At 27.1% G+C, this 57,671-nt stretch carries 41 protein-coding genes, 1 pseudogene and 1 riboswitch (1 of these 43 running past the window's edge); of the genes and pseudogenes, 5 read left to right on the top strand and 37 right to left on the bottom strand.

Annotated elements, in window-relative coordinates; genetic code table 4:
• The 15 genes from CK556_RS00205 to CK556_RS00135 all read right to left on the bottom strand — a co-directional run.
• Window positions 1-1,239, bottom strand: partial view of a PTS transporter subunit EIIB gene (locus tag CK556_RS00205; RefSeq protein ID WP_027875826.1) — the 5' portion only. The gene continues 264 nt to the left of window position 1, outside the view; only the first 1,239 of its 1,503 coding nucleotides appear in the window; it begins with the start codon at window positions 1,237-1,239; its stop codon lies off the left edge, out of view.
• A gap of 91 nt (window positions 1,240-1,330) precedes the next feature.
• Window positions 1,331-2,086: a MurR/RpiR family transcriptional regulator gene (locus CK556_RS00200; RefSeq protein WP_027875827.1), complete on the bottom strand. Its 756-nt coding sequence runs from the start codon at window positions 2,084-2,086 to the stop codon at window positions 1,331-1,333.
• Between the two features lie 67 nt (window positions 2,087-2,153).
• Window positions 2,154-3,245, bottom strand: coding sequence for a ComEC/Rec2 family competence protein (locus tag CK556_RS00195; protein WP_027875828.1), 1,092 nt, complete (start codon window positions 3,243-3,245; stop codon window positions 2,154-2,156).
• A gap of 4 nt (window positions 3,246-3,249) precedes the next feature.
• On the bottom strand, window positions 3,250-4,467 hold the full coding sequence (locus tag CK556_RS00190; protein ID WP_027875829.1) for a carbohydrate ABC transporter permease: 1,218 nt from the start codon (window positions 4,465-4,467) through the stop codon (window positions 3,250-3,252).
• Between the two features lie 13 nt (window positions 4,468-4,480).
• Window positions 4,481-5,491, bottom strand: coding sequence for a carbohydrate ABC transporter permease (locus tag CK556_RS00185; protein ID WP_027875830.1), 1,011 nt, complete (start codon window positions 5,489-5,491; stop codon window positions 4,481-4,483).
• On the bottom strand, window positions 5,481-7,700 hold the full coding sequence (locus CK556_RS04050) for an ATP-binding cassette domain-containing protein (RefSeq protein WP_027875831.1): 2,220 nt from the start codon (window positions 7,698-7,700) through the stop codon (window positions 5,481-5,483). The genes CK556_RS00185 and CK556_RS04050 overlap by 11 nt, the downstream gene beginning before the upstream one ends.
• A 37-nt stretch (window positions 7,701-7,737) precedes the next feature.
• Window positions 7,738-10,044 carry a lipoprotein gene (locus tag CK556_RS00175; RefSeq protein ID WP_027875832.1) on the bottom strand — a complete coding sequence of 769 codons (2,307 nt, stop codon included), beginning with the start codon at window positions 10,042-10,044 and terminating at the stop codon, window positions 7,738-7,740.
• Window positions 10,045-10,126: 82 nt separating this feature from the next.
• A riboswitch (nucleoside riboswitch) is annotated at window positions 10,127-10,189 on the bottom strand.
• Window positions 10,190-10,592: 403 nt separating this feature from the next.
• On the bottom strand, window positions 10,593-12,092 hold the full coding sequence (lysS, locus tag CK556_RS00170; RefSeq protein ID WP_027875833.1) for a lysine--tRNA ligase: 1,500 nt from the start codon (window positions 12,090-12,092) through the stop codon (window positions 10,593-10,595).
• Window position 12,093: 1 nt separating this feature from the next.
• The gene (dusB, locus tag CK556_RS00165; protein WP_027875834.1) at window positions 12,094-13,071 is read right to left on the bottom strand and encodes a tRNA dihydrouridine synthase DusB; all 978 of its coding nucleotides are present in this window, start codon (window positions 13,069-13,071) and stop codon (window positions 12,094-12,096) included.
• A 2-nt stretch (window positions 13,072-13,073) separates the two neighbouring features.
• Complete coding sequence (locus tag CK556_RS00160) at window positions 13,074-13,391, bottom strand: DUF1904 family protein (protein WP_027875835.1); 318 nt, start codon at window positions 13,389-13,391, stop codon at window positions 13,074-13,076.
• A 74-nt stretch (window positions 13,392-13,465) separates the two neighbouring features.
• Window positions 13,466-14,644, bottom strand: a complete 1,179-nt coding sequence (locus tag CK556_RS00155; protein ID WP_027875836.1) for a carbohydrate ABC transporter permease — start codon at window positions 14,642-14,644, stop codon at window positions 13,466-13,468.
• A 14-nt stretch (window positions 14,645-14,658) separates the two neighbouring features.
• A complete protein-coding gene (locus tag CK556_RS00150; protein ID WP_051412778.1) occupies window positions 14,659-15,627 on the bottom strand; it encodes a carbohydrate ABC transporter permease in 969 nt (322 codons plus the stop codon).
• A 28-nt stretch (window positions 15,628-15,655) separates the two neighbouring features.
• Entirely contained in the window at window positions 15,656-17,782 is a 2,127-nt protein-coding gene (locus CK556_RS00145) for a hypothetical protein (protein ID WP_027875837.1), read from the bottom strand.
• Between the two features lie 89 nt (window positions 17,783-17,871).
• Window positions 17,872-18,738: an ABC transporter ATP-binding protein gene (locus CK556_RS04080; RefSeq protein WP_420845530.1), complete on the bottom strand. Its 867-nt coding sequence runs from the start codon at window positions 18,736-18,738 to the stop codon at window positions 17,872-17,874.
• Between the two features lie 840 nt (window positions 18,739-19,578).
• The gene (locus CK556_RS00135) at window positions 19,579-20,445 is read right to left on the bottom strand and encodes an Hsp33 family molecular chaperone HslO (RefSeq protein ID WP_027875839.1); all 867 of its coding nucleotides are present in this window, start codon (window positions 20,443-20,445) and stop codon (window positions 19,579-19,581) included.
• Between the two features lie 151 nt (window positions 20,446-20,596).
• Here CK556_RS00135 and serS point away from each other — a divergent pair, with 151 nt between their 5' ends.
• The 3 genes from serS (at window position 20,597) to CK556_RS00120 (ending at window position 25,168) form a co-directional block, all read left to right on the top strand.
• Window positions 20,597-21,865, top strand: a complete 1,269-nt coding sequence (gene serS / locus CK556_RS00130; RefSeq protein ID WP_027875840.1) for a serine--tRNA ligase — start codon at window positions 20,597-20,599, stop codon at window positions 21,863-21,865.
• Window positions 21,866-21,953: 88 nt separating this feature from the next.
• Window positions 21,954-23,549, top strand: a complete 1,596-nt coding sequence (locus CK556_RS00125) for an APC family permease (RefSeq protein WP_051412779.1) — start codon at window positions 21,954-21,956, stop codon at window positions 23,547-23,549.
• A 65-nt stretch (window positions 23,550-23,614) separates the two neighbouring features.
• On the top strand, window positions 23,615-25,168 hold the full coding sequence (locus CK556_RS00120; protein WP_027875841.1) for a YfcC family protein: 1,554 nt from the start codon (window positions 23,615-23,617) through the stop codon (window positions 25,166-25,168).
• A gap of 74 nt (window positions 25,169-25,242) precedes the next feature.
• Here CK556_RS00120 and CK556_RS00115 read toward each other — a convergent pair whose 3' ends face one another.
• On the bottom strand, window positions 25,243-27,750 hold the full coding sequence (locus CK556_RS00115) for a PTS sugar transporter subunit IIABC (RefSeq protein ID WP_027875842.1): 2,508 nt from the start codon (window positions 27,748-27,750) through the stop codon (window positions 25,243-25,245).
• 135 nt (window positions 27,751-27,885) lie between these two features.
• Here CK556_RS00115 and mnmE point away from each other — a divergent pair, with 135 nt between their 5' ends.
• Complete coding sequence (mnmE, locus tag CK556_RS00110) at window positions 27,886-29,244, top strand: tRNA uridine-5-carboxymethylaminomethyl(34) synthesis GTPase MnmE (protein WP_027875843.1); 1,359 nt, start codon at window positions 27,886-27,888, stop codon at window positions 29,242-29,244.
• A gap of 23 nt (window positions 29,245-29,267) precedes the next feature.
• Here the strand turns inward: mnmE and CK556_RS00105 are convergent, their stop codons facing one another.
• The 18 genes and pseudogenes from CK556_RS00105 to rnmV all read right to left on the bottom strand — a co-directional run bounded on the left by CK556_RS00105 (window position 29,268) and on the right by rnmV (window position 52,942).
• On the bottom strand, window positions 29,268-31,865 hold the full coding sequence (locus CK556_RS00105; RefSeq protein WP_027875844.1) for a PTS sugar transporter subunit IIABC: 2,598 nt from the start codon (window positions 31,863-31,865) through the stop codon (window positions 29,268-29,270).
• 115 nt (window positions 31,866-31,980) lie between these two features.
• Complete coding sequence (locus tag CK556_RS00100; RefSeq protein ID WP_027875845.1) at window positions 31,981-32,739, bottom strand: MurR/RpiR family transcriptional regulator; 759 nt, start codon at window positions 32,737-32,739, stop codon at window positions 31,981-31,983.
• Between the two features lie 108 nt (window positions 32,740-32,847).
• The gene (locus CK556_RS00095; protein ID WP_027875846.1) at window positions 32,848-34,293 is read right to left on the bottom strand and encodes a glycoside hydrolase family 1 protein; all 1,446 of its coding nucleotides are present in this window, start codon (window positions 34,291-34,293) and stop codon (window positions 32,848-32,850) included.
• Between the two features lie 11 nt (window positions 34,294-34,304).
• Entirely contained in the window at window positions 34,305-35,222 is a 918-nt protein-coding gene (locus CK556_RS00090; RefSeq protein ID WP_027875847.1) for an ROK family protein, read from the bottom strand.
• Between the two features lie 33 nt (window positions 35,223-35,255).
• Entirely contained in the window at window positions 35,256-36,656 is a 1,401-nt protein-coding gene (locus CK556_RS00085; RefSeq protein WP_027875848.1) for a glycoside hydrolase family 1 protein, read from the bottom strand.
• 142 nt (window positions 36,657-36,798) lie between these two features.
• The gene (locus CK556_RS00080) at window positions 36,799-39,312 is read right to left on the bottom strand and encodes a PTS glucose transporter subunit IIABC (RefSeq protein ID WP_036246800.1); all 2,514 of its coding nucleotides are present in this window, start codon (window positions 39,310-39,312) and stop codon (window positions 36,799-36,801) included.
• 473 nt (window positions 39,313-39,785) lie between these two features.
• The gene (locus tag CK556_RS00075) at window positions 39,786-41,255 is read right to left on the bottom strand and encodes a glycoside hydrolase family 1 protein (RefSeq protein WP_036246802.1); all 1,470 of its coding nucleotides are present in this window, start codon (window positions 41,253-41,255) and stop codon (window positions 39,786-39,788) included.
• On the bottom strand, window positions 41,240-43,870 hold the full coding sequence (locus CK556_RS00070; RefSeq protein ID WP_027875850.1) for a glucose PTS transporter subunit IIA: 2,631 nt from the start codon (window positions 43,868-43,870) through the stop codon (window positions 41,240-41,242). The genes CK556_RS00075 and CK556_RS00070 overlap by 16 nt, the downstream gene beginning before the upstream one ends.
• Window positions 43,871-44,070: 200 nt before the next feature.
• Window positions 44,071-44,196 (bottom strand): family 1 glycosylhydrolase, encoded by a 126-nt coding sequence (locus CK556_RS03915; protein WP_169728219.1) that lies wholly within the window; start codon window positions 44,194-44,196, stop codon window positions 44,071-44,073.
• A 350-nt stretch (window positions 44,197-44,546) separates the two neighbouring features.
• Window positions 44,547-44,837 carry a family 1 glycosylhydrolase gene (locus tag CK556_RS03910; RefSeq protein WP_084545431.1) on the bottom strand — a complete coding sequence of 97 codons (291 nt, stop codon included), beginning with the start codon at window positions 44,835-44,837 and terminating at the stop codon, window positions 44,547-44,549.
• A gap of 111 nt (window positions 44,838-44,948) precedes the next feature.
• A complete protein-coding gene (locus CK556_RS00060) occupies window positions 44,949-45,725 on the bottom strand; it encodes a MurR/RpiR family transcriptional regulator (RefSeq protein WP_027875851.1) in 777 nt (258 codons plus the stop codon).
• Between the two features lie 42 nt (window positions 45,726-45,767).
• A pseudogene (locus tag CK556_RS00055) lies at window positions 45,768-45,944 on the bottom strand (phospho-sugar glycosidase domain-containing protein); the annotation flags it as partial.
• A 256-nt stretch (window positions 45,945-46,200) separates the two neighbouring features.
• Window positions 46,201-46,425: a MupG family TIM beta-alpha barrel fold protein gene (locus CK556_RS00045; RefSeq protein WP_027875852.1), complete on the bottom strand. Its 225-nt coding sequence runs from the start codon at window positions 46,423-46,425 to the stop codon at window positions 46,201-46,203.
• A 201-nt stretch (window positions 46,426-46,626) separates the two neighbouring features.
• Window positions 46,627-46,833: a MupG family TIM beta-alpha barrel fold protein gene (locus tag CK556_RS04075; RefSeq protein ID WP_420845529.1), complete on the bottom strand. Its 207-nt coding sequence runs from the start codon at window positions 46,831-46,833 to the stop codon at window positions 46,627-46,629.
• Between the two features lie 161 nt (window positions 46,834-46,994).
• Entirely contained in the window at window positions 46,995-49,472 is a 2,478-nt protein-coding gene (gene gyrA, locus CK556_RS00040) for a DNA gyrase subunit A (protein WP_027875853.1), read from the bottom strand.
• Window positions 49,473-49,498: 26 nt separating this feature from the next.
• Entirely contained in the window at window positions 49,499-51,406 is a 1,908-nt protein-coding gene (gene gyrB, locus CK556_RS00035) for a DNA topoisomerase (ATP-hydrolyzing) subunit B (protein ID WP_027875854.1), read from the bottom strand.
• Between the two features lie 207 nt (window positions 51,407-51,613).
• Window positions 51,614-52,414: a 16S rRNA (adenine(1518)-N(6)/adenine(1519)-N(6))-dimethyltransferase RsmA gene (gene rsmA, locus CK556_RS00030; protein WP_027875855.1), complete on the bottom strand. Its 801-nt coding sequence runs from the start codon at window positions 52,412-52,414 to the stop codon at window positions 51,614-51,616.
• Window positions 52,415-52,942, bottom strand: coding sequence for a ribonuclease M5 (gene rnmV, locus CK556_RS00025; protein WP_027875856.1), 528 nt, complete (start codon window positions 52,940-52,942; stop codon window positions 52,415-52,417).
• Between the two features lie 68 nt (window positions 52,943-53,010).
• On the opposite strand from rnmV, the gene CK556_RS00020 reads away from it, so the two are divergent.
• The gene (locus CK556_RS00020) at window positions 53,011-53,985 is read left to right on the top strand and encodes a rod shape-determining protein (protein WP_027875857.1); all 975 of its coding nucleotides are present in this window, start codon (window positions 53,011-53,013) and stop codon (window positions 53,983-53,985) included.
• A 27-nt stretch (window positions 53,986-54,012) separates the two neighbouring features.
• On the opposite strand, the gene CK556_RS00015 is transcribed toward CK556_RS00020, so the two are convergent.
• The 3 genes from CK556_RS00015 to dnaA form a co-directional block, all read right to left on the bottom strand.
• Window positions 54,013-54,933 carry an alpha/beta fold hydrolase gene (locus CK556_RS00015; RefSeq protein ID WP_027875858.1) on the bottom strand — a complete coding sequence of 307 codons (921 nt, stop codon included), beginning with the start codon at window positions 54,931-54,933 and terminating at the stop codon, window positions 54,013-54,015.
• Between the two features lie 56 nt (window positions 54,934-54,989).
• On the bottom strand, window positions 54,990-56,111 hold the full coding sequence (locus CK556_RS00010; RefSeq protein ID WP_027875859.1) for a DNA polymerase III subunit beta: 1,122 nt from the start codon (window positions 56,109-56,111) through the stop codon (window positions 54,990-54,992).
• 228 nt (window positions 56,112-56,339) lie between these two features.
• Entirely contained in the window at window positions 56,340-57,671 is a 1,332-nt protein-coding gene (dnaA, locus tag CK556_RS00005) for a chromosomal replication initiator protein DnaA (protein WP_027875860.1), read from the bottom strand.

Here is a 57,671-nt window from a genome sequence, read left to right as displayed (position 1 = left end):
CAACAAACAACCAAAGTATGCACCAATTGATGAAGCAATTAATGGGTATTTATACTTTAATGAGATTGAATAAACAGCTGGCTCAGTTACGCCTACAATAAATGCTGACGCTCCATTTGCATAAGCTACTTTTTTAATATCTTTACAATTTTTGTTCAAAAAACCAAAAGTTAAGCAACCAATAGCAACACATATATTAGAAATTATCATTAAACCTAAAATGAAACTTCCATTATATCTAGTTATGTCTTGAATTAAAAATGGTGTTATTAGCCTATGAAGACCAAGTGTTATAAGTGGGCTATACATCATTCCTAATATTGGAGAAAATATATATTTAGTTACATAGTTTGTCATTAAGAAATTAAAAGCCATATACATATAATGAACTAATATTAAACCAGCCGGTGCTATTGTAAACATTGTTATAAGAATTGTTGATGAAACAACTATCATTGGTTGAAAAAGCATTCTCATTGAACCAAAATTTATTTTATTCATTGCTCTTTCAATATAAACTCCAATAATACCTACAAATATCATCGGAACAATTAATCCTTCAAAAGAAATTTTTCAAGGAAATGTTGCACTACCAAATATTTTTCAGCCATATTGATTTAAAGAATCAAATATTGTTTGCCCTTGTTTAATGTCTAAGTCTGATAATGGAATAAGAATTGGGTTAATTAAAATTGCTCCAATTGCAATACCTAGAATTGGTGTGCCATTCATTACATTAAAAACACTTCAACAAACAGCTATAACTATAAACCAACTTAATCCTTTTGATATAAATCCTAAGATACTATCAATTTCTTTTAAATTTGAAATATTACTTTGAATAGCAGAATAATGAATTGGTGTGCGAATCATCTCTCACATAACATAGACAACTAAAAGAATCATTAGCGGGCTAAAAATTGATGAAACAAAACTTATAAAAGATTTATTATGAACTTCAGCTTTAAGTTCATCATCATTTGCAGTTTTAAATTGAATTGTTTTTACAAAAAGTTTATAAAATTTTTCAACTTCTGTTCCGATTACAATTTGCAATTCTGTTCCAACAACTAAAACACCTTTACATCAAGTTTGTTTTCTTATTTCTTCAAAATTAATTTTTTCAAAATCACTTAACTTCAACCTTAATCTTGAAATACAATGACTAACACTAACAAGATTTTCTTTTCCGCCTATTTTATCTACAAGAAATAACATATTTTCTTTAGTGAACTTCATTTTACCTCCTAATTATATTTAACCTATTTATTGACCTGTAATATAACAAAATGAATATAAAAATAAACTAGTTTATTTTTCAAAAACTAGTTTAGTTACATCTTGTTATTAGTATTTCTTCCAAAAATTTATAAAAATTGATTAATCAAAAGTTTCTATCAACGTAATTTCTAGAACTTATTTGATTATCTAAATACATAATATTTGCATTTCCATCTTTTCTAAAATCTCAATTCTGAGAGCATATGACAAAAACTTTTGAGTTCGCTTTTTTCATATAATCATATATTAGTTTAAGACTCTCATTATCTCTTCCAGTTAAAATTAACAAAATTACTTTTTTAGTTCAATCTATATTGTTTAATTTCCTAAAATCTTTTTCTAAATTAAAAATACTTACATTTAAATCATGTTTTTCTAATACATCGCTTAAAAAAATTGCTGAATAGTGCGTTTGAAAACTGGGGAATAAAAATACCTCTTTTTTTTCAGTCATCGCTTTTATTAAATCTTCTATAAAATCTCAATTATCTGATAATCAATTTTCAAAAGAGCTATAATATTCTTTAACTGAAACTTTCTTTATTGATGTTTTTTGATTATCTGAAAAATTGTTATCATATTCAATTTTTAGTCTTAATCTTAACTCTCTATAACCTGTGCAAAGAGCAGCTTTAGAAAACTGCGTTATTGTTGCATTAGAAACATAGCATTTTTTTGCTAATTCTTCTTGGGAGCGAAACTTGTTATTTGAAAAATCAATTAGTATTTGTTTTGCAACTATTTTAAAAGCTGTTTCACGGTTGTCTCTGCTTAAATTTTCTATATTTTTATATACTGAGTTCATGTTATTATTACCTTATGTTATCAATTATACTATCTATATAAAATAAAAAATCACATTAAGTGATTTTTTATCTAGCATTCGAATTTAATATTGTGTCTGATATTTTTAAAACTTCATTTTTTTCAGATGATCATTTGTAAGAACTTGCCAAGTTGCCTTTAAAATTTTGTCCATCGCTGTCTTTTTCTCAAATTCCTGTTAAATAATAATTTGCTGAATTTGTGTTTTTTCAAACTCTCTGCATTGATTGAGTTATAGAATGTGGATTCATTAGATGCCCACCTGAATATTTATCTCAATCAGAAGAGCCGTTACTGTAACTTGTTCCTGAAAAGAAAGTATGTTTAATAACGCCTGAATTTTCAGCTATAGCTAATGTAGCTGAATTAATAGAACCATGGTGGCCTGCCAACAAAACGTCATATTCTTTTTCTTTAACTTTATTCAAAAATTTTTCATCTTTCGTAGGTCCTTGGTTTTGTAAATCCCCTAAAGATAAAACTGAGTGTCCATTTGCTGTAAACCTAATTGCCATTGAAGTATCATTTGGGTCTTTTGTCATATTATTTTTAATACTTTTTAAAGTTTTCTTTGATGAATAAGCAGTTAAATTTTCAAAAGTTCCGCCAAGGAATGTATATTGTTTTCTAAATTTTTTATCTACTGTTCCATTTCAATTTGGTGAAACGCTTTTTATTGTTTCCTCTAGACCAGCTGAATCAATTGGAGCAACAACAACAGTTTCATCTTGTGAGTATGCATCTAATATATCAAAAAGCAAATCATAATGGTCTGAGTGCTTATGAGATATAAAAGCTGCATCTAAATATTCAATTTTAGCTGTCTCTTTCATGAACTTTACTGCTCATTCTGTAATGGCTGAGTTACTATTTCTAGTTCAATAAGACGAAGCTCTTTCATTTCCTAAGTCATATAAATTTTTAGAATCAGATAAACCAGCACCAGCATCTAAAATTACGCCATGTCCGTCTTTTTCAACAACTGAAAAGTTTCCATTTCCTACCGCTGCAACATAATAATTAACATTTCCTGTCAATTCAATTATTTTATTTGAGCATGAAACAACTGAAAAAGGAATCATGATAAATAATAAAACAATTATTATAATAAATGCTATTTGATTTCAAATTTTTTTCATTTTTCTAACCCTTTGACCCTGATGACCCTCTTTTTGAAAGCCCGTTAATAATCCACTTGTTAAATACAATAAACATTATTATCATTGGTAAGATTGCAAGAAAGGATGCTGCCATTTTCATGTTAATTGGGTTATAACCAATAGCAATTTCTGGCTCAATTCCTGAAACTTGCATCATTCTATAAAGCATCATCGGGATTGTTTTTCAAGGTGTGTCATCTCTCATTATTGTTACTGGTCATAAAACAGAGTTTCATGACTCAATAAATGAAATAATAAATGAAGTAATTATAGTAGCACTAATTGCTGGTAATGCAATTTTTAAAAAGTACTGCATACTATTCAATCCATCCATTTTTGCTGCTCTTTTTAAATCTTTATTTAATGAATAAAATGCATTACTCATTAAATACATTGTAAACACATTACCTATAAAAGGGACTATAAGAGCAGCTAATGTATTTCCTCACCCCATTTGAATCATAATAGTATATCTACCTAAAAGCATTGCTTCTCCAGGCACCATCATGATTGAGAACATAATTATCATAAATACTGAATTAAATTTTGTTCTTCAGTTATATATTGCAAATCCACCAACTATAGAAACACCTAGTTGTACTAATGTAGAAATTGTTGCAATAAAGAAAGAGTTAACAAAAAGTCTTGTAAATGTTACATCTTGATTGCTTGATGTTAAGCTAATAAAATCAAGCATTTCTCTGTACACAGATAAATTTCAACTTTCAGGTCAAAGCATTTTAAAAAATGATTGTTGTGCTGAAGGATCTATTTCTGCATTTGATTTAAAGGAAGTAACAAGCATTCAGTAAAATGGGAAAATCATTACTATAAACATTAAAATAAGGACAAATCAGTTTACTGATCCACTAACAATGTTTTTATATCAAACATCACCTGCCATTTTTAATGTTTTTCTTTTAATTTTTCCTGTTCTTCTAATATATCTTCAATTAAAAATGTAAATCATTTTGGGTTGATATTTTTTGAAAAAGAATAAATTTACTTTTAAAATAAATGTTATTCAAAAAGTTTCTGACAAAACTATTTTTTCTTCTTTTTCTAAAATTTTTGTTTCAAATTTATTTAAATGTTGCTCATACTTTTCTTTTTGATTACTTATTTTTGATGCCTTACTATCTATATAAAATTTATTAGAAGAAGAATCATTGGTTAAACTATTTTTTATTTTATTTTCCATTTTTTCCTTTCTTCTATTTAAATTTTTTATTTAAATACTTTGTTAATTGTCTATTAAATAAGGTCATTACTAAAATTAAAATCATTAAAACTATAGAAGCAGCTCCTGCTTTACCATATTGAGGTATCCCACCACCTGAAGGATTAACTTTATCAAAAATAAAGTAAACTGCTGTCTGAGCTTGTGAAGCTGTCGCTTCATTATAGTTATTAAATAAACCAAAAGGCATAAATTTGAACGCGCCTATTATTCCTGTTGTAATCATATAAATAATTACAGGTAAGATTTGTGGTAGTGATATTTTTCAAAATTGTTGTCATTTTGGAGTTCCATCCAATGATGCAGCTTGATAAAGTCTTCTATCAATTCTTAAAAATGCTGCTGTAAACATAATTATTTTAAAAGGCAACATTCTTCAAGTACCATATATTATTAATAGTATCATTGTATTTTTTGGTTCTCTTCAATCTGGATTTGCGTTTTTATTAAATAGTCTAATAATTGAATTAATTATTGGATCATTACCATTCAAGAATAATGTTGCAAACACCATTGCTACCGCTAATGAAGAAGTAACATATGGAAGAAAGAATGCTGATTGAAAAAATCCAAATGCTTTTTTGTGTACTATATTTGCCAAAGCTTTCGCTGTAAATAGAGCAATAAATAATGATAATGGAACAGCTGCTATAACGTAAATGAATGTATTTCTAAGTGCAATTGTAAATTCGTTTGTAACATCTTCAAATAATATAAGTTTTATGTTTGAAAGACTTAGTTGAAAAGCACCTATTGAACCACCCTCACTCATTCCATAACGTAAAACAATAAATATTGAATAGTAAGAGAATAAACAAACAAAAGCTATACCAGGAGTTATTCAAATTAATTGATTAATTAAATCGTAGCGTCCTTTTTCCATATTTTTTGATTTTGGAGACTTTTTAAACTTTAAAGTAAATCCCTTATTTTTTGGTGTACTTTCAATGTTATTATTTGAATTTGCATTTTTCTTATTTAACATATTCTGCCTCAATAATATTTTTGTCTTCACCAAACAGGTAAATTTCTTTTGGATTTACGTATAAGTTTATTTCATCGGTATTTTTAATATTAGCTCATTCTGATGGATCAATAACTAGTGTTAATTCTAAGGTTTTTGAAACTTTAATTTTCACATGATTTTGTTTACCTAATTGCTCAACTAGAATAATTGAACCTTTAGCTAGCAAAATAGAACCAGCCGTTTTTTTAAGTGTTATTTTTTCAGGTCTAATACCTAATTTAAATTCACTTTGATCCATTGGTAATTCTTTAAACTTTAAGACTTCATTTGAAGGTAGTAAGAACTGATTTTTACTTCTTTTAACCGGTACAAAGTTTATGTTAGGTGTTCCGATAAAATTTGCAACAAATTCGTTTGCAGGCTTGTTATAAATTTCAAGAGGACTACCGCTTTGTTGTAAAACACCTTTATTCATAACAAATATTGAATCAGATATACTCATTGCTTCTTCTTGATCATGAGTAACAAAAATTGTTGTAATTCCTACAGATTGTTGGAATCTCTTAATTCACTCTCTTGTTGTTAAACGAAGTTTTGCATCAAGATTAGATAACGGTTCATCCATTAATAAAATACTTGGTTTTTTAACAATTGCTCTTGCAATAGCGACACGTTGTTGTTGACCACCAGATAATTCACTAGGTTTTTTATTTAATTGATTTTCTATTTCAACTTGTTTAGCTGTTTCATAAACTAATTCTTTAATTTTTCTATTTTTTGAATAAATAGATTTTTTAATTTTTAAGTAAAGTTCAGTTGTATCAATTTTTTTTGCCTTAACCTGTATTTCTTTAGTTATTACGTTAACAGAATCATTAAGTAAGTTGTCTATTTCTTTTAGGACGGCTGTTTTAAATTGGCTTTCAATTTTGTCAGAATTTTCAATTGCCTGATCAGAAGATTTTAATTCAGAAAAACCAGCAATTATGTTTTCTAAATTTGTACCAAAATAATTTGCTTTAATTATAAAATCATTATATTCAACTAATGCAGTAGTTAATTCTTGTTTTTTGTTATTAACTTTTTCAATTATTTCTGATTTTATAGATAAAAGTAATTTTTCAGGATTTATATCCAAATTTTTATCCTTTGCTGCTTTATCAACTATTTTTAATTCTTTTTTAATAATATTAGAAATTTGTAAAATTATTTTTGAGTATTTTGAGTTAGCAAAAATTTCTGATTCAAATAGTTTATTAACTTCAATTATAAAATTATCAACAAGATCGTAAGCATCTCTAAATATAGTACTAAAGAAATCAAGTGAGTTTGAGTTTGACTCTTCTTTGAATGAATCATATGAAGAAGATCCATTTTTAGAAAAAATTTGGACACCTAATGTTCCATCTTCCAATTTAGAAATACTTTTCTTTGTTTTCTTCATTGTTTTAGCTATTTCTTTTGAATGAGCCTCAAATTCCTTAATTGAATTTTTAATTTTATAATCAAAAAATTCTAATAAGAAACTATATCTTATATCATGTTCACTTTTTAAGATTTTTTTATTATTTTCAACAATATAAATATTAAGTTTATTTGTTTCTTTATTAAATTTGATTTTAGCTTTATCATATAAATAACTTTTCAATTGGTTTTTTGCATTTATAATTCTTGCATCGTTTAAATTAGATTCAGCGAAAAGAACATTTAAATAATTGTTTAAAATTGCTTTATTTGATCTTAAATAGTCAACGAATTTATTTTCAATTAAAGAGTTAAGTTCTTCTTGAAATTTTAAAATATAGGCATCAAATTTATTTTGTTGATTTATAACAAATTCAAAGTTTTCAGATTCAGCTAAAGTTTTTAATCGTAATTTATTTAAATAATTATCTTGTTTTAATTCTTTTTTAAATCTTTTTGAGTGATATAAAGGATATGCTATATTTTTAAATACACTCATATGTGTATATAATGCATAACTTTGAAATACTAAACCTATATTTCTTTTTTGACTTGGTTTTTGTGTAACATCAACACCATCAAATAACATTTGACCAGAAGTTGTATTTATTAGACCTGCTATGGCATTTAAAGCTGTTGTTTTACCACAACCAGAAGGACCTAAAAGGGAAACTAATTCCCCTTTTTTGATCTCCATGCTTAAATTATCAACTGCTAAAAAATTTCCATAGTCTATATTTATATTTTTTAATTTTATACTCATATAATTCTCACTATCTCTATTTTATATTTTACTTATTTTATTTTCTATACGAAACTGTTACTCTTTTAAGAACATCATCTCCACTTTTTGCATTTAAATATTTGCTTAAATTGTAAACATTATTTTCTTCATCCAATAATTGATTAAACTTAATGTCTCAATTATACATAACTGTATTATTTTTTGCCTCAACTATTGCACTTTTAATACCATCACGTACATCTGTTCCTATTGGTGAAGGAGTAGAAGTTACTAACAATGTTTGAGTATTTTTATTACCTTCATTATCAAATAAGAAATCATTTATATATCCTGAATTAATTGCACTAACTGAAGCTCTACTATTCGCTCTTAATGAACTTGAGTAATCTGCTATAGGTGTAAATAACTTTTCAAATCTTCATTGATCTAATTCTTCGCTTTTTTCATTATGAATAACATGATCATAAACATCATTTAAAGCTTGTATTTTTTCTGTTATTGGTTCTCCACCTTTTTTAAATGAAATATTTGAAGCATTTCCTTCACTATCTAGTGTTACTCTTAAATGACCACCGTCAAGATAATGTGCTTCTTCTATTTCCTCTTTACTTGGAATACCTGCTCTGTTTGGATTTTTTTCAATATATTCTACTGCCTTTTGTTTCATTTGAGTACTATATTGGAATGCTTCTTGATTATTGTAAGTCCCATCAACATATTTTTGATATATTTTCATTGCATCTGTTGTTGGTGGCATGTAATTTGTTTTTAAGGCAAAATCTGCTGCTTGTTTTGGTTGCATAATGTAACTCAAGAATTTTGAAACAGTTTCTTCTTTTTGTGCTGCATTGTCACCAGTAGATTTAAATCCAGCGATTCCTGGACCTTGTGACATAAATGCATCTTTTTCATTACCAATAGTTGATGTTGTTAAGATATCAGAATTTTTAACCATATTTAAATAACCTGTGTTTTTATCACCATTATATTTATAACTTATTCCTGATGTATAGTTATATGCTCCTGCTGATGAACCTGAACCAACAAGAGTTGTTCCATTTTGAAATGCTGTGCTTGTATAAATAGAACCTGATGTTCCATTGTACTTAGTCATGAATGTACCTTTTCAACTTTTTTCAATATCTGTGTTATTTCCTGATAGTTCATTTTTTGTTTTTGCAATTTCTTTAAATCCGTCGTATAAAGAAGTTGTTTTTTGGAATGAAGTACTATTTTTATTCAGTTCAACACTTGTTGATTGTACTTTACCATTAGAATTTTTATTTAATTGGGCATTGTACATAAATTCATTTGCATTTGACTCGATGTTAATATTTGATTTACCTTCTTGATTAGCCGCGGCTCAATCCATAAAATATTTATTTTCCATTGAGTCAATTGAGAATCCAAAATGCTGGCTTGAATTTTGTTTTGCTTCAATAGCTTTATCAGCCGCTGCTTTTTGACCATTACTTTCACTTATAGTTTCTGTAATGTCAGAATATTTAATTCCATCTTTTTCTCTATAAAGCTCTGTTGTTAAAGTAGCTATTGCGAATATATTTTCTTGTTCTCTAAAAATATCTCTGATATCTTTTGAAATATCTGTTGATTTTGTCAATGTTTGAACTATTTCTTCAAAAGTTTTTAAAGCATCTTGAACTTTTTTATCATTACTTTTTTTTACAATATCAAAAGCATGTGCTCCAAATGAAGAATAAGTACTCATTTTTGATGCATCTTTAGTTGTTCCCCATAAATTTTTTCTACTATTTGAAGTTTCATTATAAGTCTCAAACGATGTTTTTATAGTTCCTTCTTCATCAAAACCAAATCCTTTTGCAAGTTCAGCTAAAACCCTTACATTAATAACTGAAAGATCAACAGATTTTCCAAAAGGTAATACAATTTGTTTTCCATTATAAACACCTTCATCAATGAATGATTCATTTAACAATGAATTTTTAAATTCTGCAAAATTATCTCCCATTGATTCTTCCATATCTCTAACTTTTTCACTTGCTCCAGAGTGTGAAAAAGTTGAAACAGCGTCTGGATAAAAGATATATAAATCAGGTAAGTTACCATTTGCTGCAATATTTTTTGCAATGTTTCCACTTTTTTCTCATCTTGCTTCGATTTCCACTAGTTCACCGTTTGCAATTTCTTGAGCGTGTTCCTGATTAAATTCATCAACTAAATCTTGATAAGCTGTTTGTTTATCTTTTGAGTTTTGACCAATTGTTTCTTGTGGTAAAACAAAAACAACCTTTTTTTCAGGTTTTGTACCACATGAAACAACACTTGATGCAGCTGTTGTTGCTAAAACAGAAGCAGTCAATACTGATAGTAATTTTTTCATAAATTAATTTTCCCCTTTTTAAATATATTTATAAAACCACTTAATAACAACATATAAACTACTACAAAAAAAATTATTTTGATCTTACAGTCTCCAAATAGGTTTGGAGGCGGGACAATAACCCATTATGTTACCATGTATAAGTTCAATATAATATTATTAAGTTAAAATAATTATAATTTAATATTTTTAAAACAATTATCAACTTTACAAACATTTTCATTTTTTTTAAATTATAATTATATATACAAAAAATAAGATAAACAACTCTAAAAGAGAGGCATACAAACGTGATTTTATTCTCACCTTTGCTATGCCTCTTGTTTATTTCTTATTTGTTATTTTTACATAATCATAAAGTTTTTTATTGCCTACAATTATATCCAAAAATATAAACTAAAAATATTCCTAAAATAATGAATACTATTTCTTTTTCTACAAACTGCATTTTTTCAGCTTTTTTAACATAATATTAATAACTAAACTTATGTTAAGCAAAACTAAAAATCATACTTCTTATTATTTTCTTCTTTATTTTTTGACATAAATTAATCTCTTGGTTTCATTTGCGGGAATAATAATACGTCTTTAATAGATTCACTATTAGTTAATAACATAACTAAACGATCAATTCCAAATCCAATACCAGCAGTTGGTGGCATTGCATGTTCTAATGCTTCAATAAAATCAATATCCATTTCTGTTGCTTCATCATTTCCAGCAGCAGCTTCTTTGATTTGCTCATTAAATCTTTCATATTGATCGATTGGGTCATTTAATTCACTAAATGCATTGGCATATTCTCTTCCAACAATAAATAATTCAAAACGATCTGTAAATCTTGGATCTTTTACATTTGATTTTGATAATGGTGAGATTTCTTTTGGATGACCATAAACAAAAGTTGGTTCAATAATTGTTGCTTCAACAAATTCTTCATAAAATAAGTTAATAATATGTCCTACTGTATAATTATGTTTTTCAACATGCACATTATGTTTTTTTGCTAATTCTAAAGCTTCTTCAACACTCATTTCTTTTCAGAAATCAACACCTGTAACTTGTTTAATTCCATCTACCATATGTAATCGTTTAAATGGTTTTGCTAAATCTAACTCGTGTCCACCATAAGTAATAACAGCTGAATCATTAACTGCTGCATTACATTTTCTGAATATTTCTTCAGTTAAGTCCATTAAGAAAAACATATCTTCATAAGCCACATATAATTCTAAAGAAGTAAATTCAGGATTATGTCTTGTACTCATTCCTTCATTTCTAAATATTCTTCCAATTTCATAAACTCCATCAAATCCACCAACAATTAATCTTTTTAAATGTAGTTCAGTAGCAATTCTTAAGTATACATCAACATCTAAAGCATTATAGTGAGTAATAAATGGCTTTGCTGCTGCTCCACCTTTAACACTATGCAAGATTGGAGTTTCAACTTCCATATATCCACGTTCATCTAAAATTTGTTGCATAGTTCTAATAATTTTAGTTCTTGCTTTAAAAACTTTTTTTGATTCAGGGTTAGTGATTAAATCTATATATCTTCTACGGTATTTTTCTTCAATATCCTGAATACCTGCATGTTTATCTGGTAAAGGTCTTAGTGCTTTTGACAATAAAGTATATTCTTTAGCTCTTAAAGATAATTCACCATGATTTGTTTTCATCATGATTCCTTTAAATCCAACAATATCACCTAAGTCCAATTCTCTGAAGTTAGCAAAAGCTTCTTCTCCAATTTCATCTTGTCTTACATAAACTTGAATATCAGAGTCTTGATCTTCAATATTTAAGAAAGCTGCTTTGTTACCTGCTTCACGATAAAGTTTAATTCTTCCTGCAATATTAATTTCTGGTTGATCTAAATTTGATAATTCATCTTTTTCATAACAATTGTATAAATCAGTTAATTCTTTTAAAGAATGAGTTCTTACATACTTACTTACTTGGTAAGGATTATTTTCATTTTCAATTAATTTCTCTAACTTTGCTCTACGAACTAATTCTTGTTCACTAAATTTTCTTTCTGACATTTTATACCTCTTTATACTTTTCTATAATTAATTCTAAATCTTTAAATGTATTTATTTTATTTGCTTCTTCTTTTAATTGATTTAAAATTTCTGTTTTTGGTAAAACTGCTAAATATCAAGTTAGATGTTTTCTAAACTCTCTAATAGCACCAGTTTCATCTTCTTTATAATCTATTAACATTTTAGCATGCTTTAATACTGTTTCTTTTCATTCCATAAAAGTTGGCTTAGCTAATTCTTCACCAGTTTCTAAGTAATATGCAATTTGTTTAAAAATTCATGGATTTCCTTGACAACCCCTTGAAATCATAACACCATCACAACCAGTTAAATCTAACATTGCTTTGGCGCTTGGTCCGTCAATAACATCACCATTACCAATAACCGGAATATTAACTGCTTCTTTAACTTCTTTAATTTTTTCTCAATCAGCGTGACCTGAATAAAATTCACTTCTTGTTCTTCCATGAACTGTTATACCACTAGCTCCTGCTTTTTCAATTAGTTTTGAAACTTCAACAGCATTAACACTTTCCTTGTCTCAACCTAATCTAATTTTTGCTGTTACAGGTTTTGTTGTATTTTCAACAACAGCCTTAACAATATCATAAATTAATTCTGGTGTTTTTAATAAACTTGATCCACTTGCAGATCTAACTGCGACTTTTGGAGCAGGGCAACCAATATTTAAATCAATAATGTCACAATCAACATTTTCTTCAATTCACTTTGTTGCAACAATAAATGATTCAACATCATTACCAAAAATTTGCATACTCATTGGGTGTTCTGCTTTTTCAACAGTTAACATACTAAAAGTTTTCTTATTATTATGAGTCATACCTTCAACAGATACCATCTCAGCACATACTAAATTAGCGCCTTGCTCTTTTGATATTAATCTAAATGGAGGGTTAGAAACACCAGCCATCGGACCTTGTACTAATTTACCTTTTATTTCTATATTTCCTATTTTCATTCTTAACCTCTTTTAACATTATTGACATATAAGTTATTATTTATTTCATTAAAATTAACAGAAACGTTAACGCCTTCTCCACCAAAAAAGTCAGTTAAATGTTTAACTAAAGCTATTCTAGCTTCTTCTGGTCTTTTCAATCACTCAACCTCTATGTATATTCTTTTATTTGTATTTGGTGCTACATAAATTTCATTATTATTGTTCATCAATAGTATTGCTTCAGGTTTTGCAACAACTAAATCAACTAACTCATTTATCTTTTTTGAATACTCTTTTACTTGTTGTTCAGTTGCTCCATTAAATTTTAAGATTGGCATAAAATCACTCTTTTCTTTTTTTATTTTAACAAATACTTAACAAAAAAGAACCCTTAGAGTTCTCAAAAGTATATTTATCCTTTGTTTGTATTTGTTCCAGGTCTTGATAAGCCTTTTATAATTCATTTTTGAAATAGCAAGAATATAACTATCATTGGAATAATTGAAATGATGCATGCAGCCATTTTAATATTATTTGGATTTAATTGTTCACCTGGAATAATTCCATCAGAATACATTATTGAATAAAGTAGCATTGGTATTGTTCTTCATTGTCCAGTATCTTTGTCCATAACAGTTATTGGTCACAATACTGCATTTCAAGAATCAATAAAAGCGATTATTCCAGCTGTCAAAATGGCACCACTAACTGCTGGTACTGCAATTTTTAAAAAATATTGAAATGAGTTTAAACCATCTATTTTAGAAGCTCTTTTTAAATCTTTACTTAAATCATAAAATGCATTACTCATTAAATAAACCGTAAATACATTACCTATAAAAGGGACAATTAAGGCCGTTATAGAATCTCTTCATTGCATTTGCACAGTTATTCAATATCTACCTAATAAAAGAGACTCAGCTGGAACCATCATAATTGAGAAAATAATAATTAAAAGTAAAGGATTAAGTTTTGTTCTTCAATTATAAATTGCAAAACCAGCAAGAACTGAAACAACAAGTTGCAAAATAGTTGTTAATGAAGCTACTAAAAATGAGTTAAAGAAAAATCTTGGTATTGAAATTGAATCAGGATTGCCCTCAGCATTTATATATTTAAACATATCTTTATATGCTTGAAGTGTTCATTCTTTTGGCCATAAAGATTCCAAAACACCAGGTCTTACTTCTGAATAAGGTTTAAAAGAAGTCATAAGCATTCAATAAAATGGAAAAATTAAAAAGATTAGCATTAAAATTATTGCTGAATAAGTTGATATATTTAAAAATATTCTTTTATATCAGAAATCTCCTGCCAATTTTAAAGTTTTTGAATTTCTTTTGCTTATTTGATTTAAATAATTTCTGTGTCTTACATTAATATATTTTTTAATAAATGCTAAAACAAAAAACAAAATAGTTTGCAAATATATTTTTTTAAATATATTTTTACTATATATTATTTGCTTTTGCTTATTTTCAATAAATAAGTCTCTTTTCAATATTGCAAGATTATATTTATTTTTTCGTTTTTCAAATTTAACTTCAGATTTAGTGAAAGCTATTTGCGAAGTTATATAACTTTTCTTCATATCTATCACCTAACCTATCTAAATTTCTTTCTAAGATATTTACTTAATATTGCATTAAAAATTGTTATTACAAGAATTATAAGCATCAATATAATAGCTGCTGCTCCTGCTTTACTATAAGAAGCCAAAGAGCCAACTCCAGTATTAATTTGTGCAAATATATAATAAACTGCAGTTTGTGCACTTGCCTTTACTGCTTCATCATAATCAGCAAATAAGCCAAAAGGTATAAATTTTAATGATCCAATTATACTTGTTGTTATCATATAAACAATTACTGGCATAATTTGTGGTATAGAAATTTTTCAATATTGTTGTCATCTAGGTATACCATCTACTGCTGCTGCTTGATAAAGTCTTTTGTCAACTTTTAAAAATGCTGCGGTAAATAAAATAATTTGAAATGGTAACATTCTTCAAATTCCAAATATTGTTGTCATAGTTATAGCATTTTTAGGTTTTGTTCAATCAATATTTTCTAATCCAAATTTGCTTAGCAACTGTGCTAGTAGTGAATTACCACTATTTGAAAAAATCATTGAGAAAGCCATAGCAACAGCTAATGAAGAAGTTACATATGGCAAGAATAATGCTGACTGAAAAAAAGCAAAAGCTTTTTTATTTAAAACATTACTCAAAGACTTACCTACTCATAGTGAAAGAAGTAATGATATTGGAACCGATAGAGTAACATATAATAATGTATTTCTTAAAGCTATTGGGAATTCTTTCAGCGGATCTGTAAATAGGTTTTTTATAGATGTAAAACTAAGCTTAAAAACTCCTTGACCTCCATTTTCACTTAAACCAAATTTAAAAACTATATAAATTGAAAAATATGAAAAAACACAAATAAAGAAGAATGCTGGTAATATTCAAATCAATTGATTGAAAATATCAAATCTGCCTTTTTCTAAATTATTTGCGTTTTTTTTAGATAAATTTGTTCTGTTTATTATGAATCCTTTATCTCATTTTTTCATTAATTATTCTCCATCACTAAAAGCTTTTTTACTTTTTAGTTGTATTAGGGTTTTCTGTGATTTTTACATTAATTTGTCTATAAAACTCTTGATTTTGATAAGTTCTTATATATCTTGAAAGATTGTAATATTGATTACCATCTTCTAATAATTTATCCAATCCAATTTCTCTTGCACCACCTGATGCTCTTAAATCAAGTAGACCCCCTGTTCCTGTAAGAGCAGGTTTTAAACTTGAACGAATAATATCAGTTGTTGGTATTGCTTTTGAAGAAACTAGTTCAATGTCATCTCTTTCTCCTTTAATTAAAGGATCTAAATAATCTTTAATAAATGCTGTATTAACAGAACTTACACCAGCCTTAACTTCTGGGTTTCCTGTTGAATCTTTAATTTGTTGGAAATATTCTGGAATCAATGCTTTTGCTTCTTGCTTATCAATAGGATTATTAAAATAATCTTTTTCTATTTCCATGATAACATTACTCAATTTATCGACTTTTTTTATTTCATCAGAAGTATTATTATAACTTCCATCTAAATAACTTTCATAAATTGACATTCCTGATTTTGTTGCTGGCATATAACTTGTTTTTAAACCATATTGAGCAGTTTGAATTGGTTGCATCATGTAGTTTAAAAAATTTGTTACTGATTTTTCTTTTGCAGCCGCATTATTTCCATTAGATTTAAATCCTGCAATTCCTCTTCCTTGAGAAAGAAAAACTGATTTACCATTTGAATTTTCACCATTTGTTGTTGATGTTGTAATAACATCAGCTTTGCTTACTGGTCTGTATGTTGCTTTTCCGTTTATTTCAGTTCCATTATTAATTATTTGTACATCTTTGTCTTTAAATTGATCAGTAAAGTAAATATCGTTTGCTGATGATGCACTTGCCATGAACATTGTTGATTTAACAAAATCTTCTGTTACCCAGTTTTGCGTTGTACTTGTTCTTCTTGCTGCTGAAAACACTCCATTTCACTGGTCTCTTCACTCAGTACTTGATGCTTTATCATTTTTTAAAGCTATGTCTTTCATACCTTGTAAATATTTAGTTGTATTTAAGAAACCTTGTGAATAAGGATTAAGTTCTATGTTTGCTATTTTATTATTATAAGTAGTGCTATATCAAAAATCTTTGTCTGGACTTGGTGAAATTGAATCTTCTACATTAATTACACCTTCTTTAGCACCTTTAGTTGCTGCATAATCCATGTAATATTTATTATCAATTGAATCCATTCCAAAAGCAAAATTATATGTTTCATTTGGTTTAACTGATTTTGATTTATCTGCTTCATTTAATGTTACCGTTACATCCAAACCATCATTATCTACAATTTCTCTAAATGCACTTGCAACGTTCAAAACATTTTCAGTTGAGTTAAAAAATTCTTTAATTAAATTTACATCCTTAACTTTTTTCATTTCTTCCACCAAAGAATCATAAACATTTTGATCAATGCTAATTGAATCATTGTCTGATTGTGTTTTAGATAAACTCAAACCCTCTCTGAATATTTTAGTTTTTACTCATTCTTCAGATCCATCTAAAAGGTCACTTCTTTGCTTGTTATATTCATTAAAATTATCTGATAAATTGACTGATAAAGTGACTAATTCTGGAAACAAAGCCATAAATTGAATAAATAAATTAACATTAATTACAGAAATATCAAAAGATTTTCCAAAAGGTAAAACTATTTGAGTGTTTTTATATTGACCTTCTTCCATAAAAGCAGGAGTTATTAAATCTTCTTCAAATTTTTTAAAACCTTCGCCCATTGATTCTTTCATATCTCTAACTTGATTACCAATTGATGAATCAACATAAGTAGAAGCAGCATCAACGTATGAAACATATAAATCTGGTAAATTGTCTCCTGATTGAATAGCTAAATCTAAGTAATTAGAGCTTCTCATTACAACTTTTACTGGAACAAAATCTGGTTCATTTTTATAAGCTTGATTATAGCTTTCAGCAATATCTTGAAAATTCTTTCTTTTTTCTTGGTCACCATTACTACTTGTTGTACCAAATAACATAAAAACAACTTCATTTTCTGGTTTTATACCACATGAAATTAGGGTACTTGTGCTTACACCAACTACAAGTACAGATGATAGTGTTAATAATAGTTTTTTCATTTTATTTCAACATCTTTCTTTTTATATATTTTTAATTATAAACTTCTTTTAGTAAAAAAATAAAAAAATAAACCTTAATAGGTTTATTACTATGATCATTCAATTGTTTTTGGATCTGCTGGTTTTTTATTTTTTTCTAGATTATCAATAAGTCCATTTTTAATATGAATAACTGTATTTGCAATTTTAGCAATATTAGGGTTATGTGTAACAACAACAATTGTTGTTTTTTGTTCACGGTTAACTTTAACTAAAATTTCTAATACTTTACGTCCCATTTCTTCATCTAATGCTCCTGTTGGTTCATCAGCAAATAGAATTTCAGGATTTTTAGCTAACGCTCTAGCAATAGAAACCCTTTGTTGTTGTCCCCCAGACATTTGGTGAGGGTACTTGTTCATTTGTTCTTTCATACCAATTGTTTCAAAAATATCTTCAATTGACATTCCTTGTTTGTCTTTGTTTGCAAGGTTTTGACCAACTTCAGCATTTTCTTTTGAAGTCAAGTTTGTTAAAAGGTTATATTGTTGGAAAATAAATCCTACATTTTTTCTTCTAAATTTAGTTAAGTGAGAATCTTTTAATAATGTTAAGTTTGAACCTAAAATAAATACATCTCCTTCAGTTGCTTTATCTAATCCTGAAATAACATTTAGGAATGTTGTTTTTCCTGAACCTGATGGGCCTAATATTACAATAAAGTCTCCTTTATCTAATTTAATATCAATTCCTTTAAGGATTGGTGTTTCTAAATCTCCTGTAATGTAAGACTTTCTAACATCCTTAAGTTCAATAATGTGTTCGTCAACACTTGGTTTGCAATTAGTTGTAGTAACAATAGCACCTTCACTCAAAATTTGTTTTGAGTACTTATTTGTTAATTGTTTTTGATATTTATTTTTTTGTTTTAAACCTTTTACTCCTTTATCGAAGTTTAATTTAGGTTCAACTTCTATAAATTGACGTTCTGCTTGAGAATCAACTTTAAATACTTTAACTTCTGCAACTTCTTGTTGTTTTACAGATGGAGTTTTTTTAGTTGTCTTATTATTTTCCATATTTTCTAACTCCTGTTTTTTTGCTTCTGCTATTTTTTGATTTTCTATTATTTCTGCAGCTTTCTTTGCTTCTGCTAAAGCTAATTTATCAGCTAAAGCTTTTTCTTTTGTTTCAGTCTCTAATCTTTTTTTCTCAGCTAACTCAGCTTTCTTTGCTTCTTCAGCCTGTGCTTTTTCTTTAGCGTTTTTTTCGTCTTTTGCTAATCTTTTTTCTTCTTCAATTTTAGCAATTTTATTTTGGCGCTCTTGCTCTAATTGTTCTTTATAAATTTTCTTAGCTGCTTCCTTATTTTGTTTTTTAGCTAATTTTTCTTCTTTTAGTTTTTGTTTTATTAACTGCTTTTCATTTATTTTTGCAATTAATTTTTCTTCACTTTTAGTTATTTGTTTTGGTTCTACCTGCTTATTTACAATTTCCTTTTCAATAACTCTATTTGCTTTTGGTTCAGCCTGTTTTTCAACTTTAGCAGGTTTAATTTCTTTTTTAGCTTGCTCAACTTCTACTGGTTGAGATTTAGTTTTTTTAATAACATCATGTTCTTTTGAATTTACTACATTAGTCTTGGTAGCTTTAGACCAAGTGTTATTATTGATAGTTTTTTTAGTGTCAGCCATTTTAACCCCATTCTTTCCTTTTTTTATTTTTTAAAATAGTTAAAACAATATCTTAATAATTTTACATTATTTAACTATAAAAATAAAAAATATTTGTCTATTTTTAAAAGACAAATACATATTTTATTTAATTAATTCTTTTATCTTTGAATTCTCAACTGTGTAATTTTTATTGCAAAAGTCACAAACAACATGAACATCTTCATTATTTTTAATTATTTTTTCAATTTCACTATTACCCAATAGTTTTATTGAATTAATTATTTTTTCATCTGTACAAGTGCATTCAAAAATAAGTTCTTTACTTTCTAATATTTCTGCATCGTCCAGTATTTCTTTAATAACTTGATAATAATTAGTTGATTTCATTAATATTTCACATAAGTAGCTAGTGTTGCCTAACTTATTTTCCAATAATTCAACATCTTCTTGTGTATGTTCTGGAAGTAGTTGAATTAGAATCCCCACCACTTTTTTGATTTTTAAATCATCATCAAGCATTACATCACTTGTTAGCAATGAACCAATTTGATTACTATCTCTTAAAAAATCCATTCAAATATGATCCATGTTTGGAGAATCTGTGTTAATTGTTGAAATATAAGGTTCTTTTAGACCCATATCTCTACTATTTAATAGTTGCCCTTGTGTTCCAACTGTTGCATAAATTGGGTTATTGCTTATTTTTGGAATATAGTTTTCAATTTCAAAGTCTTTTACTTGAGCATAAGCTCTAATTTTATTATTTTGAAATTCTGCAATCATTTTCTTAGCAGCTCCATTGCTTGTAATATAATTTGTATTAATTTTTGCCATTTCTTTATTATCTAAAGAAATTAATGTATTACCAATAACAAATTTAGAAAGTGCCACGCTAATAAAAGGATTTGTTCCTTGCAAATCACAAATTTCTCTCATGCTTTCGCTTATGTCAACAATTGCTATTTTTGCATTATGTTTATGACTTATTGCTCTAATTTGTAAATCCATGTCAATTTCTCCTATTCAATTTTAAATTTTACATTATTTTAAGATAAATAAATATATTAATACTTTAGTATGCAATAATAAATAGATTTTTTACAAACTAATTTGTATTATAATTTTATATAGTAATCACTAAATGTGACTTGGAGGGAATATGTTAGATATAAATTTTATAGAAAGTAATTTAATTAAAGTTAAAGAGCAATTAAATAAACGCAGTGGAGATTATACTGTAATTCTTGACGAGGCTGTTGAACTAAACATTCAAAGAAAAACTATTTTAAAAAATGTAGAATCTTTAAAAGCAAACAAGAATAATTTATCAAAACAAGTTGGTGAATTAATGCGTGATAAAAAAATTGAAGAAGCTAACAAAATTAAAGAAGAAGTTTCATTAATTAATACAAACATTGATAAATTCGATGAAAAATTAAAATATGTGCAAGAACAATTAACTTATAAATTACAAAATATTCCTAATATTCCTAATGACAATATGCCACTTGGAGAAGATGAAAATGATAATGTTGAAATAAGAGTATGAGGAAGCGAATTTATAAAATCTCATGAATCTGCTCATTGAGATATTGCTGATAAATTAAAATTAGTTGACTTTGAAGCTGGACCAAAGTTAAGCGGTTCAAGATTTGTTGTTTATACCGGGTTAGGAGCAAAACTAGTTAGAAGTCTTGCTACTGTATTATTGGATTTACACACAAGTAAAGGATATAAAGAAATTACTGTTCCTTTATTAGTTAATCCACAAGCAATGTATGGAACAGGTCAATTACCTAAATTTAAAGAAGATGCTTACATAACAACAAATGAGCAATATTTAATTCCTACAGGTGAAGTTCCTTTGACTAATTTACATGCAGGAGAAATTTTGGAATTGACTCAATTACCTATTCATTACACAACTTACTCACAATGCTTTAGACAAGAAGCAGGAAGTGCTGGAAGGGATACAAAAGGTTTAATTAGATTACATCAATTTAACAAAGTTGAATTAGTTAAAATAACTGACCAAGAAACAAGTGAATTAGAATTACAGGGAATGGTTAAAGACGCAGAAGCAGTACTTCAATTATTTGAATTACCTTATAGAGTAGTAGAACTATGTACAGGTGATGTTGGATTCAGCTCAACAAAAACATATGACTTAGAAGTTTGATTCCCAGAACAAAACAAATATCGCGAGATTTCAAGCTGCTCAAACTGTGCTGATTTTCAAGCTAGAAATATGCAAACAAGATATCGTGATTCTAATGGCGAAGTTAAATTAGTTCATACACTAAATGGTAGTGGAGTTGCTATAGATCGTTTATTAGCAGCTATCTTAGAAAACTATTGAGATGGTGAAAAATTAGTTTTACCAAAAATTTTAAAACCTTACTTCAATAATCAAGAATACATAAAATAACAAGCACTCATAGGAGTGTTTTTTATATACTTTGAAATATTAATAAAAAATAGTTTAAAATTAAAAATAACTTACATTTTTAGAAGGAATGAAAAAAGAAATGAAAACTAAAAAAACGAAAACTAAAACGTTTGAATTTTTAACACTATTTGTCATGGTGATTGGAACTGTTATTGGTTCAGGTATTTACATGAAAAATAGTGAATTATTAAGTCAAACAAATAATCCAATTATTGCTTTAATTCTTTGATCTTTTGTTGGGGTTATTTGTATAATGTCAATGGTTGTATTCATTGAAATATCTTCGTCTACAAAACACTTTGGAAACGGGACACTGGGGAATTGAGCAAAGATTTTCATAAATAGAAAAACTGCTTCTTTTTTCTCAATTATGTATGGTTGAGTTTATATTCCAAGTACACAAAGCGTATTTGTTGCTGGAGCAGTAAACTACTTACTACTTGCTATTGGAGTTCCAATAGCACCTTATCAACAATTAATTATTTATTTAATTGTTGGTATAAGTATTTTTATTACTTGTACAATTCTTTCTATATACAAGAGATTTGTAAATAGAAGAATTCAAGTTATCGGAATACTAATTAAATTTTTACCTTTAGTTATTGCTTTTGTTGCTGGTTTTATTTTAATTGATAAAACCGGCGGAACAAGCGCAATGTGAGGAACTGGAAATAAGCAATGATCTCCAATTTTATTCTTTGGTGGATTTGGAGGAATCCTATTTGCTTTTGATGGTTATGTTTACATAGCTAATTCACAAAAAACAGCTACTCACAAGGATGTTGTTCCAAAAGCTTTATTTGCAGGAATGATATTTGTCGCTGTATTCTACGTATTAATGGCACTCTCACTATTCTTAGGTTCACCAGATGGTTCAATTGTTAAGTTATTTGAAAAAATGATTGGTGGTAATGATAGTGCTGCTGCCAGAATTATTTCAAATCTTATATTGATGGCAATTTGTTTGCTTGGTTCAAATATATTTGTTGATATTGCTATTGTTGATTTGGCTTCTGATGCTAACAATAAAACTATTTATACAAAAAATAGAGAACTGAGTTATAAGAAAGCAGGAGTTATTCAATTTTTAATTTTTATAGTTGCTTATTCTTTTTTAATTGTTATTGGAATTTGTACAACTAGAGAAGGTTGAGATGGTTTATCTTCTAAAATTAACACTGAAAATGTCATAACTATTGAGGATTTACTAAATAAACCCGCAGATTACATAAATTGATTTTCATCTGGTACTAGTTGTTTAGTGTTTATAATGGTTTTAGTTGTTATGATTGGTGGAATTGTTAATAGATTTACAAAAAGAGTAAAAGTTGAGCAATCAAAATTATTTTTAGTTTGTGGAATAATTTCTTCTTTCTTTATGACTATATTTATTTTCTTTGGAATATTCTCATTTATTTGAGAACCTAAAAACATAGCAGACGGAAATTGAGAATTACAACTTTCTGGTATGTGGTTCTTGATAATACTTGCAGTTTCCTTAGCTATTAATGTTATAGTTTTTTTAATTCAAGAGAACCTGTTTAAAAAAGATCCTTATACTGACGGATGAGAAGGAGAAATAAATCCTGATATTATTGTTGAAGAAAATTTAAGTATTAAAAAAGACATAATAAAATTAAAAAATAAAATTTTTAAAAATTAAGAGCACCTTTTAGTGTTCTTTTTTTTATATAATCTTTTTATCTCAAATTAGAAAGAGGTTATTTAATGGATTTTAAAGTAAAAAACCCTTTTAAAAGGGCTAAAAATGGAAAGCCTTCAGAAAACAAAAAACAATTTAAAATGTTTTCTGCTTTTACAATACTGTTATTAATTATTGCAGGTATCATTTTTCTTAGTTGAATTTTAAAATGAAGTGGCGCTACTGTTGAAATTAATAATGAAGAAAAACCAATTGTTGCATTAGGAGTTTTTGATCTTTTTTTAGCTCCTATTTATGGTTTTGCAAGTGGTGCTGAAATTATTATTTTTTTAGTAGTTCTTGGCGGATTTTTAAATATTGTAATATGTTCAAAGGCTTTAGAGGGTTTTTCACAAAAAATTACTAGTTGACTTAAAGGAAAAGAAATTTGAGCAATAATTCCTTTAATGTTTTTCTTTTCACTTGTTGGTAGTGTTGAAGGCCTTGCTGAAGAATCACTTGGATTTTACTTAATATGTATTCCTTTAATGATGGTTGCTGGCTATGACAAATTAACAGGGTTTATGATTGTTCTATTAGGAGCAGGGGTTGGGGTAATGAATTCAACTGTCAATCCCTTTGCAATAGGTGTTGCTGTTGAATCTGCAAATAGTGGATTATCTCCAGAAAATTTAACTTCTGTTGGCGATGGATTGATTTGAAGAATTGTTTGTTGATTTTTAATGACATCAACAGCTGTAGTATTTGTTATGTGATATTCATGAAAAGTAAAATTAAATCCTCAAAAATCAATTGTTTTTAAAACAATGGAAGACGACAAAAAATTCTTTTTAAGTGAGCAAACCGAAAAAATTGAAATGAATTGAAAAAAGAAACTAACACTTGCTATATTTGGATTAACTTTTATTCTTATGATATTTTACATGGTTGGGTGAGATAGCATATTTGGTTTTGAAGAAGGAGAAGGACCATTTTATAAATTTGGTGAATGAGTGAATACTCACATTCCTTACTTAACTAGTCAAACTCCTGGATTTGGCAATGGCGGATTTATTGAAATTTCAGCAATATTCCTTATTTCTGCTATCGTTTTAGGTTTTGTCAATTGTCTAGGTGAAGATGGATTTATTGATCAATTTATGGTTGGAGCAAAAGATTTATTTGGTGTTTGTTTAGTTATTGCTGTTGCTGGAGGTATTGGTTGAGCTCTTCAAGTATCTTTAATTCAGCAACTTGTTGTTTTAGGCCTTTCTAATTCTATTGGAGGAATTGATTCTTCAATAGGAATTCTAATAATACTATTTATTCTATTTATTCCATTGTCTATATTTATTCCATCAACTTCAGGTTTTGCTAGAGCTGTATTCCCATTACTTGGTGGAGTTCTTGCAAAAGACAGTGAAGTTTTAACAAGTGGTTCAATAACTGCTTTTTCAATGGCAAATGGATTTGTTAATTTATTTACCCCTACTTCTGGAATAATAATGTCGGCAATTGCTATTGCTAGAATTGATTATAGTAAGTTTATGAAGTTAATGTGACCTATATTAGCAATATTATTTGTGATGTCTATTATATTAATTACTTTTGGTGGACTAATTGGTGGAAATATAGCTTAAATTAGTTTAAATCTCTTAGGTTAATATAAAAAATCTACATTTTTAAATGTAGATTTTATTTTTGAAATTAATATTTATAAATTATAAGCACTTAAAAGAGCATTTGTATTATTTTTAAACTCATCTTTAAATTCTTCTAAATTTAAATTTCTTTCTTCTTCTAAAATTTTTATTTTAGGGATAAGCTTATTCATTATTTCATTTTGAATTTTTGAGATAGCATTAAAATCTATTTTATTATATAAAGCATCTTTTTCATTCTCTAAATTATCAAAATTTATTTTTTGTAATTCTTCGATTTTGCTTTGAATTTTTTCAGCGAGAACATCATTATTTTTTTTAATTAATTTTTGTCCTCTTAAATAAAGTTTTGAAATTTTTTCTTCTTTTGTTTTTGTTTTAGTTTCAATTTCAGAAAGTTTTGCTAAATATTTTTGAATTACTTTTTCTTGTGTTTTTAGTATTTCCAAATCTTGTTTAGAATAGACTTTTTTAAAACTTAAAATTTCCTTATTTAATTCATTTTTTAATTCTTTATCAATTTCATTGTCTTTGAATATTAATTTTTTAATTTTTAAAGCTGTTTTAAACACTAAAGTTTTTTCATGTTCTCTTTCTTTGTAAAATAGCATTGTTAATGTAATACCACCACCAAATGAAATTAAACAACCAACAGTATAAAGCAGTCCATTAGTTAGTCCTGATATTTTAGCTGTTCCACCCATTACAGGATCTGTAAAGAAACCAATTAATTCGAAAATACCAAGTCCTGTTTGTGATCTTTGAGAGACGCTTACCCAATTCAAGAAAGCTCCTGCAAAAAAGGCAGCTACACAACCACAAATAAGTGGTCTTTTTTTAGGTAAATTTATTCCATAAAGAATTGGTTCAGTTAAACCTAATAGACCCATTGGTATCATTCCATATGCTTGTTTCTTTAATATTTGATTTCTTGTTATTAAAGCAACCCCAATTAAGGCACCTACTTGTGATCATACAGATATTGATCCAGCTATACCTAAGTATGATCAACCATTATTAGTTAAGAATTCGATCCTAATTGCCACACCAAGGGCACCATGCAATCCAAAAATAACACAAAGTTGTCATATACCAACATATATTCCAACACCCAAACCAAAAGGTGCGTTTCCAACGTAATACATTAATGCCCCAAATAAAGCCTCAAAAGCATTTCATAATGGTGTAAAGATTACAAATCCAACTATTGCTGATACTAAAAATACTATAAAAGGTCTAAACATTAGTTCCAAACTTATAGGTATTCATTTAACTACCCATGAATCTATTCTATAGGCAAAGTAAATACACGGTAAAACAACAAACACCTTTGTACCTAATGGATTCAACCTAAAAATATCTGATAATCGATTAAAGGAAACATTTGAAGTCTCCAATTTACTTAGCGGTAATCAAATAAATTCTTGACCTATTCCATTTTGCCCGCCATCAAAGAAAATTATTGGAGCACCTAATATAATACCTACCGTCACACCATAAACAGGGTTTAATCCAAAATAATCTGATGCAGTATATGCTAGAACAATTGCTGTAAAATAAGTTGCTGATCTAGCTATTACAAACAGCATAACTCATATTGGTGATAGCTGTGGATCAAATAGCGAAATTTGACCCTCTGCAGGGTTCTGCGATGTTACTATTGAAGGCATAACCCCAGTTATTACAAGAATTGCCATTAAAGCTTGAATTATACCAGTTCCAGTCATAACCGGTATCATTTTTACCATGATTGCCATAATCATTGACATAAATGATTTCATTGCTGATTTTTTTTCTTTTGTTAGCATTATTGAATTTGAAAATTCATTTTGTAAGATAACTTCATTTTTCACTTTATAAACATCTGGACCAATTACAACTTGAAGTTCATCTCCATTTCAAACAATCTGTTTAACTATACTCAATTTTTTTAAATTATTTTCATCAATTTTATTTTTATCAATTATCGAAAATCTTAAGCGAGTCATACAATTATAGACATCGCTATAATTTTCCTTTGAACCTACATATTTATTAATTTCTGAGGCTATTTTTTGATATTTATTAGATGATCCACTAAAAAAATCTCTAACATTTTGTTTACTTTTTGTTTCTTCATATTGTATTAAACATACGAGGTCGCCTTTTTTATACGCACCTTCTTTAAAATTTTTAATTTCTATTTTCTTATCAAATACTATTGGGGTTTCTGAAGAGATTTTTCTTTCCTTTAAATATTTTAAATCAACTTCAAAAAGTTCATCAAAAAGGTAAAGTCTTGAATTCACTTGTAAATCTATTTTAAAGGGTTTTCCAAAGAGATTTACAGTTTCAAGACCGCAATGAATTAATACATCAATATCATTAATCTTTAAACCATACGCATGTTTTGTATCAAAAATCATTGTTAATTCAGCTTCGTCGAATGGTAATGAGAAATTACCTTTTTTCGGTTTTATTAAAAGACCATCACCTAGTAATTTTTGCGAAAATGCTGGATCTGAACATTTATCAATAGCAACAATATCACAATCAACGGGTGCATAAAATTTAAATTCCATATTTTTAATTCCTTCCTAGAATATTTTCCAACATTTTTTGATCTAATTGTTATGCTAAATTTAAATTAAAAGTAATTTATAATAAATAAAGTAATTTATAATAAATAAAGAAACTATTACTAATAGGGAGGCAGTATGAATAATATAAATCAAACTATAGTTGCTCCAACTACTAATATTTCAACTCAAGCTATTTCTTTAATTAGAATTAGTGGTGATGACAGTTTTAATATAATTAATAAACTTTTAAAAAAGAGAATTACTGAAACTAAAAATGTTTGAGTTAGAAAACTTTATGATAAAAATGAGTTAATTGATGAAGTTGTATTAACTAGTTTTGTCGCGCCTGCAAGTTTTACTGGTGAACATGTTGTTGAAATCGCTTGTCATGGGGGAATTTTGAACACACAAAAAATAATTAATTTAATTATTAAGAATGGTGCAAGAATGGCAAATAAAGGAGAATTTAGTCAAAGGGCATTTTTAAATAATAAGATTGATTTAATTCAAGCTGAAGGAATAAATGATTTGATTTTCGCCAAAAATGAGTTAGCTTTAAAAATCGGAGTTAACAATATGACCGGTGTTCACAATCAAAGCATTATAAATTTAAAAACAAACTTATTAGATATCATCTCAAGAATACAAGTATCAATTGATTACCCTGATTATGATGATGTCGAAGGAAGCAGTGTTGAAGACTTAACAACTGCACTAAGATTAATTAACAACGAAGTAACTGCATTATTAAAAAGGTCTAAAATGGCTATCAAGAATGCTAATGGAATAAAAACAGCGATAGTTGGTAAAACTAATGTTGGAAAATCTTCTCTTTTAAATGCTTTGCTAAATGAGGATAAGGCAATAGTTACTGACATACATGGTACAACAAGAGACATTGTTACTGGAGAAATAAATTTGGAAAATATAAGTCTAAATTTAATTGATACAGCAGGAATTAGAAAAACGAATGATGTTGTTGAAAATTTAGGAATAGAAAAATCTTTTAAAATGATTGAAGATGCTGAACTAATATTGTTCGTTGTAAACAAGGAAAATTTAAATGATAGTGAAAACAAAGAAATATTTTTAAAAATAAAAAATAAAAAATTTATTTTGATATTTAATAAAAGTGAATTAATTAGCAATGAAGAGAAAATTCAATTAATCAATGAATATGAAAATATTGTTTTCACGAGTGCTATAAATAATGACATTGAAATGTTGTTAAATATGATTGAGAGGCTTTACTTTAACGAAGAAATAATGAATAATGATTCTTTGATATTGATAAATTTAGAGCAAATTTCGTTAGTTGAGCAAATCAAAAATAAGCTTGAGCAAGCTTTAAATGCAATAATTTTTGGAGTACCTATTGATATTATTAATGTTGATTTGCATCAAGCTTGAGAATTTTTAAATCAACTTATAGGAGAGCAATATGAAGAGGAAATAATTGATAATATATTTAAGAAATATTGTTTAGGAAAATAAAAAAGCGTTAGTCGCTTTTTTATTTATTTCTTAAAATTGAATTTTTCGCTTACAGTAAACGGTTTTTTGAAGTTATAAGCTATAAGTACTGAACTAAGGGCTTCTTCATAATTATTTTTAAGTAACTCTAATTCATTTTTATTAAAAATGTTTAATTTCTTTATTTTATTAATTATTTCTTTGTTTGACGAAGTAATAAATTGATTTAATCAATCAAGATTTAAGGTTTTTTCAATTTGATTTAGTTTTTCAGTTGCTTGCTCTAATTCAAAAATGTATTTTGAATTTTCAATTTGACTTTTAATTTTTTCTGCTTGATCAATATTATTATTTTTAAAAGCTTTTCTTCCTCTTTTGCTTAATTTATTTTTTTCTTTTATCTGCTTTTCTTCAATATTTGATATTTTAACTTTCGCTTTTAAAATAGAAATCAAAATTTTTTCAATCTTTTTTATTTCAATTTCATCTTGACTAGACAAATTAATAAAATTACCTTTTAAATCATTTAGTATGTTTTCTTTTTCTTGATAATTTAAATTATTTCTTTTTTTAATATAATTAAAAAGTTTTTTGTTAATTATATTAATAGATTTTTTTTCACTAATTCTTTCCTTGTACATTAAAATACTAATCAATATGGCCGTTACCAAAGCAATAGCACAAGAGGCTACATATCATAATCCATTTGCTATTCATGATAACTGGCCTGTTGCCTTAGCAATTGTTCCATCCACATCAAATGCTGTATATTGAAAATAACCAATTCCTTCAAAAATACCAACACCTGTTCCTATCCTTGCAGTTACACCAACTAAACCAGCAAACGTTCCTGCTATAAATGCAGAAATTATAGCAGCTATAAATAATCTTTTCCTTGGTAGTGTTATACCATATATAATGGGCTCTGTAATACCTAGAAAACCTACAGGGACCATACCCATTGCTTGTTTTTTTAATTCTTTATTTTTTGTAACAATTATTAAACCAATAATTGCGCCAATTTGAGAATAAACTGAAATTGATTGCCCTGGTACAAATACAGCATAACCTCCCTGACCAGAAGTTAAACTAACTAACGCTTGCAGCACAGCTATAGTTCCAACTGTTCCATGAATGCCAAAAATTACAAATATTTGTCATAGACCAGTGTAAACACCCAAACCTATTCCAAATGGTATTTTTGAAATAAAGTACATAATTATGCCTATTATACCTTCTGAAAAATTTCAAACAGGCATTAGTATACATAGACTGAACATACCAACTATTAAATAAACTAAAAATGATCTACAAGTTAGCTCAAAAAGTGGGCTTATTCAAGTTTTTATTCATTCATCTAGTACTTTACCAAAGTATACAGCTGGAATTATTACAAATATTTTTAAATTCCCTGCTGTTATCATTATTGTTAATCATCTATCTAAAATATATTGAAGTTGAGGATCAGAAACATTAATTTTCCCTAGCGTAAAAAGTACTCATTCACCACCAGCACCAAATGCTCCACCTCCTAAAAATAATATTGGTGAACTTAAAATAAGACCTATTCCAACTCCTACATAAAGTCTTAATCCAAAATATTTTGACGCTGAAACAGCAACAGCTATTCCATTAAATAGAGGGGCTGATTTCCCCGTTACAAATAACATAAGTCAAAAAATATCTCAGCCGGTTGCATTTTTAATTGCCTCCATGCCTTCAGATGTTATTGTAAATGTTGGCATTATATTTGTTAATGTTAAAATACCAATTAAAGCTTGAATTAAACCTGTTCCTATAAATATCGGGATAAGTGGAACCATTATTCCGGAAAACATTGCTAAAGATCTTTTAAGAAATGGCTGCTTTTTATCGTTTTTATTAATTTCAACATCAAGTTTTGAAATTTCATCTTTTAATTTATAAACATCTTGTCCTATTACAATTTGTAGCTCTTCACCATTTCATATTATTCCTTTAACTACTTGATTTTCTGATATTTTATTTTCATCAACTTTTGATTTATCATTTATTTTAAATCTTAGTCGAGTCATGCAATTGTATACTTCACTATAGTTTGATTTTCCGCCAACAAAAGAATTAAGTTGAACTGCGGCTATACTGTATTTATTTTCAGCTCCAAAGTAAGCTTCTAAATTACTTTTTTCTACTTTGCTATTTTCTGAAAAAACACCTATGAGCTCTCCTTTTTTAACTTTACCTGTTTTTTTAAATACAAACTTTCAGTTGCTTGAATCCATTGAATCAAGAACAATAGGTGTTGATTTAACTAAGTTTAAATCATTTAATAATTTTAAATCAACTTCTACTATTTCAGAGTTTAAATTTATTTTTTCATTTTTATTAACTTTTACCTTAAAAGGTTTACCATTTAATTTAACAGTTTCTAATCCTATATGCATTAAAATTGTTGGAGCTTCTTCACTTTTAAAAAAGAATGCGTGCTTAGTGTGAAAAATTTCAGCAACTTCTCCTTTTTCTAATGGAGAGTACAAAGTTTTAGAGCTTGGCTCAAACACAAAACCGTCTCCTAGCATTCCTTCTGAAAAAACGCCATCGTTTAGCTCAGCTAAATATTTAACAAAACCATCTGATGGAGCAAATATTTTTATTTCTTTCATTCTAGCCTTTCTAATATTTTATTCATTTATATACATTATTAGTTTATTTTTTAACCATATTATTATGCTGCTTTTAAAAAAACAAAAAAGTGCTTTTTAAAATTAAAAGCACTTTTTAAATATAAGACAAAATTGATGAATAGATGCTACCTATCAAAATATTAGCAGCTATATTTCTATGCACAAAAGATGGTCAATCTTTTATAATATCTAACAAAATTACTCCTTCCGGATTAAAATTTATTTTTTTTAATTGATTTTCAGTAGTAAACAAGAAAATATTAATACTTTTACTAAAAGGCGACTCTTTTATTGAGTTTGCTATTAATTCGATATTTTCATTATCTCTACCAGATAAAAAAATTATAATCACATATTTTTTATCTTCCGAAAAAAATGGTTTTTGAAAGTGAGTCTGATTCAAAAGCTGAGTTCTTTTTTGCAAAGAATTGAAACTATCTTGCATAAAATTTGCAGAATTAATCATTTGATTGGAAGAATAAATAAAAACCTCATCACTTTTACAAATAGATTTAGTTATTTTATTAATAAACTCTTTGTTATTTTCCAACCAAGAAAAAATAGGTTTATAAAAATCATTTTGATCTTTAATTGTTTGTTTATTTAAGTTTTCAAAATTCTCACACTCTTTTTTTAACAAGAATCAAAATTCTCTAAATCCTGAAAATCCTAAGTATTTTGAAAACTGTGTTATTGTTGATTCGCTAACAAAACATAAGTTTGCTAATTCTTTTTGAGATATTTCAATCTTTTTGCTAACTACTAAGTTTTTAATCGTTGTCGCAATCAATTTATAAGTTGAGTTTTTGTACTCTTTTGAAGCATATTCAATTCTTTCTAAAATTCAAGCCATTAAAACCTCTGCAGTCTATAAGAAAATTATAACAATATAAATACTTTTACTTATTTATTAGTTAATTTATTAAAAAACTCTTTATCATATTGATAAAAAGTTTTTTAATTAAATTTCTTTTGTTTCTAAAAAGTTTTTAAACCAATTATATGATTTTTTCTTAAATCTATTTCCTGTTCCATTATGATAATCATCATAATCTACAAAAATTAAACCATATCTTTTTGACATTTCATTTGTTGATGCTGAAACCACGTCAATTGGTGTTCACATTGTGTAACCAAATACATCAACACCATCCTTTATTGCTTCGCTCATTTGCTCAAAATGTCTACCTAAATAATCAATTCTGTAATCATCTTCTACAGTGTTATTTTCATTAAGTTTTTCTAAAACACCAATACCATTTTCAGAAATAAATAATGGTAAATGATATCTATCTCATAATTGATTTAGCGTATATCTAAGTCCAATCGGATCAATTTGTCATCCTCATTCTGTTGCTTCTAAAAATGGATTTTTTCCTGCCTTTAGACCATTTGCTTCTGTTAGCTCTCCACCAGTTTTTGTAGTTGTTCCTGACATATAATAGCTAAATGTTATAAATTGAATTGGATTTTCCTTTAAAATTTTGTCGTCTTCTGGAGTTTTATCAATTTTTACACCATATTCTTTAAACATTCTTAAAGCATAACCGGGGTATTCTCCTTTTGCCATTACATCATAGTAAAAGAATTTTTTCATTTGATCCATTTTTAAATTTTCCATAACATTTTCAGGATTACAATCTATTGAATAAGAAGTTGCATCAGCAACCATGCACCCAACTTTTATGTCCTTGTATTTTTTGGCATATTTAATAACTTTAGCTTGTAAAACAAATTGAACATGTAAATCATTATATGACGCTAGAACATTATCTAGCATTGAATTTTTATTTTCGCTCATTAATGAAGTTGCTATAAGCGCTCCTAAATTAATTTCATTAAATGGTAACCAATATTTAACATATTCATGAAATTCATCAATAACAAGATAAGCAAATCTTAAATAATTATCTTTAAGTTCTTCACTTTGTCAACTTATTTGTTTTTGTAATATTCAAAAAGGTAAATCAAAGTGATTGATTGTTACCATAACTTCTAAACCTTGTTTTTTACATTCTTTGAAAACATTTCTATAAAATTCTAAGCCTGCCTTGTTAGGTTCCTTATCATTACCATTAGGAAAAATTCTTGTTCATGCAATAGACATTCTGAAAATTTTCATGCCTGCTTCTTTAAACAAAGCAATATCTTCTTTATATCTATGATAAAAATCTATTCCGTGTCTTTTTGGAAAATGTAAACCAGCTTTATTCTCAATAGAATCCAGTAGTGTTTGTTTAGTTACTTTTGAGCCTGATGTATTTTTTCTATCCTCAATTTCTTTAAATGGTATCATCTCCATTAATGATAATGTTTTTCCATCAACATCATACGCACCCTCAACTTGATTAGCTGCGGTTGCTCCACCTCAAAGGAAATTCTGAGGAAATTCTAATTTTTTTGTCATACTTACTCCTTTTAATTTATTTTTAATAGACCTAAACCACCATAACAAGCAGCCTTATTTTTTAATAAAGATATTTCAAATTTATTTTCAATTTCTTCGTTTGTATCAAATTTTCTTCCTTCTCATTCAAATGATTTATTTTTGCTTATTGCTTCATTCAACATTGAAACAAATTGATTATTTGAACTAATTGCTCCACCTAAAGTTATTAAATCAAGATCTAAGCAAAAATCTAAATTTATTATAAACTTAGAAAGTTGGCTAATTCATTCATCAACAAGTTGAACACATAAGGGATCTTTATTATTGTATTTTTCAAATAATTCAAATCCTGTTAATTTTGTTTCACATTTTGTAAAATATTGATGTTTAAATAACAATGTTCCTAAGCCTGTATCTAAAGTTACAGTAAATCCATCATTTCCATAAATATTTGATCTCATTTTTCCAACTTCGCCCGCTCTAAAGTTTTTACCATCAAAAATTCTTTCATTAATTATAAGCCCACAACCTATAGCTGTTCCTATTGTTAAATGAGCCATATTTTCAATTTTTAAAGTTTTTTTTCTTTCTAAAAATTCTCCATATGCTGCTGCTTTTGCATCATTATGTAAAATAAATTTTTTCATATTTTTAAATCTTGAAAAATATTCTTCTAAATTAATATTAACTTCACACATTGATGATTCTGCCAAAATTTTTCTTTTATATGGATCTACAGGTCCTGGTACAGCTATAGCTAAATTAAATTCTTGTTTTTCGTTATTTAAAATTTCTGAGATTTTTTCTAAAACTTCTATTAGTTTTGTTTTCCCCATTTGATCAGGGTTACTTTTTGTGTCAACATGGTATTCTTTAATTTCTTTATCATTTTCAAAGACAATACACTTAATTCCTGTTCCACCTATATCAAAAGTATAATTTAACATTTTAATTTACCTTTCTTAAAAATATTTAGACAATTAAATATTTTCTCCATTTGTTTTTATCAATTCTTTGTATCAATAATAGCTATCTTTTTCAATTCTCTTCATGTCCTTTAAATCAAATTCATCTCTGTTAACATATATAAAACCATATCTTTTTGATATACCTTCATGTGTTGAAACTAAATCAATTGCACTTCATGGCATATATCCAATCATTTCAACTCCATCTTGAATAGCAAGTCCCATTTGTTCAATGTGTTTTTGGTAGTACTCAATTCTATAATCATCATGAATTTTTCCGTCTTCAGTCAAAATGTCTTTCGCACCAATACCATTTTCTGTGATCATCATTGGTAAAGAGTATCTGTCATAAACTTCTCTTAAAGTATTTCTAAAACCAACTGGGTCAATTTCTCATCCAAATTGAGTTTTTTGTAAATTAGGGTTTTTTGTTGCCATACCAAAACCAGGTAAAACTAATCCTTTTTGTTGATCAAATTTTTCAGTATTTTCTTTAAGTGCTTCATCTGTTGGCATTTGAGCTGTCATTGTTGAATAGTAATTAAAAGCTATGAAATCAGGTTTTCCTTTTGATAATGTTTCTAGTTCTTCTTTTGAAACTTCAAATTTAATTCCCATACTTTTTACAAAATTTAAAAATACTTTACTGTAAGTTCCCTTGCAAACTGCATCAAGGTAAACTCAATTTCTAATCATATCAATATTTAATTTAGCTGTATAATCTTCAGGCTTGCATGTGTTTGCATAAACTGTAGAAATATTTGGAGCTGGTCCTATTTTTGCTTTTGGGCATATTTCTTTACATTTTATTATTGCTTTTGCTTGCGCTAGGTTTAAATTATGTAAAACTTTTAATTGATTTGTAAAATCTTGTTTTTCTAAAACTTCAAATCCTGCTGCCATCATTACTAAAACATTTAGTTCATTTATTGTTAATCAATAGTTTATTTTTGAACCAAAATTTTTAAGTAAAACTTCAGCATACAGTTCAAAATGTTTTACAAAGTTTTCACCATGAACTCCACCATCTTCCATTACAAACAGTGGAATATCAAAGTGAAACATAGTTACAACTGGTTCAATTTTATTTTTTAACAACTCATCTATCAAGTTGTTATAAAATTTAATTCCTTCTGGATTTATTTCACCTTTTGAATTTTTAATTATTCTTGGTCAAGAAATTGAAAATCTATAAGATTTTAAACCCATTTTTGCCATCATTTCAACGTCTATTTTTCAATTTTTATAGTGCTCACTAGCTTCTTTAAAACCAGTTATGCCTTTTGGATAATTAGGTTTATCACCATATAAATCCATTGTTGAAGGAACTTTTCCACCTTCAGTTATGCAACCTTCTACTTGATATGCACTTGTTGATGCTCCTCATAAAAAATTCTTTGGAAATTTGTTCATATTTACTCCTTTTTATCAAGTTTAATCTTGATAAATTAATTATCTTAATTTATTAAGAAATTTTCTATTTCATTTAACAAGTTGTAAAATACTTTTACGGAAAAAAAGTATTTTACCAAAAAAAGAGCAGTGCTCTTTTGTTTTAAATTCCATAGTTTTTTAATAAACTATTCGTTCCATCAAAATATTCTTCTTTAAACTGATTTAAATCTAAGATTTGTTTTTCCTCAACAAATGCCAACAATTCTTCAATGTAATTTATTTTTTCTTTTTTCAATTTATTAATTCCATCAAAATCAATTTTTTGTCTTTGCAAATCTTTTATTTTTTCATCTTCACTTAAATCTAACATAGATAGTGTGTCTATTTGTGATTTAATTTCTAAAGCTTTTGTTTGATTATTATTTTTTATCGCTTTTTTGCCTTTTGCAAAAAGTTTTTCAATTTTTTCATCATTTTTTACAATTTTATTATTAATTGCTGTTTGCATTCTCAAGTATTCTTGAATTATTTTTTCTTGTTGTTTTAAAAACTTAATTTCATCAGCTGAATAAATTTTTTCAATACTTTTTAGATGATTTTCAACTTCTTTAACTAAAGCTTTATCTAAATCTTTATTTTTAATAATTTTATTAATCAATTTTTTTGTCACTTTATTAATTAAAGTATTTTCGTCTACTCTTTCCTTATAAATTATTATCGTAAACGCTACACCAAGTGCTGTTGCAACAATACACCCCATTATATAAAGTAAACCGTTTGTTAATGGATCTAGAGGTGCTATTCCACCAAAGGGTGGTTCTGAAAAATAACCTAATGCGGAAAATATTCCCATTCCTGTACTTAATCTTCCTGAAACTTTTAGTCAATTTAGTAAAGCCCCTGAAATAAACGCAGACATAATACCTGCATATAAAGGTCTTCTCTTTGGAAGCATTATTCCATAAAGAATTGGTTCAGTTATTCCTAAAACACCCATAGGAACCATTCCTCATGCTTGTTTTTTTAATAAACTATTTTTAGCAACAATTGCAACACCAATTAGTGCTCCAACTTGTGATCATGTTGAAAGAGTTGAAGCTATGTATAAATATCCTCAACCTCTATTTGCGATATATTCGATTTGACCTAAAATCGATAGAGGTGCATGTAAACCAAAAATAACACAAACTTGTCATAAGGCAACAGCTAAACCTACACCAATGCCTAAAGGTGCTTGCGCAAGATAGAAGAATATTCCACCTAACAGAGCTTCAATTAAATTTCAGCTCGGTGTTACTATAAAGAAACCAAATAAAGCTGATATTAAAAATACTATAAGTGGTCTAAATAATAAATCTAATGTTATAGGCATTCACTTTCTAACTCATTCATCAACTTTTTTAGCAATGTATATTATTGGTATTAAAGTTAATGTTTTTGTTCCTAACGGTACTATTCTAAAAACTTTAGAAATGCTATTAAACGGTGTATTTGGTGTACTTAAATTTCCTAAATCCCATCAAACTTTTTCAAATCCAATACCATTTTGTCCACCATCTAAGAAAATAATAGGTGAACACATAATAATACCTAATCCAACTCCTAAAACTGGGTTAAGTTTAAAGTAATCAGCAGCAGTATATGATATTGCAATACCCATAAAAAATCCTGCTGATCTTCCTGCAATAAATAAAACAACTCATCCAACATTTAAATTTGGATCGAATAACGATATTGACCCTTGTGCTGGATTTTGTGAAGTTACAATATTTGGCATAACTTTGCAAAGAACAAGAATTGCAATTAAAGCCTGAATCATTCCTGAACCAGTCATAATTGGAATAGTTCTAATCATTGTACCTCCTATCATTTGAAAAAATGAACCAAATACTGATTTTTTTTCATTTGAATTTGATATTGATTGAATAAATTGGTTTTGATTTGCTATTTCATCTTTTACTTTAAAAACTTCCTGTCCTATGACAACTTGAAGTTCATTACCATTTCAAACTAATTGTTTAACTAAACTTATTTTTAAAAGTTCATTTTCATCAACTTTTGATTTATCAATAATTGTAAATCTTAATCTAGTCATACAATTATATACTTCTTTGTAATTTTCCTTTGAACCAACAAGTTTATTTATTTCAAAAGCAACTTTTTCGTATTTATTTTTTGCATTAAAAAAGTCTTCAATTGTCTCAATTACAACTTCTTTTTTTTCTTCAGTGAATTCTATTGAGCATACTAACTCACCCTTTTTATAATTTCCTTCTTTAAAATTTTTGATTTCAACCTTTTTATCAAAAACTATTGGTGTTTCTGAAGAAATATTTTTTTCTTTTAAATATTTAAGATTAACATCAAAAAGCTTTTCTCCTAAAATAACTTTTTGATTTTCTTGTAATGTTGTTATAAAGGGTTTTCCTTTTAATGAAACAGTTTCAAGACCACAATGGATAAGAATACCTAATCCATCAATATCAAAACCATAAGCATGTTTTGTGTCAAAAATCATAACAACTTTAGCTTCATCAAATGGTAGCGAAAAATCACCTTTTTTGGGTTTTATTAAAAAACCATCACCCAATAACTTTTGCGAAAATGTAGGATCTGAACATTTATCAATATTAACAATTTCACAATCAATAGGTGCATAAAATTTTAATTCCATACTGTTGTTTCCTTTCTGGAATATTTTCCCAAATAAAAATGTATTTTGCTTTAATTTTATGCTCTTTAGTAAACTATTTTAGTATTTATAAAGTAGTTAAGCCAAATGCTATTTTTTATATCCAAATAATTAAATGGAAATAGATGAGTTATTTACAAGGAAATTAAAAGGAAATAGTTACAAAAAATGAAAGGACAAAAAATAATCTTTTACATCAATTTACACATAATTAAACGTGCCGCTTTATACATAGGCTTCTTGTAAAAAGACACTACTTTAATAAATTTTTATAATGTTTTTATCTGAGAAAACAAATTTTATAAACTTAACAGATGATAAAATAATTGAAATAAAAAATGCGTCATAAAATTCTGAACTACAATTCAGCTCAGGGATTTTACGAGGCATTAGGTTAGAAGTTTTAATAATTTATAGAGCTGAACTCTTTTTTATAACAAATGATGAATATAATTTTACAAAGCATTGTTTTTAATAAAATCTTTATACCAAAAAAAAGACTTTTTCTTGTATCGCTTACCTGTTCCATTATGATAATCATCATAGTCTACAAAGATCATTCCATATCTTTTTGCCATTTCACATGTACCTGCAGATACTATATCAATTGGTGTTCAAACAGTGTACCCAAATACATCAACACCATCTTCAATTGCTTCTCAAATTTGTTCAAAATGTTTTTGCATATAGTCTATTCTATAATCATCATTTACAGTTTGATTTTCATCTAAAGATTCAATAACACCTATTCCATTTTCTGAAATAAATAAAGGTTTTTTGTATCTCTCTCATAAATTAGTAAGAATATATCTAATACCAATTGGATCAATTTGTCACCCTCATTCAGTTGCTTTTAAGAATGGGTTTTTTCCTCAACCAGCTATATTTCCACCAACTTTTTCATTTTGATCTGTAACAGAAAGTGTACTTGATTGATAGTAACTAAAAGATATAAAATCAACGGAATTATATTTTAAAAGTTTTTTGTCATCCTCTGATATATTTAAATCTATGCTTGCATCCTTTAGTGCTCTTAAATAGTATCCTGGGTATTCTCCACCAGCTATTACATCATAGAAAAAATACTTTGTCATTCTTTCCATTTTCATTGTTTCAATTATATTTATAGGATTGCAATCATAAGGGTATATTAGCATATCAGCAACCATGCAACCAACTTTGATATTTTCGTACTTTTTAGAAAGTTGAACTACCCTAGCATGAGTTAAGAATAATCCATGCAAAGCTTCAACTTTTTGCTTATCGATAAATGATTTTGGATTTGCGGCCTTTTCAGGAAAGTACCCAAGACCAATTATTGGAAAAAAAGATGCAATATTAATTTCGTTAACTGGCAATCAATATTTTACATATTTTGCAAAGTTATCAAATAAAACTTTAACATATTTTATAAACATTTCTTGCACTTTTGTATCTGCAAAACCTGCTGGGTATTTTTCCATAATTGGCAAAGGGTAATCAAAGTGAATTATTGTCACCATTACTTCGAGACCATTTTTCTTACACTCTTCAAGAACATTTTTATAAAAATTAAGCCCTTCAATGTTTGGTTTTTCTTCATCACCATTAGGGAATATTCTAGCTCAAGAAATAGACATCCTATATATCTTAAGTCCCATCTCCTTAAATAAGGCTATATCTTCCTTGTAGTGATTAAAAAAATCTATACCATGTCTTTTGGGGAAATGAAGACCTTCCTTATTTTCAAGAGATTTATAGTAATTATCTTTTGTTTTATGTCATACAAATGAAGTGTCTGTCTTATTTTTTCTTTCTAAAAAAGGTTCTAAGTCAGTTAAAGTTATTGATTTTCCGCCTTGATCCCATGCGCCTTCTATTTGAGATGCTGATGTTGCTCCACCTCATAGAAAATTTTTAGGGAATTTTTTTATTTTTTTAGTCATTTCAAATTTCTCTTTTCTTGATTTTTTATTTTTTTTAAATTAGCTGCAATTAAATAAGCATTTTTTTCTTCCTTAATTTCAATTGGTTTTTCATATCCTCAATGAATTAAAATATTACGTGAAATATTTTTAATATAATTGTCTATTTCAATATCATTTTTAAGTTCAAAAATTTGAAAAACTTTATTAAATGAGTTTAGATTTTTTAAGTATATTTCATTACAAATTTCATTAATCAAACTAAAATTAATTTTTTCCTCTGCAAGAGATACTTTTGAAGTATATTCTTCAAGCTTAATTAAGCTATCTAAATTTTTAATTAAAAGTGCTGTTTTATTGGCTTTTTCAATATTTTCATTCTTCATAGCTTTTTTACCTTGAAGCATTAATTTATCTCTTTTTATTTCATTTTTTTTAAGGTAGAATTCTAAATTAGCTTCTTGTTTCTGATGATTTACAATGTTTTTTTCTTGTAATTTTAATTGCTTAATTTGTTCCTTAGAAATATTTGATAAAATTTCTTTTTTTAAGTTTTTAACAAGTATAACTTCTTCGTCATTTAAAACATTTTCTTGTTTTTTAATGAATATAATTTTGTTGAAAAATTTTATAAATAGTGCTTTTTCATTAGTTTTTTCTTTATAAAGAGCCATTGAAACAAATATTGATATAGCTATTGTTACACCACAGCATAGTAAATATAGTGTTCCATTTACATTATTAGCATGTAATCCCTCAACAGGTATTAAAGGATCTGAGAAAAACCCGATAACATCAAACACTCCAAGTCCACCACCAGGTCTTTGTGTAACATCAAATATGTTTGCTAAACATCCACCAAAGAATGCCCCTATACATCCTGCATAAAGTGGTTTTCTTTTCGGGAAGTTAACTCCATATAAAATAGGTTCAGTAATTCCTAAAAGTCCTGCTGCAATTAATGAGCTACCCTGTTTTTTAAGTTTTTTATCTTTTGTGACAATTAATAAACCAACTAATGCTGCAATTTGGGCAAATGTACTTATGCTTCCAATTACTACAACTCTTCCGACCATATTATTTGCTAATGCATCTAACAAAAAGAATGTTGACATTATTGTATGCAGTCCAAAAATAACAGAAGCTTGGAAAACACTAGCAAAAATACCTAAGCCTATACCTAAAGGCATTTTAAGTAAAATTCCAATCATATAACCAAAAATACCTTCAAAAATATTTCAAATAGGTCCAAAAATAAAGAATCCAGCAAATGGGATTACTAAAAATATTAGTAGTGGTCTAAATAATAAGTCTAAACTTACTGGCATTCATTTTTTTATTCATTTATCAAACTCTGATGCAATTCAAACAGAGAATATAATAACACCAACCTTTAAGTTCATCATATTAACTGATATTCTACCAATTCTTTGTAGCATTACATCGTTTGATTGCCAAATTTCTCAAAGCACCCACTCTCTTTGCCCTTGCATCGCTGGGCCACCATTACCGTAAAGCAGTGGAGAGCATAGTATTAAACCTAATACCGCTCCTTGTAAAGGATTTCACTTAAAGTGAACAGATGCGCTTACAGATAATGTTATTCCTAAAAATAATGCAGAAGTTCTACCAGTTATAAATAATATAACTCACCCCACATTAAGCATAGGATCAAAAATTCACATTTGACTGCTTCCCTCTTCAGGTTTAACTAATACTATTTCTGGCATAATATTAAGCATTCTTAAAATTGAAATTAGTGCCATAATTAAACCTATACCCGCAGTTATAGGCACGACTTTTATAAAAACAGATGAAAAGTTTTTTAGCAATCTGTTAAATGGGTTTATTTTAACTAAGTCCTCTTGGTTTACACTATTTTGAAAATTCAAAATCTTAGTTAATTCATCTTTAACCTTGTAGACATCTTGCCCTATAATTATTTGAAGTTCTTGACCATTTCAATTGATTCCTCGAACATTTTCATTTTTTATAATTTTATCTTCATTTACCTTATTTTTATCTTTGATTTTAAATCTTAAGCGAGTCATGCAATTGTAAAAATCAGAAAAGTTTTCTTTTGAACCAACTAAGTTTATTATATTAGAAGCCAGTTTAGAGTATTTACCTTCTTGACCAAATAATTCTTCTAAATTTATTTTTTTTTCATTTTCAGTGATTTCTATTTCACATATATAATCGCCTTTGTTATATATACCTTCTTGAAAATTTAAAATATTTATTTCATATTTCATTTCAGAATTATCAAAAACTATTGGTGTTTCTAATGATAATTTTTCTTTTTTAATACTTTTAGTATCTACACTAAAAATTTCTTGAGCTAATTTATATTCTTTCCCAACAATAACTTTTGACTCAAAATATTTGCCACCCAGATTAACTGTTTCAAGTCCACAATGTATAAGAACATTGATTCCATTGATTTCAAATCCATAAGCATGTTTTGTGTCAAAAACTAAAACCGATTTTGCACTTTCAAAAGGCAATACAAACTTATCACTTTTTGGTATAAGTAATATACCCTCACCTAACATTTTTTGTGAAAAAGTTGGGTCTGAGCACTTTTCAATATTAAGTGCTTCACAGTCCACGGGTGCATAAATTTTTATTTTCATATGGTTTTTCCTTTCAAAAATATTTTCCAATAAACATTAGTTAAAAAGGAAAAAATCAAAATAAAAAAAGTATTTTCTTTTTTGGAAAGTGCTTTTTTACATTTACTGTTTTTATTAAATGTTATCTCCTTTGGTTTTTATTAAGTCTTTATATCAGAAAAAACGTCTTTTCTAATTCTTCTTCAATCTTTCAATTCAAATTATTTTCTATTTACATAAACAAATCCATATCTTTTTGTTATACCCTCATGTGTTGAAACTAAGTCAATCAAACTTCGTGCCATATAACCAATTATTTTAACTTCATCTTCAATTTCTAAGGGCATTTATTTAATATGTTTTGATAATATTCAATTCTGTAAGAGTATGCACTTTTTGATCATTTTCAAATACATCTTTTGCACCAATCCGATTTTCGTAAACATAATTGGTAATTGATATCTGTCGTAAACTTCCCTTAATGTATTTATGAAAGCAAGATGGATCAATTTCTTAGGCATATCTATGCTTAATATTCTTCTCGCTTATCTGTATTAAAATATACTGTGGAAATATTAGATGCATGACCTATTTTTAAATCAGGGTACATTTTTTTCCATAACTTTATCGCCTTTGCCTGTTCAATATTTAGGCGATTGCATTAATTGTCATGCACTAACTTTTTGATTTGCTTGAACTACTCCAATAACTTGCCTGCCAAATCAAACATATTTAATTTATTAATTGTTAATCAATACTTAACTTTTGATCCAAAATTTTTAAACAAAATTTTAGAATATATTTTAAATAAATTTGTAAATTCATTTGTCCATGCAACTCTAACCTCTTGAATAAAGTCTGGAGTGTCAAAGTGAAATATTGCAACGACTGGCTTAATTTTATTTTTTATAATTCTCGGCCAAGAAATGCAAAATCTATAAGACTTAAAAAACTCATTTAAGCTATTAATAATACAGCCTTTTTTCAAGTATTATAATGAATCAGATGCAATTTTAAAACTTGCTTTTGTTACAAAATAACTTGTATATTAATACTTTGCGTTTTATTAGAAAAAAAGGTTAAATTTTTTTTGTAAAAACTACTTTCTTTTATTGAAAGTAGTTTTTACAATATTAGAGTAAAGTTGCCCTACGAAAATTGACACTGCTATATTTCTTTGAACAAATGAAGGCCAGTTTTTAATAATATCTATATTTGCAATATTTTGAAATTCAACAGGGATTTTCTCTTGTTGTTTTTCGCTAACAAGAATAAATACGTTTGAAAAGTTTTCTTTTTTAAAGTTATTTTTTAAATTATGCAAGTCTGCTATTATACTTTCGTTATCAGGACCACTTATCATTGCCAAGACTGTCTTATTTGAATTTTCCATAAAATTAATACCATTAAAATATGCATGATTTATTAGGCTTGTTTTAATACCTATTGAATTAAGAGAATTGCTCATAAATTCAGCGGATGATTGAAGTTGGTAAGAGTAATATATTAAATATTCTTCACTTGATAAAATATTCTTCACTAAAAGGGTTAAAAATGGTTGATTTACATCTAACCATTGGAAAATTGGATTAAAAAAAGTTCTTTCAGTTTCAAATATTACCTTATTTACTGAGTCATAATCTTCTAACTCCTTTTTAAGTAAAAATCAAAATTCTCTAAAACCTGAAAAGCCAAGAAACTTACTAAACTTTGTTATTGTAGACTGACTAACAAAACATAATTCAGATAATTCTTTTTGGGTTATATTAAGTTCTTTATTTATTAATTTTTTTATTATTATTTCGGCAATAAACTTATAAGTTGAATCTTTATATTCATTCGCAACCGAAGTCAATTTTTCAATGGCACTTTTCATTAAAATTCCTCCGCTAGTAAACAACTAGGTGTTTATCTATCTTTATAATTTTAATTTAAAATATGTATTTTGGGTTAAAAAACCTAACAACTTTATTTCATTTAAATCAATTGATCCAACTTTATTATATCTACCATTATAATTTTCAAATTGATCTTTTAGAACAATATGTATCTTGGCTTTATTTCTTTCGTCCATGTTGTTAACTATTATTACATCTCCTTTTTTAAAAAATTATATTCAGCTCTTTTATTTAAAACTGATTTTTTGTTAAAAATGCTTGGAGCGCAACTTCTAACAAAATACTCATTTATATCATTTATTCTATAATGCATATTAGAATTAATTATTTCAATTTCTTCTTTTGTCAGACCTTCATCTAGAGTAATATTAATTTCTTTTGTGTATCTTGAAACAGATGCTAATTTTTTTAATTCTTCTTTTGAAGCATATGAATTACCTAAAATACCGCACTTTATTTGATCTGAATAAAATAGTATTTTGCTTGTGCGTCTATTGGTATTTTTCTTTGAATTTCAAGTGTAGGTAACTCTTTTTGATTTATTGCTGGAGTCATATTCCCTATAGAAGAATCAACAAAAGCACTTATATAAATATTATGTTTTAAAAATTTTTTATTAGCTTCTTCAAAAAAAACAAAGGGTAATCCTGTGTGTTTAAATGGAAAAAAATATGACAACCTGATGACTTTTCTACAACGGGTTTATATTGAAATATTGTCAATTAAAGAATCATTATTTGACATGCTTATTTGCAAATCAAATTCTTTTGGATTGTCTATTGCAAATGCAAACGCCATTGCTTTAAGTGGAGTATACATTCTTATACAAGAAACTCCTATATCAAAAAAAGTGAGAAAAAATTGATTTATTTAACTTTTCTAAATACTTTTCTTCAACTTCTGAAATTGTATAAAACCTATATCATAAGCATATTTGATTGCCTTTAATACTTTATTTTGTTTACATTCTTGGTCAGAGTGATTAACAAAATATAATAACGAAGTAAAAACAACCTTATATCTCAAAATTTTTGCCAAATCTAAATATTCCTTATCTTTTTCAAATGGAGACTGTTCTGGATAAATTCATATCTCTATTTCTCTTTTTATATTATTCTAATTTATTTAAATTAATTATTTGCTTTTATTTAAGCTTAAAAAATAAAGAAAGTTATTTCTTATATAGAAAGTTATTATATATTTTGCATACAAAATAAAAAAAGTGAAAAAATCACTTTTAAATATCCTTAATCTTCTTCAAATTCTATTTCTTCTTCTCCGTGTTTGCGATATTCTAACATTACTGCTTGAATTTTGTTTCCCTCGCTTAGACGAATTCCTCTAACTCCCGCGGCTGCTCTTCCTAAAACAGGAATGTCTGATGCTTTAGTTTTGATTAAGTTTCCATCTGTTGAAATAATACATACTAAGTCAGTTTCTCTAGCTGCAATAATTGATTTAAAGTCACCTGTTTTTTCATTTAGATTCATAACTTTAATTCCTTTACCATTACGCCCTGAAATTCTATATTCATCAATATTTGTTTTCTTAAAACTTCCTTTTGAAGAAATTGTTGTAATATTTTGAATTCCAAATGAACTTACTGCACCAACTACAACATCATTTTCATCAAGCTTAATAGCTTTAACTCCTGATGCTGTTCTAGATAGTGGTCGAACGATATTTTCTTGAATTCTAATAACTTTACCTGATTTATTAGCAACAAAGATTGTATCTTCTCCTGTTGTTGGGAATACTGTAACTAATTGATCATCTTCTTTTAAGTTAATAGCAATCTTACCATTTTTATTAATATTATCAAATAATGAAATATCAGTTTTTTTAATCATTCCTTTTTCAGTAATAAAAGTTAAGTAATTCATTTTTTCTTTTACATTTCTTAATGGAAGAATAGCTGTAATTTTATCATCAGCTGTTAAACCATTTAAGAAGTTAACAATTGGTAATCCACGAGCTGTACGTGAGTATTGTCTAATGTTATATGCTTTTGTTCTAAACACTTTTCCAGAATTAGTAAAGAATAAAACTCAATCGCGCATTTTCCCCATTGTTGAAATAATAATTGGGTCATCATTTGCTGAGTTTACACTAACTCCTCTACCACCACGTTTTTGTACTCTAAATTCTTCAGGATCAACACGACGAATGTATCCTTCTTCACTTAAAAGAATCATTGTTTTGACATCTGGGATTAATTCTTCATCTTCAATATCCATCAATCCTTCATCAATTGTTTCTGTTCTTCTGTTGTCTCCGAATTTATCTGCAATTTCAGCTAATTGGTTTTTTAAAACATTGTTTTGTTCAGTTTCATCAGAAATTAATAATGTTAAGTAATCAATTCTTTCTTTTATTTGAGCCATTTCTTGTTGAATTTTTCCACGCTCTAATCCAACTAAACGTTGTAATCTCATATCTAAGATTGCCTTATTTTGTTCTTCATCAAAACCAAATTTTTCAGTTAATTTTAATTTAGCTTCGTTTGACTCAGGAGAACTTCTTAAAATATTAACAATTGCGTCAATATTGTCTAAAGCTGTATCCAATGCTTCTAAGATGTGGTAACGTTTTTCAATTTTATCTTTCTCAAAGATTGAACGTTTAATAATTACATTAATTTGGAAATCAACATAATGTTTAATAATTGTTTTTAAATCTAATAAAACAGGAATGTTATTATGCAATGATAATAAGTTTAATGAATATGTTGTTTGTAAATTAGTAAATTTATATAACTTGGATAAAACAACATCTGGATTTGAATCACGTCTTAATTCAATAACAATTCTAATTCCTTCGTAGTTAGATTCATCACGAATATCTGAAATACCTTCTAATTGTTTAGTTTTAACTAACTCAGCAATTCTTTCAATTAATTTTGCTTTATTAGTTTGGTATGGAATTTCAGTAATAATGAATCTTGCATGACGATCATTTTCTTCAAGAGCTACTTTAGCACGAATTGTTACAGCGCCTCTTCCTGTCTTATATCCTTCACGCATTCTGATACCATTTGTCATTAATGCACCAGTTGGGAAATCTGGCCCCATAATATGATTATCTAAAATTTCATCAATTGTGATTTCTCTATTATCAATAAATGCTGTAATTGCACTTATTACTTCTCTTAAGTTATGAGGTGGAATACTTGTTGCCATCCCAACAGCAATCCCCATAGCACCATTAGCTAATAAGTTAGGGAAATAACCTGTTAAATAAGCTGGCTCTCTTTCGCTAGCATCATAGTTATCAACAAAAGGAACAGTATTCATATCAATATCTTTAATAATGAAGTTTGATACTTTTGCAAGTCTTGCTTCAGTATAACGCATAGCGGCGGCTCCATCACCATCAATTGAACCAAAGTTCCCATGTCCATCAACTAGTGGATAACGGTATGAAAAGTCTTGAGCCATTCTTACCATTGAGTCATAAACAGCTGTATCACCATGTGGGTGGTACTTACCAATAACCTCTCCAACAATACGTGCTGATTTTTTGTGTGGTTTATCTGCTGTAATACCTAAATCATTCATCGCATAAATAATACGACGGTGAACAGGTTTTAAACCGTCTTTCAAGTCTGGAAGCGCACGACTAACAATAACAGACATTGAATATTCTAAAAAGTCTTTTCTAACCTCAGCAGCAATATCAATACCTTTGATAATACCGTGGTTATGTTCTAAGTTTTTTTCACTCATTTTAATTCACCTTTTCTATTCTTTGTCTAGAAATCTATGTTTTCTACAAACTCTGCATTTTCTTGAATATAGTTTCTTCTTAATTCAGGGTCTTCTCCCATTAGGTCAGAGAATACTTCATTAGCAATTGCAGCATCTTCTAATTTAATTTGTAACATTGTACGTCTTTCTGGATCCATTGTTGTTTCTCATAACTGAATTGGATCCATTTCTCCAAGTCCTTTGTAACGTTGAATCGTAAATCTTGTGTCTTTAAAGTCACCTGCTTTTAGTTCTTCAAGTTCAGCATCACTATAAGCATAAGCAACTTTTTTACCTGCTTCAATTTTATAAAGTGGTGGTTGTGCAATATAAACATGTCCATCAACAACCAATTGTTTCATGTATCTATAGAAGAAGGTTAATAATAATGTACGAATGTGAGCACCATCGACATCAGCATCAGTCATAATAACAATTTTTCCATATCTTAATTTTGATAAATCAATATCTTCTTTAATACCAGTACCAATAGCTGTAACAATTGATTTAATTTCATTATTAGCAAACGCTCTAACTTCAGCAACACGTTCTACATTTAAAACTTTTCCTCTTAAAGGTAAAATTGCTTGGAATCTACGGTTACGGCCTGTTTTAGCAGAACCTCCAGCTGAATCCCCCTCGACTAAATATAATTCAGCAATTTCTGGATCTTTACTTTCACAGTCTGCTAATTTACCAGGTAAAGAAAATGTATCTAAAGCTGATTTTCTTCTAGTTTCTTCTCTTGCTCTTTGCGCAGCAATTCTCGCTTTTTGTGCATTTGCATTTTTATCCAAAATTGCTTTTGCATCTTCTGGAGATTTTAATAAGAACTCTTCAAAAGCATCACCAACAACAGCATCAACCGCTCTTTTAGCATCTGGGTTGGCTAATTTTGTTTTAGTTTGTCCTTCATATTGTGGATCAGTATGTCTAATTGAAACTATACATACCATACCTTCTTTAATATCATCTCAAGAATATTTAGCAGCTGGCTTATTACCAGTTGCAACTTTTTCTGCATAACGGTTAATAACTCTTACTAAAGATTGTCTTAATCCATCTTCATGAGTACCACCTTCGTGAGTATTAATATTGTTAACAAATGTAATTAAATTTTCTTGATATTCTGCGTTATATTGTAAAGCCACTTCAACTTCTATATCTTCATGTTTATCATCAACGTAGAAAATGCTTGGGTTAATTTTTGCTTTTGTTTCGTTTTTTTCTTTAACGTAATCTAAAATACCATTTGGAAAGTGGTATTCAACATGCTTATCAATTCTTAAATCGTTTAATTCAATAACTAAGCCTTTGTTTAAGTATGAAAGTTGTTTTACTTTATTTCTAATTGTTTCATAGTCAAATTCAGTTCCCTCTAAAAAGATTTCGGGATCTGGTTTAAATCTAACTGTTGTTCCGGTTTCGCTTGTTTCACCAATGATTTTAATTTCGCTTTGTTGAGTACCTCCACCACTAAATAACTGATGGTGGATTTTTCCTTCACGCTTAACCTCAACATCAACATATAATGACAAGGCATTAACTACTGAAGCTCCAACCCCATGTAGTCCTCCTGAGATTTTATATGAATCCGAGTCAAATTTTCCACCAGCATGTAACTGAGTAAAAACTAATTCTAAAGCTGATTTACCTGAGTCAGTTTGAATTCCTACAGGAATACCACGCCCATTATCTTGAACGATGATTTCTCCTTCTTTAGTGATAGTTAAAATAATTTTGTTTGCAAACCCTGCCATTGCTTCATCAACAGAGTTATCCATAATTTCTCAAACTAAGTGGTGTAATCCAGCTTTAGATGTAGATCCAATATACATACCTGGACGTTTTCTAACAGCCTCTAAACCCTTAAGAACTTTAATCGATTCAGCACCATAATTTTGTTCTGCCATATAATTTATTCACCCATTTCTTTCTAAGTTCACTTAATATATATATTATATATTAATTTAAGTAAATTTGGTCATAAATAGACAATGAGCCTTTTGACCATAAAAACTATATATTTTTGAAAAAAACCTTAAAAAATACCCTTAAATTGCTTTATTTAGGCATTTATATAAATAAAAATGAAAAAATGTCTGATTTGCAGACATTTTTTAAAGTTTTTTAAATATTTTAATAAAATCTTCTAATCCAACAACTTCGGGTCTCAATGTCTTATCTATTTTAACTTTATCTAAAATTAAATTTGCTTTCATTTTATCATTAGTTACATTTGACAGATTATTCAAAATTGTTTTTCTTCTATTATTAAAAATTTTTCTTAAGAAAGCTAAAAAATCTTCTTTATTTTCAATTTCTTTAGTGTGTTTATTAGTAAAAGTTAAAGAAATAATTGCTGAATCAACTTTTGGAACTGGGTAAAACATATGTTTTGGAACTGTAAACTCATATTTTTTATCTGCAAAAAACTCACAAGCTACAGATAAATTATTATAATTATTTTCACCTTTATAAGAACAAACTCTAACTGCTACTTCTTTTTGCATCATGAATACAGCTTTATTTAGATTTTCACTTACATTTAAAGTTCTAAATAAAATTTCACTTGTTATGTAATAAGGCATATTAGAAATAATTGAAACCTTTTGATTCTCATGTTGTTTGTGTTCTTTTATTAGTTTAGTAAAGTCAACTAATAAAACATCTGATAAAAATAATTCAAAATTTTTATTCGGAATAGCTGATTTTAAAATTGGTTCCATATCAGTATCAATTTCAATTGCTACTACCTTATTGTATTTTTCAACAAGTTGTTTTGTTAATGCACCTGTTCCTGGACCAATTTCAATAATTAGTTGATCTTTATCTTCACCTAAAATAGAAATTATTTTTGTTATTAAATTTTGATCACTTATAAAATTTTGTCCAAATTTTTTCTTTGCTTCAACTTTCATTTAAGCTCCTACTATTTCTTTAACTTTTTCTACATTTAAATTCATTCAATTCAATCATTTAAATAATGTTTTTGAACTTAACTCTTCATTTAAGTTAAATTGCTTTGCTATCTTAATTCTATTCTCTTTTAAATAAAAGTTATTTGAAACATACTCATTTCAAGAAATTGATTCATTATTTTTATTATATGTTACTAAATTTTCTAAAGCTTTTTTTATCGCTTCATTGCTTGCTTCAGCTATTCCAATTTTTTTAGATTTAGGATCAACATCTGTTTTCAGTATAAAAGCGTTATACACATCTTTATTTATATGATTAATCAAGGTTTCTCTTATTCTTTTACCTGGTCCATCTGGATCTGTAAAAATTATAATTTTATTATTTTCACTTAATTTCTTAATTAATTCTATTTTTTTTTCATCTAATCCAAGTCCGTTTGTTTCAACTGTAATTAATTTTTCACCATAAATTTGCTTCAATTTTTGTGAATCTGATTTACCTTCAACAATAATTATCTCATTTAACATTAATTCACCTATATCTAACATTAAGTTTATTATATACTATAATTAATGTTAGAAAAGAGAGGAAACCTATGAGCAACAAAAAAATTGGTATTGTTTTTGGTGAAGAATTTACAAGAATAATTTCATCAGAAAAAGGAAAAATATATGACGACTTTAGTTTAGTTTGTTGAAATGTTTTAACAACTGAAATTGTTTTATATGGTCGTGATGTTAAAAATACTATAGGAAGACTTGATGACCCTTTAAAAGTTGTAAATATTCTTGATAAATATGTTATTCAAGATTTAGAAATTTTTAAAAGTTACGTTAATGTTCTTATTGAAAAGTTCAAAGATGAATTTAATGAGGCTGATATTGTTATTGCCTGTCCTAACTCTGACAATGATTTTATTCAAGAATTCTTTAAAACAATATTTAATGATTTAGCAAAAATTAATTCTTTAACTTTTGCTCCTAGAATTGTTCTTTCAGCTCTTGGTGCAAATGCAGACATTAATGATGAGTATGGTGTTTTAATTTTAGATATTCATCAAGCATATGCAAAAGTAGCTTTAATTGTTGAAGGTGAAATAATTAAAGAAAAAGAAACAATCTATGCAGAAAAATATTTAGATGAAGCATTAAATCAATTTATTAAAGAAGAATATTCAATTTCAGTTGATAGTGATATGATTGAAAAAATTAAATGATCATTGGGAACTATTATTAAATTGAGAGATGAATTAGAATTAAGTATTGTTGGTAAAGATATAATCACCAATGAAAGAAGAAGTGTTGTTTGTGTTAGTGAAGAATTTAAAAAAATATTTATTAAATCATTCACAAACTACAAATCATTAATTATTTCAGTACTAGAAAATTCTTCAGCACTTGTTAGAAGTGGTGTTGTTAAAAATGGAATATACGTGACTGGTGAATTATCAGGAATAAGTGGCGTTAAAGATTTTTTTGAAGATTTCTTTAATTTCCCAGTAACAATATCAAAAAAACGTGGTTATTCAGATATTGAAGGTTCAATTAAATTTTTAAATTTTAAAAAATAAAAGTGAAGTTTATTTATAACTTCACTTTTATTTTATTGATGATAAAAACTTCAATATATCTTCTTCAACTTTTTCTTTATTAATATCAAACAAAATTTCATGTCTTTGTTTTTCATAAAGTTTCATTTTTACATTAAGTTTTTGTTGCTCAAACATTTTATTTGTTTTCTTAACACTTTTTCCATAACTACCAACTGAATCGTCTAAACCTGAAATCAAAAATATTGGTTTTTCTTTGTTTATTCTTTTTAAATTTGATTTCTTTTGATTATATATAAGTCCTGAAAACATATCTTTAAATGCAGCTGATGTAAAAATTTGACCTGTTAATGGATCTTTTATAAAGTTATCATTATTTTCATCATCATTTGATAGTCATTCAACACCCGTTGAGTTTTTATTCTCAAATCTTTTATTTAATTTTTTATAACTCAACTTTCAAATAAATCTATCTTCTTTATTATTCTTTCTCAAACTTTGTCTAAACTTAGCTATCAATAAAGAAATTTGTAATAAAAACTTAGGATATCATGCTGTTCCACTAATTATATACCCATCTATTTTATTCAAATAATCTATCATGTAGGTTCTAGCCATAAAACTCCCCATTGAATGACCCAACATAACTATTGGTAAATTCTTGTAATTAGTTTTAATAAATTCGTTAACTACGTCTAAGTCATTAACAATTTTATTTCAACCATTTTTTGAAGAAAAAAAACCTAACGTTTGATTATTTAATTTTGCTGTTTGACCATGTCCTCTATGATCATTACCAACAACAATTCAACCTTTTTTATTCATTCTATTTGCAAAATCATTGTATCTTAAAGCATGTTCACAACTTCCATGAACTAATTGAATAATCCCCTTTGTTTCATTGACTTGATCTCATATATAAATTTGTATTTGTTTTTTATCAAAAGTTTGCAAAATTTCTTTTTTCATATAACTCCTTTATAAAATAAGAAGTTATTATTTCTAAATAATAACTTCTTAAACTTTTATGCATAAGTTGGCAATACAACTTGTTTTAAATCACGTTTTTGTACACCTGTTATTAAAACTGGTTTGTTTTGTGAATTAAATGTTAAGTTAATTAATTGATCGTCAAAAGTTCTAATTGCTTCAATTAAATATTTAGTATTAAAATTAATATTTAAATTTACATTTCCTTCATATTTATAATCTGTGAATTTCTCTTCATATTTTGCAGCTTCAGCAACATTTGTTTTTAAAATGATTTCAGATTGTTTAATTTCTAAATTAACAACTGAAGTTATATTTGACTCTGTAGTTAATTCGAATCTATTTAATACTTTTAAGATTGATTTAGCATTTAACTCAAGTTTTATTTCATGAGTCATTGGGAATGCTGAGTAAACATTAGGATATCTTCCTTCAATTAATACTGATTGTAATAAATCATTATCTAATTTAAACGTTGCATTTCCATCATGAATTATTATTTTAAAATCCTTAACATTATCAATTAATTTTGATAATTCTGTTAATGTTTTGTATGGAATTATAATATCAACTTCTTCATTTGTATTATCATTTAAAACAATCTCTTTTAAACTTACTCTAAATAAATCTGTTGTTATAAATGAAATTTTATTATCTTTAATTTTTAGATTCATACCTGCTAAAACAACTTTTTGGTTATACATGTTAATTGAATTAATTGTTTGATTTAAAGTGCTTTTAAATTCATAAGGATTAATTGAAAGTTCTACACCTTTTTCAATAAAACCTAATAATGGGAAATCTTCAACATTTAAAATTGAAACTTTAAGACTTGATTTTTCAGTTATTATTTCTAATTCATTTTCACCAAAAGTTGATAATGTGACAAAATCACTGTCCAATTTTCTTAATAATTCTAAAATGAATTTTGGTTTAACTAATATTCTTCCAGGTTGTTCAATAATAAGATCAGAATTTTCGTTATTTAGTTCTGATTTAAAAGAAGTTAAAGTATTAGCTGAAATAATAGTTAATTTATCAAAACTTGCTTCAATATAAATACCTAATAATGCAGGATTAAAAGATTTAACTTCAATAATTTTACTAGCTCTTGATAATTCATCTAATAAAAAATCTTTGTTTATACTTAATTTCATATTACACCTCTTTTTACAAAATATATTATCTCATATTTAATTAATAAAAACAAAGAAAGAACCTGTCTATTTTTATATTATATTTATTGATTCTATAGATAAATTTAATAATAGTGTTGATTTGTGAATAACTTCTAAAAACCCATATAGTAAAAGGAAAAAATGATAAAAATAATCAACAAGAAACAATTCTTTTCCACAAAAAAAACGGTGTTTAAAAAACACGCGTTATCCTGTTATTTCATTTTTTAAAGATTCAACAATTTTTTTAAATTCTTTTTCCTTATAAATTAGTTTTTCAATTCTGGAAATTGCACTTAAAACAGTACTGTGATCTCTACCACCAAATTCTGCACCAATTTGCGTTGAAGTATGGTTTAAAATAATTTTTGCAAAATACATAGAAAGATGTCTAGCATTTTTAATATCTGTAGTTCTTGCTTTTCCATCAATTGCTTTTATTGTCACGTCATATTTTTTAGCAACAATTTCTTTAATTTTTTTAACATTTAACAATCCTAAATTTGCTGAGGGAGTATCCTTAAATAAATCAATTACATCATCAAGCTCAATTACATAAGATTCATCATTTTGAATACCAAAAAATGAAAGTCTATTAACTAAACCTTTTATTTTTCTAACATCATCACTAAAGTTTTGTGCTAAATAAATAACAGCTTCTTCTTTAATTTTTTGCTTTAATCCTTGTTTTTTAATTTCTCATTCAATGATAAGTTTAGCTGTTGGTACATCAAGCGCAGTAATTGGTGTTGTTAGCCCAGAATTAAAACGAGTGATCATTCTTTTATCAAAACCATTTAATAATTCGGGTGTTTTATCACTTGAAAAAACTAATTGTTTTCCATTTTCTGTAAAATTGTTAATAATATTAAAGAAAAACTCATTTGTTTTGTCCTTTTTGCTTAAAAACTGAACATCATCTAATATAAAAAAGTCGTTAAGATTCATTTCATTTTTTAAGGTTTCAATTTCGTTAAAATCTCCTTTATTAAGGGCATTTACAACAGTTTTAGTAAAATCTTCACTAGTTAGATAAAGAACTTTTTTATTATTTAATCAAGCCTCATTTTTAATAGCTTGTAGCAAGTGGGTTTTTCCTAACCCTGATTCACCATAAATGAATAAAGGGTTAAAAGTTGAACCAGGATTTGAAACAACACTTTTGGCAGCTAAATTTGCTTGCTTATTGCTTGCCCCAACAATAAAATTGCTAAAAGTTAATGCATTAGTAGGTAGCTCTTTTTCTGAAACAGCTTGCACTTTAATATTCATAGGCTTATTTTTATTGAATATTGTTTTTGTTGAAAACTCAACTGAAACAAATTCGCCTAAAACTGTTTTGAATTCATAAATAAATACATCTTTTAGCTCATTTAAAATTGTTACACCAAGATTAGATCTAACAAGAATTACATACTCTTTACTTGAAACATTAATAAGTTCAGAAGTTGTTATATATTCTTCAATAATATCAGCATCAATTAAATTTTCATTTTTTAATTTACTTATTATTTGTTCTCACAATTTTTTTGTTTCCAT

The organism is Mesoplasma chauliocola (assembly GCF_002290085.1).
In the GTDB taxonomy this organism is placed as follows: domain Bacteria; phylum Bacillota_I; class Bacilli_A; order Mycoplasmatales; family Mycoplasmataceae; genus Mesoplasma; species Mesoplasma chauliocola.
The sequence above is the reverse complement of the archived record's forward strand: the minus strand, read 5'-3'. Positions and strand labels throughout refer to the sequence as shown.